The sequence below is a fragment of the Thalassospira marina genome (assembly GCF_002844375.1).
GTDB classification, from domain to species: domain Bacteria; phylum Pseudomonadota; class Alphaproteobacteria; order Rhodospirillales; family Thalassospiraceae; genus Thalassospira; species Thalassospira marina.
Genome location: NZ_CP024199.1, coordinates 3,636,722 through 3,694,392 on the forward strand (window position 1 = coordinate 3,636,722; position 57,671 = coordinate 3,694,392).

50 protein-coding genes and 2 riboswitches (2 of these 52 running past the window's edge) are annotated in these 57,671 nt (G+C 55.8%); of the genes, 29 read left to right on the forward strand and 21 right to left on the reverse strand.

The window, feature by feature from the left end; genetic code table 11:
• Nucleotides 1-611, forward strand: partial view of an alpha/beta fold hydrolase gene (locus CSC3H3_RS16600; protein ID WP_215907518.1) — the 3' portion only. 364 nt of this gene lie to the left of the window's left edge; 611 of the gene's 975 nt are visible here — the last part of the coding sequence; the start codon falls outside the window, past its left edge; its stop codon occupies nucleotides 609-611.
• A 96-nt stretch (nucleotides 612-707) separates the two neighbouring features.
• Here the strand turns inward: CSC3H3_RS16600 and CSC3H3_RS16605 are convergent, their stop codons facing one another.
• Nucleotides 708-1,286 (reverse strand): YqgE/AlgH family protein, encoded by a 579-nt coding sequence (locus CSC3H3_RS16605; protein ID WP_101266453.1) that lies wholly within the window; start codon nucleotides 1,284-1,286, stop codon nucleotides 708-710.
• A gap of 264 nt (nucleotides 1,287-1,550) precedes the next feature.
• Here CSC3H3_RS16605 and CSC3H3_RS16610 point away from each other — a divergent pair, with 264 nt between their 5' ends.
• Together CSC3H3_RS16610 and CSC3H3_RS16615 are read left to right on the forward strand one after the other, a co-directional pair.
• Nucleotides 1,551-3,797 carry a protein-disulfide reductase DsbD family protein gene (locus CSC3H3_RS16610; RefSeq protein ID WP_245881153.1) on the forward strand — a complete coding sequence of 749 codons (2,247 nt, stop codon included), beginning with the start codon at nucleotides 1,551-1,553 and terminating at the stop codon, nucleotides 3,795-3,797.
• A gap of 141 nt (nucleotides 3,798-3,938) precedes the next feature.
• Nucleotides 3,939-4,421, forward strand: a complete 483-nt coding sequence (locus CSC3H3_RS16615; RefSeq protein ID WP_101266455.1) for a peroxiredoxin — start codon at nucleotides 3,939-3,941, stop codon at nucleotides 4,419-4,421.
• Nucleotides 4,422-4,620: 199 nt separating this feature from the next.
• Here CSC3H3_RS16615 and CSC3H3_RS16620 read toward each other — a convergent pair whose 3' ends face one another.
• The 7 genes from CSC3H3_RS16620 to CSC3H3_RS16650 all read right to left on the reverse strand — a co-directional run bounded on the left by CSC3H3_RS16620 (nucleotide 4,621) and on the right by CSC3H3_RS16650 (nucleotide 11,761).
• On the reverse strand, nucleotides 4,621-5,031 hold the full coding sequence (locus CSC3H3_RS16620; RefSeq protein WP_245881154.1) for a hypothetical protein: 411 nt from the start codon (nucleotides 5,029-5,031) through the stop codon (nucleotides 4,621-4,623).
• Nucleotides 5,032-5,217: 186 nt separating this feature from the next.
• Nucleotides 5,218-6,174 carry a protein phosphatase CheZ gene (locus CSC3H3_RS16625; RefSeq protein ID WP_101285558.1) on the reverse strand — a complete coding sequence of 319 codons (957 nt, stop codon included), beginning with the start codon at nucleotides 6,172-6,174 and terminating at the stop codon, nucleotides 5,218-5,220.
• Nucleotides 6,175-6,391: 217 nt separating this feature from the next.
• Nucleotides 6,392-7,894 carry an aminomethyl-transferring glycine dehydrogenase subunit GcvPB gene (gcvPB, locus tag CSC3H3_RS16630; protein ID WP_101266458.1) on the reverse strand — a complete coding sequence of 501 codons (1,503 nt, stop codon included), beginning with the start codon at nucleotides 7,892-7,894 and terminating at the stop codon, nucleotides 6,392-6,394.
• Complete coding sequence (gene gcvPA, locus CSC3H3_RS16635; protein ID WP_101266460.1) at nucleotides 7,891-9,246, reverse strand: aminomethyl-transferring glycine dehydrogenase subunit GcvPA; 1,356 nt, start codon at nucleotides 9,244-9,246, stop codon at nucleotides 7,891-7,893. The genes gcvPB and gcvPA overlap by 4 nt, the downstream gene beginning before the upstream one ends.
• Entirely contained in the window at nucleotides 9,246-9,623 is a 378-nt protein-coding gene (gene gcvH / locus CSC3H3_RS16640; RefSeq protein ID WP_101266462.1) for a glycine cleavage system protein GcvH, read from the reverse strand. Before gcvH ends, gcvPA begins: the two co-directional genes overlap by 1 nt.
• A gap of 67 nt (nucleotides 9,624-9,690) precedes the next feature.
• Complete coding sequence (gene gcvT, locus CSC3H3_RS16645) at nucleotides 9,691-10,806, reverse strand: glycine cleavage system aminomethyltransferase GcvT (protein ID WP_101285559.1); 1,116 nt, start codon at nucleotides 10,804-10,806, stop codon at nucleotides 9,691-9,693.
• Between the two features lie 58 nt (nucleotides 10,807-10,864).
• Nucleotides 10,865-10,977, reverse strand: a riboswitch (glycine riboswitch).
• 3 nt (nucleotides 10,978-10,980) lie between these two features.
• Nucleotides 10,981-11,084: riboswitch (glycine riboswitch) on the reverse strand.
• Nucleotides 11,085-11,206: 122 nt separating this feature from the next.
• Complete coding sequence (locus CSC3H3_RS16650; RefSeq protein WP_101285560.1) at nucleotides 11,207-11,761, reverse strand: hypothetical protein; 555 nt, start codon at nucleotides 11,759-11,761, stop codon at nucleotides 11,207-11,209.
• 422 nt (nucleotides 11,762-12,183) lie between these two features.
• Here CSC3H3_RS16650 and ispH point away from each other — a divergent pair, with 422 nt between their 5' ends.
• The 4 genes from ispH (at nucleotide 12,184) to CSC3H3_RS16670 (ending at nucleotide 17,223) form a co-directional block, all read left to right on the forward strand.
• Nucleotides 12,184-13,131 carry a 4-hydroxy-3-methylbut-2-enyl diphosphate reductase gene (gene ispH / locus CSC3H3_RS16655; RefSeq protein WP_101285561.1) on the forward strand — a complete coding sequence of 316 codons (948 nt, stop codon included), beginning with the start codon at nucleotides 12,184-12,186 and terminating at the stop codon, nucleotides 13,129-13,131.
• A gap of 14 nt (nucleotides 13,132-13,145) precedes the next feature.
• Nucleotides 13,146-14,120 (forward strand): homoserine kinase, encoded by a 975-nt coding sequence (locus CSC3H3_RS16660; RefSeq protein ID WP_101285562.1) that lies wholly within the window; start codon nucleotides 13,146-13,148, stop codon nucleotides 14,118-14,120.
• Between the two features lie 3 nt (nucleotides 14,121-14,123).
• Nucleotides 14,124-14,567 (forward strand): ribonuclease HI, encoded by a 444-nt coding sequence (gene rnhA / locus CSC3H3_RS16665; protein ID WP_101285563.1) that lies wholly within the window; start codon nucleotides 14,124-14,126, stop codon nucleotides 14,565-14,567.
• A 235-nt stretch (nucleotides 14,568-14,802) separates the two neighbouring features.
• Entirely contained in the window at nucleotides 14,803-17,223 is a 2,421-nt protein-coding gene (locus CSC3H3_RS16670; RefSeq protein WP_245881155.1) for a putative bifunctional diguanylate cyclase/phosphodiesterase, read from the forward strand.
• A gap of 554 nt (nucleotides 17,224-17,777) precedes the next feature.
• Here CSC3H3_RS16670 and CSC3H3_RS16680 read toward each other — a convergent pair.
• Nucleotides 17,778-19,859, reverse strand: coding sequence for a protein meaA (locus CSC3H3_RS16680; RefSeq protein WP_101285565.1), 2,082 nt, complete (start codon nucleotides 19,857-19,859; stop codon nucleotides 17,778-17,780).
• Nucleotides 19,860-20,110: 251 nt separating this feature from the next.
• Between CSC3H3_RS16680 and ccrA the strand changes: the two genes are divergently transcribed.
• From ccrA to CSC3H3_RS16695, 3 genes are all read left to right on the forward strand, one after another.
• Nucleotides 20,111-21,391 carry a crotonyl-CoA carboxylase/reductase gene (gene ccrA / locus CSC3H3_RS16685; RefSeq protein ID WP_101266475.1) on the forward strand — a complete coding sequence of 427 codons (1,281 nt, stop codon included), beginning with the start codon at nucleotides 20,111-20,113 and terminating at the stop codon, nucleotides 21,389-21,391.
• A 290-nt stretch (nucleotides 21,392-21,681) separates the two neighbouring features.
• Complete coding sequence (locus CSC3H3_RS16690; protein ID WP_101286283.1) at nucleotides 21,682-23,349, forward strand: acyl-CoA dehydrogenase family protein; 1,668 nt, start codon at nucleotides 21,682-21,684, stop codon at nucleotides 23,347-23,349.
• Between the two features lie 176 nt (nucleotides 23,350-23,525).
• Nucleotides 23,526-25,637: a methyl-accepting chemotaxis protein gene (locus tag CSC3H3_RS16695; RefSeq protein ID WP_101285566.1), complete on the forward strand. Its 2,112-nt coding sequence runs from the start codon at nucleotides 23,526-23,528 to the stop codon at nucleotides 25,635-25,637.
• Nucleotides 25,638-25,764: 127 nt separating this feature from the next.
• On the opposite strand, the gene CSC3H3_RS16700 is transcribed toward CSC3H3_RS16695, so the two are convergent.
• The 4 genes from CSC3H3_RS16700 to CSC3H3_RS16715 all read right to left on the reverse strand — a co-directional run bounded on the left by CSC3H3_RS16700 (nucleotide 25,765) and on the right by CSC3H3_RS16715 (nucleotide 29,700).
• Entirely contained in the window at nucleotides 25,765-27,105 is a 1,341-nt protein-coding gene (locus CSC3H3_RS16700) for a ferredoxin reductase family protein (protein WP_101285567.1), read from the reverse strand.
• A gap of 191 nt (nucleotides 27,106-27,296) precedes the next feature.
• On the reverse strand, nucleotides 27,297-27,683 hold the full coding sequence (locus CSC3H3_RS16705; RefSeq protein WP_101285568.1) for a hypothetical protein: 387 nt from the start codon (nucleotides 27,681-27,683) through the stop codon (nucleotides 27,297-27,299).
• 129 nt (nucleotides 27,684-27,812) lie between these two features.
• Nucleotides 27,813-28,982, reverse strand: coding sequence for an adenosylhomocysteinase (locus CSC3H3_RS16710; protein ID WP_101285569.1), 1,170 nt, complete (start codon nucleotides 28,980-28,982; stop codon nucleotides 27,813-27,815).
• Nucleotides 28,983-29,346: 364 nt separating this feature from the next.
• The gene (locus tag CSC3H3_RS16715) at nucleotides 29,347-29,700 is read right to left on the reverse strand and encodes a hypothetical protein (protein ID WP_157831937.1); all 354 of its coding nucleotides are present in this window, start codon (nucleotides 29,698-29,700) and stop codon (nucleotides 29,347-29,349) included.
• A gap of 249 nt (nucleotides 29,701-29,949) precedes the next feature.
• On the opposite strand from CSC3H3_RS16715, the gene CSC3H3_RS16720 reads away from it, so the two are divergent.
• The 10 genes from CSC3H3_RS16720 (at nucleotide 29,950) to rbsK (ending at nucleotide 39,228) form a co-directional block, all read left to right on the forward strand.
• Entirely contained in the window at nucleotides 29,950-30,582 is a 633-nt protein-coding gene (locus CSC3H3_RS16720) for a hypothetical protein (protein ID WP_101285570.1), read from the forward strand.
• A 77-nt stretch (nucleotides 30,583-30,659) separates the two neighbouring features.
• Nucleotides 30,660-31,205, forward strand: a complete 546-nt coding sequence (locus CSC3H3_RS16725; protein WP_101285571.1) for an EndoU domain-containing protein — start codon at nucleotides 30,660-30,662, stop codon at nucleotides 31,203-31,205.
• A gap of 359 nt (nucleotides 31,206-31,564) precedes the next feature.
• A complete protein-coding gene (locus CSC3H3_RS16730; RefSeq protein WP_101285572.1) occupies nucleotides 31,565-32,215 on the forward strand; it encodes a hypothetical protein in 651 nt (216 codons plus the stop codon).
• A gap of 475 nt (nucleotides 32,216-32,690) precedes the next feature.
• Nucleotides 32,691-32,888, forward strand: coding sequence for a twin transmembrane helix small protein (locus tag CSC3H3_RS16735; RefSeq protein ID WP_101266491.1), 198 nt, complete (start codon nucleotides 32,691-32,693; stop codon nucleotides 32,886-32,888).
• Nucleotides 32,889-32,948: 60 nt separating this feature from the next.
• The gene (locus CSC3H3_RS16740) at nucleotides 32,949-33,527 is read left to right on the forward strand and encodes a cob(I)yrinic acid a,c-diamide adenosyltransferase (RefSeq protein WP_101266492.1); all 579 of its coding nucleotides are present in this window, start codon (nucleotides 32,949-32,951) and stop codon (nucleotides 33,525-33,527) included.
• 247 nt (nucleotides 33,528-33,774) lie between these two features.
• Nucleotides 33,775-34,524 (forward strand): electron transfer flavoprotein subunit beta/FixA family protein, encoded by a 750-nt coding sequence (locus tag CSC3H3_RS16745; RefSeq protein ID WP_101266494.1) that lies wholly within the window; start codon nucleotides 33,775-33,777, stop codon nucleotides 34,522-34,524.
• 15 nt (nucleotides 34,525-34,539) lie between these two features.
• A complete protein-coding gene (locus CSC3H3_RS16750) occupies nucleotides 34,540-35,475 on the forward strand; it encodes an electron transfer flavoprotein subunit alpha/FixB family protein (protein ID WP_101266495.1) in 936 nt (311 codons plus the stop codon).
• Between the two features lie 35 nt (nucleotides 35,476-35,510).
• Nucleotides 35,511-36,398, forward strand: a complete 888-nt coding sequence (locus CSC3H3_RS16755) for a 3-hydroxybutyryl-CoA dehydrogenase (protein ID WP_172963441.1) — start codon at nucleotides 35,511-35,513, stop codon at nucleotides 36,396-36,398.
• Nucleotides 36,399-36,562: 164 nt separating this feature from the next.
• On the forward strand, nucleotides 36,563-38,038 hold the full coding sequence (xylB, locus tag CSC3H3_RS16760) for a xylulokinase (RefSeq protein WP_101285573.1): 1,476 nt from the start codon (nucleotides 36,563-36,565) through the stop codon (nucleotides 38,036-38,038).
• A gap of 251 nt (nucleotides 38,039-38,289) precedes the next feature.
• Nucleotides 38,290-39,228, forward strand: a complete 939-nt coding sequence (rbsK, locus tag CSC3H3_RS16765; protein WP_245881156.1) for a ribokinase — start codon at nucleotides 38,290-38,292, stop codon at nucleotides 39,226-39,228.
• A 125-nt stretch (nucleotides 39,229-39,353) separates the two neighbouring features.
• On the opposite strand, the gene CSC3H3_RS16770 is transcribed toward rbsK, so the two are convergent.
• Nucleotides 39,354-39,908 carry a TlpA disulfide reductase family protein gene (locus CSC3H3_RS16770; RefSeq protein WP_101266501.1) on the reverse strand — a complete coding sequence of 185 codons (555 nt, stop codon included), beginning with the start codon at nucleotides 39,906-39,908 and terminating at the stop codon, nucleotides 39,354-39,356.
• Between the two features lie 33 nt (nucleotides 39,909-39,941).
• Here CSC3H3_RS16770 and argH point away from each other — a divergent pair, with 33 nt between their 5' ends.
• From argH to CSC3H3_RS16785, 4 genes are all read left to right on the forward strand, one after another.
• Nucleotides 39,942-41,357: an argininosuccinate lyase gene (gene argH, locus CSC3H3_RS16775; RefSeq protein ID WP_101285575.1), complete on the forward strand. Its 1,416-nt coding sequence runs from the start codon at nucleotides 39,942-39,944 to the stop codon at nucleotides 41,355-41,357.
• Complete coding sequence (lptM, locus tag CSC3H3_RS24475) at nucleotides 41,354-41,512, forward strand: LPS translocon maturation chaperone LptM (protein ID WP_157831938.1); 159 nt, start codon at nucleotides 41,354-41,356, stop codon at nucleotides 41,510-41,512. The genes argH and lptM overlap by 4 nt, the downstream gene beginning before the upstream one ends.
• Nucleotides 41,509-42,774: a diaminopimelate decarboxylase gene (gene lysA / locus CSC3H3_RS16780; RefSeq protein WP_101285576.1), complete on the forward strand. Its 1,266-nt coding sequence runs from the start codon at nucleotides 41,509-41,511 to the stop codon at nucleotides 42,772-42,774. Before lptM ends, lysA begins: the two co-directional genes overlap by 4 nt.
• A gap of 163 nt (nucleotides 42,775-42,937) precedes the next feature.
• Nucleotides 42,938-45,595 (forward strand): DUF4175 domain-containing protein, encoded by a 2,658-nt coding sequence (locus CSC3H3_RS16785; protein WP_101285577.1) that lies wholly within the window; start codon nucleotides 42,938-42,940, stop codon nucleotides 45,593-45,595.
• A 270-nt stretch (nucleotides 45,596-45,865) separates the two neighbouring features.
• Here CSC3H3_RS16785 and CSC3H3_RS16790 read toward each other — a convergent pair whose 3' ends face one another.
• Nucleotides 45,866-46,696 carry a DUF3426 domain-containing protein gene (locus CSC3H3_RS16790; protein ID WP_101285578.1) on the reverse strand — a complete coding sequence of 277 codons (831 nt, stop codon included), beginning with the start codon at nucleotides 46,694-46,696 and terminating at the stop codon, nucleotides 45,866-45,868.
• Between the two features lie 385 nt (nucleotides 46,697-47,081).
• On the opposite strand from CSC3H3_RS16790, the gene ftsE reads away from it, so the two are divergent.
• The 4 genes from ftsE to CSC3H3_RS16810 all read left to right on the forward strand — a co-directional run bounded on the left by ftsE (nucleotide 47,082) and on the right by CSC3H3_RS16810 (nucleotide 50,697).
• Entirely contained in the window at nucleotides 47,082-47,765 is a 684-nt protein-coding gene (gene ftsE / locus CSC3H3_RS16795) for a cell division ATP-binding protein FtsE (RefSeq protein WP_101266509.1), read from the forward strand.
• A gap of 43 nt (nucleotides 47,766-47,808) precedes the next feature.
• Nucleotides 47,809-48,711, forward strand: coding sequence for a cell division protein FtsX (locus tag CSC3H3_RS16800; protein ID WP_101285579.1), 903 nt, complete (start codon nucleotides 47,809-47,811; stop codon nucleotides 48,709-48,711).
• Between the two features lie 190 nt (nucleotides 48,712-48,901).
• Nucleotides 48,902-49,765, forward strand: a complete 864-nt coding sequence (locus CSC3H3_RS16805) for a YdcF family protein (protein WP_172963442.1) — start codon at nucleotides 48,902-48,904, stop codon at nucleotides 49,763-49,765.
• Nucleotides 49,766-49,875: 110 nt separating this feature from the next.
• Nucleotides 49,876-50,697 (forward strand): lysophospholipid acyltransferase family protein, encoded by an 822-nt coding sequence (locus CSC3H3_RS16810; protein WP_101266513.1) that lies wholly within the window; start codon nucleotides 49,876-49,878, stop codon nucleotides 50,695-50,697.
• A 185-nt stretch (nucleotides 50,698-50,882) separates the two neighbouring features.
• Here CSC3H3_RS16810 and CSC3H3_RS16815 read toward each other — a convergent pair whose 3' ends face one another.
• The 6 genes from CSC3H3_RS16815 to CSC3H3_RS16840 all read right to left on the reverse strand — a co-directional run bounded on the left by CSC3H3_RS16815 (nucleotide 50,883) and on the right by CSC3H3_RS16840 (nucleotide 56,737).
• Complete coding sequence (locus CSC3H3_RS16815) at nucleotides 50,883-51,845, reverse strand: DMT family transporter (protein WP_101285580.1); 963 nt, start codon at nucleotides 51,843-51,845, stop codon at nucleotides 50,883-50,885.
• Between the two features lie 87 nt (nucleotides 51,846-51,932).
• The gene (locus tag CSC3H3_RS16820) at nucleotides 51,933-52,508 is read right to left on the reverse strand and encodes a gamma-glutamylcyclotransferase (protein ID WP_245881157.1); all 576 of its coding nucleotides are present in this window, start codon (nucleotides 52,506-52,508) and stop codon (nucleotides 51,933-51,935) included.
• A gap of 53 nt (nucleotides 52,509-52,561) precedes the next feature.
• On the reverse strand, nucleotides 52,562-53,458 hold the full coding sequence (locus CSC3H3_RS16825; RefSeq protein WP_245881158.1) for a DMT family transporter: 897 nt from the start codon (nucleotides 53,456-53,458) through the stop codon (nucleotides 52,562-52,564).
• Between the two features lie 254 nt (nucleotides 53,459-53,712).
• A complete protein-coding gene (locus CSC3H3_RS16830) occupies nucleotides 53,713-54,711 on the reverse strand; it encodes a prephenate/arogenate dehydrogenase family protein (protein WP_101285582.1) in 999 nt (332 codons plus the stop codon).
• A gap of 1 nt (nucleotide 54,712) precedes the next feature.
• Entirely contained in the window at nucleotides 54,713-55,810 is a 1,098-nt protein-coding gene (gene hisC / locus CSC3H3_RS16835; protein WP_101266520.1) for a histidinol-phosphate transaminase, read from the reverse strand.
• A 36-nt stretch (nucleotides 55,811-55,846) separates the two neighbouring features.
• Complete coding sequence (locus tag CSC3H3_RS16840; protein ID WP_101286285.1) at nucleotides 55,847-56,737, reverse strand: chorismate mutase; 891 nt, start codon at nucleotides 56,735-56,737, stop codon at nucleotides 55,847-55,849.
• A gap of 162 nt (nucleotides 56,738-56,899) precedes the next feature.
• On the opposite strand from CSC3H3_RS16840, the gene metX reads away from it, so the two are divergent.
• Nucleotides 56,900-57,671: the 5' portion of a homoserine O-acetyltransferase MetX gene (metX, locus tag CSC3H3_RS16845; protein WP_101285583.1), read on the forward strand. The gene runs 386 nt beyond the window's last position; the window shows 772 of its 1,158 coding nt (coding positions 1-772); the start codon lies at nucleotides 56,900-56,902; its stop codon lies off the right edge, out of view.

Genomic DNA, 57,671 nt, shown 5'->3' on the forward strand with positions numbered 1-57,671 from the left:
ATGCCTATTCCGACGCAAACCGCTGGGCAGAGGATGTGCAAGCCGTGATCAAGGGCGCAAAACTGCGCCGCCCGGTTCTGGTGGGCTGGTCGCTGGGCGGTTATGTGGTGGGTGCCTATTTGCAGAAATATGGTGGCAGCGCCCTTGCCGGGATTGACCTGGTGGACCCGGTGTCAAACCTGTCGCCCGATCTTTTTTACAAGGAAACCATCGATTTCATCGCAACGACAACCTCCAAAAACCTGGAGACCCGCGCGGTTGCCACGGCCGATTTCCTGGCGGCCTGTTTTCATCAAGCCCCGACACCAGCGGAAATGCGTGAAATGCTGGTGATTAACGGCATGACCGAACCCGCCGTTTATGAAGGGGTGCTGAAAACAGAAACGACCAATCTGGAACCGTATTTTGCGGCGTTCAAAGGGCCAATCCTTCTAAGCCAGGGGCGCCATGACCGGCTGGTGAAAATGGATATGATCGAGCGGTTAAAGGCCGTTGCGCCAGATAGCGAGATTTCGGTTTTTGAAAATAGCGGGCACAGCCCCTTTTTCGAGGAACCGGCCCGCTTCAATGCGGAACTTGCCAGCTTTGTCACCCGGGCCAATGCCCGTTAAGCGGCCATAAACAACAAACAAAACGGGCGCCGTCAGCTTGCGGCGCCCCCATTATTCGTTTTCCTGCAGCCTGATGGCCTGTCGTGAGATCACGGTTTATGCGTGGCCTGCTTCACCAGAAAGAAGTTCGGGTGCAAAGCCCAGCTTGGCAAAGGCGCGCTGCCATTTATCCTCGCAATCGGTGGCAAAAAGCAGTTCCGGGTCGGCATCGACATGCAGCCAGCCATTGGCGCGAATTTCGGTTTCAAGCTGGCCACTGCGCCAGCCTGCATAGCCAAGCGCCAGAATGCTGTTATGCGGGCCTTTATCAAGGGCGATATTTTCCAGAATATCGACCGTGGCGGTGACCGAAACATCACGATCCACCTGCAGGGTGGCGTCATTGCGAAAATCGTTGGAATGCAGCACAAAACCACGTCCCGATTCCACCGGGCCACCAAAATGCACCTGGATATCGGAAATGGTGGATGCCGGGCGCACGATGCCCAGTTGTTCAAGCAATTCCGGGAAAGTGATTGAATCGATCAGGCGGTTTACGACAATGCCCATGGCACCGTCTTCGTTATGCGCACACAGGTAAACCACGCTTTGCGCAAAGCGCGGGTCGCGCATGCCGGGCATTGCAACCAGTAGCTTGCCCGATAGATATTCTCCGTCGCTGCCTGCAATTGCCATTTTCCGCCATCCTCGTTCGCTATTAGGTAACAGTACCCTGTTAACGCGCTTTCTGCCATGCAGGGTATCAAATTATTCGTGCGCGCTGTTCTTAATCAAACCCTGTCAATTTTCATATGGGTATAATCAGCGGGCTGCACCAGTAAACCTGCATAACAGTAACGCATGGGCACGGTTAACGGTGCGGTAACATGTTCGTGGCTTGCATTGAACACCCCATCGTCGTACCCCTGCCTGCCTGACAATTTTCCGGGAATAACTGTCGTGATCAAGCGTATTCTGGCCCTGTTGATGTTGATCCTGCTGCCACATATGGTGCAGGCGGCCCCTGCCGAGAGCAACTGGCAGGACGAGGAATTTGCATCGGTCCGGGTTTTAAGCGCGCGCGACGGGGTTCAAAACATGCATATCCTGCGCCTGGGCCTTGAATTTGCCCTGCAGCCGCACTGGAAAGTTTATTGGCGCAGTGCGGGGGATGCCGGTTTCCCCCCCACCATCAAATGGGATGGTTCTGCCAATATTGATGAAACCAATATCAATATGCTGTGGCCCGCACCGTTTCGCTTTTCCATTTTCGGGCTGGAAACATTTGGCTATCAGGACCGTGTGATTTTCCCGATCGATGTGCCGGTCCAGAACAATAATGAACCCGTCAGTCTGAAGCTGGCTGTTGATTACCTGGCGTGTAGCGACATTTGTGTGCCCGCCACGGCCAACCTGACGCTGGATTTGCCAGCGGACCGTGGCGAAATTTCCAGCCATGCGCATGAAATTGAAAAATTCGCTGCCAAGGTGCCCCTGACCGGGGCCAACCTGCCGCTGGGTGTGAGCAGCATCTGGGAAAGCCGCAAGGATAAAGACAGCTTCCTGAATGTCGCCCTTCATGACATTCCCGAGGGCGTGACACCCGATATTCTGGTTGAAGGCAAACCGACAGACAGTTTCGGTGCCCCGGTAGCAACCGGCCAGAACCTTCAGGGGGCGCCGATTTACCAGCTTGCGATCCATAATAACGCCAAGGCCGAAAGCTTTGCCGGGCGTGATGTGACCGTAACCGTGCTGGCTGGTGACCTTGCCATTGAACAGCCCGCCACCATTGGCGATGCCCCGGCTGATGGCATGGTCAGCGGCACTGCCAATGCCATGCCCGCAACCACGGCTGCCCCAAATGCACCAAACGCCAGCACGGCCAAGACAGGCTTTGTATCATCATCGCAAACCGCATGGTGGGTGATTGGCGGGCTGGCATTGCTGGGCGGGTTGATCCTGAATGTTATGCCCTGTGTGTTGCCGGTGCTGTCGATCAAGGTGATGGGCGCCATTCACCTGAGCGCACAGGACCGCAAAGGCACGCGTCGCGGTTTTCTTGCCAGTGCGGCGGGCATTATGGTGTCCTTCTGGATCATTGCCGGGGCGCTGGCGATTTTGAAACTGGCGGGCGGGTCGATTGGCTGGGGTATCCAGTTCCAGCATCCGCTGTTTTTAACCACCATGACCATCATTGTGGTGCTGTTTGCCTGCAATATGTTTGGCCTGTTTGAAATCAGCGCCAACCGCCTGAATGACATGGCCAATGACGCCATTGACCAGCAAAATATCCGCACAGGCAGCGCTGGCAAACAAAGCATGGGCGGCCATTTCCTGACCGGGATGTTTGCCACCCTGCTGGCAACCCCGTGTTCGGCCCCATTTTTGGGAACGGCTGTTGGCTTTGCACTGGCCGGGTCGGTTTTTGATATTTTCTGGGTTTTCAGCCTGCTGGGTATTGGTTTTTCGCTGCCCTATCTGTTGATTGCGGCGCGCCCGGAAATTGCGCGTTTGCTGCCCCGTCCCGGTCGCTGGATGGCAATTGTCAAATTTGTGCTGGGGCTGGCCCTTGTGGGGACGGCGATCTGGCTGTTAAGCGTGCTTGCAAACCAGATCGGCACCAATGGCGCAATTGCAGTTGGCATCGGTCTTGCCCTTGCAAGCGGACTGATCTGGTGGCGGCATAAAACCACCAATGAACGCCGCAAACCAATGCTGGCCGGTATTGCCACACTGGCGGTTCTTGCTGCGCTGTTTGCGCCGGGTTTTGCCCGCCCGCCCGCACATGTAACCCCGGTCACCAACACCACAGCCAGTAACAGCAAAGACGAAGGTGCCCTGCCCTGGCAGCCCTTTGCCCCGGAAAAGATCGACACGCTGGTGGCCGAAGGCAAAACCGTGCTGGTCGATATCACCGCGGACTGGTGCGTGACCTGCCAGGTCAACAAACGCCTGGTGATTGATACCGACGATGTGCGCCCGGCCCTGCTGGCCGAAAATGTTGTGCTGATGCAGGGGGATTGGACCCGCCCCAACCCCGAAATTGCGGCGTTTCTCGCCAAATATGACCGCTATGGCATTCCCTTTAATGCCATTTATGGCCCCAAGGCCCCGGATGGCATTTTACTGTCCGAACTGCTGAGCAAGGACCAGGTTATTTCCGGCCTGAATGCCGCGCAGGCGACCAGCGGACTTGCAAATTAGCACCACGCCCCACACCTGTTGGGAAGCCACTGGCATGGAATGATTTTTTAAGTCATTCTAGCCAGGTGCAAAGCATATCCGCCGGTCCTTACACCGGTCATCCTTGCCCGCGAAAAGCGGCATAAATTTTGGAGAAACGTCATGACCATCGCCGTAGGCGCATCATTGCCCGACGTCGTATTGCACCGTGCCACCCCTGATGGCCCCGAAGCCGTGCAAAGCAAAGACCTGTTTGCCGGCCGCAAGGTTGTTCTGTTTGCCGTTCCGGGTGCCTTCACCCCGACCTGTTCGATCAAGCACCTGCCGGGCTTTATCAACAAGGCCGAAGAAATCACGGCAAAAGGTGTGGACGAAATTTTCTGCCTGGCCACCAATGACGCCTTTGTCATGCAGGCTTGGGCGAAGTCGGAAAATGTCGGTGATGCCGTAACCATGCTGGCGGATGGCGACCTGAATTTTACCAACGCAACCGGCCTGAAGCTGGACCTGCGCGGCAAAGGCCTTGGCGAGCGCGCCAACCGCTATGTCATGGTTGTTGACGACAACACCGTGACCCACCTTGCCGTTGAAGAACCGGGTGCGTTTGAAGTTTCCAGCGCCGAAGCCGTGCTGGGCGCGCTTTAAGCCCCAAAAGGTGACCGCCCCGCAACATAAATGCGGGACGCATTAGAAATAAAACAGGCCGGTCCTGCGCAAGGACCGGCCTGTTTTACGTTTATTGTTAAGGCCGGATAAAACAAACCACCGCCCGGCACAAAACCACCAAACCCACAGGAAACCTGTGGGTGGACAAGGGGTTTATCAACAGTACCGGGAAAGGCTGTTAGCGCGGCAGCATGACCGGAATGGCGTCTTCATTGCTGTTGAAGTCGCATTCAAAAACCGGCTTGATGCTGCGGGCAAGGAAATGTACCACGCCATCGCGGAATTCGGATTTGATTGGCGACCAGCTGATGAAAACACCGCCGCGCCCTTCGTAATCGCGAATTTCACGGTCTTCCCGAAATTCGCGAAACGCAAATCCCAGATCACCGGAACTTCCTGCCAGCAGCCAGCCCGGCCGGACACCGCCATGCCAGACCAGATACACGCCCCCAACGCCATCCACTTTCAGCTCGCTGATATCATCAAGCATATAAAGGCGAAAATAATCGCCGCGCGGGCTTGCGCGCCACTTGATGTCCTGTGCCTTGGCCTGGGTCGCGTTTGTTTTGGTTGATGACCAGAACGCCATAATTTTCTTCCTCCTGAACCGCCGGCGCATCCCGACTGTCCACTTTTTATTGACCGGCTTGGTATGCCACCGGTCGGGCGGCAACTACCTCCGGGATATTGTATAATGCCAAGGCATTATAAGACCACCCCTTAAGAAGGGTGTACCTATTCCCGATATTGGCAGTCGCAGGAGGAAATAAAAGAGTTAATCGAACAATTTGTCGATATCGTCCTGGCTGATCCCCTCGCCTTCCATCTGCGGACCATTAAGAAGGTCGGCATCTTCGGCTTTGGCAACGTCTTCTTCTTCCTGGGTCAAAGGCAGGTCGGCAAAGGCGTCCTCGCCCCAGATCAGAATCATGTTGTGGACACGTTTTTCAACGAATTCAAGGGTCTTGACCACCTTGTTGATACGCTGACCGGTAATGTCCTGGAAGTTACAGGATTCAAAAATCTTGGTGACGATAAAGGCGATCTGTTCAACGTGATCGGCCACAAAATCGCTGGTGGCGGAATTTTTCAGCGTCATTGCCAGATCGTCGATCTGTTCGGCCGATTCCAGAATGGTATGGGTCGCCATTTCCGTATCCTTGACGATGGCGTCAAGTTCGCTGGCGGCGGTCACGAGGCGGTCATCGGTTGCCTTGGGATGGCGCAGGGCCGCGATCTGGATTTTGGCCTTGTGAATATGTTCGTTCATTTCCTCGATCTGGGTGCGAATCAGTTCAAGGTCATCACGGTCAGGTTCGCTGGCACCGGGGCGGTTGGCATGGGACGGGCGGCTTGATACCGGTTCGGGCAGCACATCCATCGGCTCTTCACGCACGGGTTCGGCCAGAGCAGACGGCATATCGCCATCGACACCACTGGCAGCACCATCGCCACCGGCAATAACGGCACCATTGGCAATCGCGCTGCGCAGTTGGGCCATTTCGGCCCGCATGGCACGGATTTCATCGAGGATCTGCTGATTGTTGCCACCATTTCCGGCCGGTGGCAGGGCGGCAGGTGCCGGACTGGAAGATGCGGGCAGGTCACCGGCCCCCATGCCGGTTTCAAGCGACGGATCAAAAAAGGAATCCGACCAATCTTCGACCACAGCCCCCTGACGTTCGCGCAAACGTCGTTCGGCTGTAAAAATCTTCTGCACGGGACGCGTCATAACAGTCTTATACCTCCACCGCGGGCAATGTGCCCTGGTCTCCCACTCTCGCATTCTAGGGTCCGGTCTTCCCAGGTGAACCGGTCAGTCACAAATGCATTCAGATTATAAGGGGCCAGATTGCGACGAGTCCAACGGCTTTCAAGATCAAGCCCTTGAAAAAGAACACCCCGGCCTTGTGACCGGGGTGTAAAAAATCGCACCGCAGCATTGCGGATCAAGCGTTTGAAGGGCTCCAGCGCAAAATCGGCTTACGCGCTGCTGCCGTTTCATCCAGACGCCGGCGCGGGGTCAGATAGGGTGCATTTTTGAAGAATTCCGAATCACCCGCCTCTGCCTTGGCAACCAGTGACAGTACCGCGTCGCAGAACTGGTCAATCGATTCCTTGGTTTCGGTTTCGGTCGGCTCGATCAAAAGTGCCCCATGGACCACCAGCGGGAAATACATGGTCATCGGATGGAAGCCTTCATCAATGATCGCCTTGGCAAGGTCCAGGGTCGAAACACCGGTCCCTTTGAGGAAATCATCGTCAAACAGGGCTTCGTGCATGCAATAGCCAGGGAAAGCCACACTAAGCTTGGTTTTCAGGCGTGCCAGCAGGTAATTGGCGTTCAGAACCGCATCACCCGATGCCTGGCGCAGGCCATCGGCCCCGTGGCTTTTCATGTAAGACAGCGCACGCACAAACATGCCCATCTGACCATGGAAACCCTTTAAGCGGCCAAACGGCTTGTTGCCGTCTTTTTCGTCAGCCGTTTCAACCATGTGGAAACCGTCTTCGGTTTTGACCACATAGGGAATCGGTGCAAACGGTGCCAGTGCCTCGGAAAACACAACCGGCCCGGAACCCGGACCACCGCCGCCATGCGGGGTGGAGAAGGTTTTGTGCAGGTTGATATGCATGGCATCAATGCCAAGGTCTGCCGGGCGGACACGGCCGACAATGGCGTTGAAATTCGCACCATCGCAATAGAAATAGCCACCAGCGGCATGAACCAGATCGGCGATCTTGCGAACGTCGCGTTCAAACAGGCCACAGGTATTAGGGTTGGTCAGCATGATGCCGGCCACATCGTCGCCCAGCTTGGCTTCAAAGGCGGCCAGATCAACGCGGCCATCTTCGGTCGCGGGGATCGAGTCCACCGTAAAGCCACAGGCAGCAGCCGTTGCCGGGTTGGTCCCGTGGGCCGATTCCGGCACCAGGACACGGCGACGGTTTTCACCACGTGCATCCAGGGCGGCACGAATGGCCATCATGCCACACAGTTCGCCCTGTGCGCCCGATGCAGGCGACATGGCAACGGCGGGCATACCGGTCAGAACCATCAGCCAGTGCGCGCACTGGTCGATCAGTTCCAGCGCACCCTGAACGGTGCTTTCAGGCTGCATCGGGTGCAGATCGGCAATGCCGGGCAAGCGGGCAACCTTTTCGTTCAGGCGCGGATTGTGTTTCATGGTGCACGAACCCAGCGGGAAGAAACCGGAATCGATACCGAAATTCTTCTGGCTCAGGCGGGTGAAGTGACGCACCACCTGCGGTTCGGACAGGCCAGGAAGGCCAATTGCGCTGTCTTCGGCACGGGCAAGGCCACCAAGGCGGCTTTTGACCGGTGCGGGATCGGGCAAATCAACGCCGGTACGGCCTGGCTCACCCTGTTCAAAGATCAGCTTTTCTTCAAGGACAAGGCCACGATTGCCGGTATGGGTCTGAAACGTCATGCCAGCACCTCCTTCAGGGCTGCGGCAAGGGCCGCAATGTCTTCATCGGTGTTGGTTTCGGTTGCAGCAACCAGCATATACTGGCCCAGATCGTCGCGGTTCGGATAAAGACGCGACAGCGGCACACCCGCCAGAATACCCCGTGCGACCAGTGCTTCGACCACTTCGGCAGCCGGTTTTGCCAGCTTCACGGTAAATTCGTTAAAGAAGCTGTCATTAACCACTTCAACACCGGCAACGCCATCAAGCGCATCAGCAGTGGTGACGGCGCGTTCATGGTTGATGGCCGCCAGCTTGCGGTAGCCATCTTCGCCCAGAAGGCTCATATGCACGGTGAAGGCCAGCGAACACAGGCCCGAATTGGTGCAGATGTTCGATGTCGCCTTTTCACGGCGAATATGCTGTTCGCGGGTCGAAAGGGTCAGCACAAAACCACGCTTGCCATCCTGATCGACGGTTTCACCACACAGGCGACCGGGCATCTGACGGACAAGTTTGCTGGTGGTGGCAAACAGGCCAACATACGGCCCACCATAACCCAGCGCGTTACCAATGGACTGGCCTTCGCCGCAAACGATGTCGGCCCCAAAGCTGCCCGGCGATTTGATCGCACCAAAGGCAACGGCTTCGGTAAAGACAACAATCAGAAGCGCGCCCTTGGCATGGCAGGCTTCGGCCAGTTTGGTGTGGTCCGAAAGGCGGCCGAAAACATCCGGGTACTGCACGACAACACAGGCGGTCTGATCATCGATCAGATCATCAAGTTCATCGGCAGTGGCCTGGTGTTCCGGGTGACCGTCACGACCGGCAACCTGGGTATCGCTGTACTGGCAATAGGTTTCGGTCACTTCGCGGTAATGCGGATGCAAACCACCCGAAAGAACCGCCTTTTTACGGCGGGTCGCACGGCAGGCCATCAGCACGGCTTCAGCACAGGATGTTGCCCCATCCCACATCGACGCATTGGCAACATCCATATCGGTGATGGAGGCCACCTGGGTCTGGAATTCAAACAGATATTGCAGGGTACCCTGGGCAATTTCCGGCTGATAGGGGGTGTAGGCGGTCAGGAATTCGCCACGCTGGATGATGTAATCCACCGTTGCGGGAATGTGGTGGCGATAGGCACCTGCGCCAAGGAAACTGGGGGCGGATGCCGTCCCCATGTTTTTGGCAGCAAGTTTCGCCATATCGCGTTCGACCTGCATTTCACCCTGATGGTGCGGCAGATCGACCGGTTCCTTGAGCAATGCACCCTCGGGCACATCGCAATAAAGGTCATCGACCGAGCCCGCACCGATGGTTTCAAGCATCGAGGCGCGGTCAGCCTGGGTCAGCGGAAGGTAACGCATCAGTCCTCCAGACCTTCGACGAATGCCTTGTAGCCAGCTTCGTCCATCAGATCATCAAGCTGGGAAGCATCGGACAATTTGATTTTGAAGAACCAGCCATCATTTTCCGGCGATTCGTTCACCAGTGCCGGGTTGGCATCCAGCTCTTCGTTGGCTTCGACAACTTCACCATCAACCGGTGCGTAAACGTCGCTGGCGGCCTTGACCGATTCAACAACAGCGGCATCGCCATCCTTGGACAGCTTTTTGCCGATTTCAGGCAGTTCGACATAAACGATGTCGCCAAGTGCCTGCTGGGCGTGGTCGGTAATGCCGACGGTTGCCACATCGCCGTCGATTTCCAGCCATTCATGTTCTTTGGAGAATTTCTTAGCCATTTTGATTTGTCCCTGCAAATTTGGTTGTCTGCGTAAATCTTGGTGCGGGTTGGAAGCGAAAGCTGCCTTAGCCGCGGAAATAGCGATGCGGGGCAAAAGGCAGCGCGACGATTTCCGCCGGGCGGGCCTTGCCACGGACCATCAGGTCCACCTTGGTGCCAGGCTGCGCAAATTCAATTGCGACATAGCCCATGGCAATCGGCGCATCCACGGTGGGGCCAAAACCGCCACTGGTGATTTCGCCAATTTCGTTTCCATCCTGGTCCAGCACAGCGGTATGTTCGCGGGCCGGTGCCTTGCCTTCGGGTTTAATCCCGACGCGTTTGCGATCAGCCCCGTTGGCAAGCTGATCAAGAATGATGTCGGCCCCCAGAAAACCGCCTTCTTCGCGACGGCGTTTATTGATGATCCAGTTCAGGTCACCTTCAACCGGGGTGGTCGTGGTGTCGATATCGTTGCCATACAGGCAAAGACCGGCTTCCAGACGCAGGGAATCGCGTGCGCCCAGGCCAATCGCCTCTACCTCGTCTTCGGCCAGCAGCAGGCGGGCCAGTTTATCGGCATCCGAATCCGGCACGGAAATTTCATATCCGTCTTCGCCCGTGTAACCCGAACGGGTCACAAAGCAGGGAATACCGGCAATATCGATTTCGCCAAAGGACATGAATTTCATGGTCGCAACTTCGGGCGCAAACCGGGCCAGAACATTTGCGGCTTCCGGGCCCTGCAGGGCCATCAGTGAACGATCGGTCAGTTCCAGCAACTCAACCCCGTTATCAAGGTTGGCGCGCATATGGACAATATCGTCATCCTTGCAGGCGGCATTGATCACCAGAAACAGGCTTTCACCGGCATTGGTGATCATAAGGTCATCCAGGATGGTGCCATCATCATTGGTGAAGGCGGAATAGCGGGTACGACCCGGTTTCAGAAGGGCGATATCACCGGGCACAAGCTTTTCCAGCTCGGCCACGCGGTGTTCACCAATCAGGCGAACCTGGCCCATATGCGACACATCAAACAAGCCGGCCTTGGCACGGGTATGAAGATGTTCGCCTTTCACGCCCAGCGGATATTGCACCGGCATGGCATAGCCTGCGAAAGGCACCATTTTGGCACCCAGTTCCACATGCAGATCATAAAGGGCTGTTTTAAGCAGGTTTTCAGCGTTTGGGTCCGCCATCTGGCTCTCCGTGACAGTCGTTGAGAAATATAGCCGACCAGTGGCCAACCACATCCCCCTCTGTCTTGGAGCCTGAAAGAATCACCGAACCGGGCGCAAATGTGCGCCGGGCAACAGCTTACATCTTCGGCGAGGCGCACATGAAAAAGCCATGCCGCCTGCTTTCCAGAGTCCCATCTCCCCGCGGTCCATTATGCCTGAGAGTTTCCGGGGTGGTTGCTCCTTCGGCGTCCGCGCATCACTGTGAAACGATCGCGGAACTCTCCCACGGGGATCACTTGGGTATGGCCCCTTATACGGATAACAGGACGATTGCACCAGTCAAAACATTAGAAATGCGTCACCGGTTTAAACAAATTCCAATCGCCCTGTTTGCGCAGGGCCAACCCTCAACCGCCGGTTATTTTGCGAAGCGGCGGTTATATTCCAGCTGTTCACGGCTAAGTTGGAAGCCCATGTAAATTTCGTAATCCGGGCCATAATTGACATCGGCCAGCGGCACATGCAGGGCAACCTGTTCGTCGGAATAACGCACGCGGTCAGCGTCTTTCGGAAAGGCCAGATCAACATCGAAAACCGATTTCTGCACGAATTCACCACCCGGATTTTTCAGGGCGACAAAATATTGCAGATGCTGGGTACGATCAGTTGCCGCCGGGCCCATCTGGGCGGAGAATTGCGGGCTGATCAGGATATCAAGCTGCTTGTCTTCCAGATCATAGCTGCATTCGCCAGCATAGCCTTCAAAACCGGCTTCAAACACCACATCGGTCAGATCCCGGCCCTTGGGGCTGAATTCCGTCATCTGGGCGGTATCACTTGGCAGGAAGGTCCGCGGGCAGGACGGAACCGGCGTTTCACCAAACGGGTCCGTCCCACAGGCCGAAAGGCCCACAGCCGCCACCAGAACCACACCAAGCGCACTTGCGCGCCGCAGATTGCATGCAATCGTCATCGAAGCCTCATTGATCAGACACGCCGAAGTCAGCACCCGGCACCGGTAATTGGCCGCAGTCTATGCTGTTGATCTGCCCGGCACAACCCGTTGCAGCAACAATGTGAAACGCGCCCGCATGCCTGCGCGCCAGCCACACCTTGTATAAGGCCCAGTCGCACGAAATATTGCCCGCAAATGCGCCATTCCAGCCACGCAAAACAAGGCACTATGGCGTAGACACGTCAGGCCTGCCAACGCCGACACAGCAGGGAACAGGCCGGATTGAGCCGTGAGAAAGGCCATGATCAAAGTCCGGATCACAGCCATGATTACAACGCACCATCATTGCACCTTTGGCGCAGGCACGTTATGTAACGCACAACAGCTATCAACATGATGCCGGGAACTTGCGGCATCCCTGATTATTCGAGGCGGTGCCGATGCCCGACAAAGCAGACCTGCATATTCTTCTGGCCAACCCGCGCGGCTTTTGCGCCGGGGTGGACCGTGCCATCGAGATTGTCGAAAAGGCACTGCAAAAATATGGCGCACCGGTTTATGTCCGCCACGAAATTGTTCACAACAAATTTGTCGTCGATCGCCTGCGCGATATGGGCGCGGTATTTGTTGACGAGCTTGATGCCGTGCCTGATGGCGTCCCGGTGATTTTTTCGGCCCATGGCGTGCCCAAATCGGTGCCGCAGAATGCCGAACAACGCGCCCTGCATTACCTTGATGCGACCTGCCCGCTGGTTTCAAAGGTGCACCGCGAGGCCGAACGCCACCACGGCGAAGGCAAACATATTTTGCTGATCGGCCATGCCGGGCACCCCGAAGTTGTCGGCACCATGGGCCAGTTGCCCGAAGGCAGCATGACCCTGATTGAAACCGAAGACGATGCCCGCAGCATTGAAGTCAGCGACCCGGAAAACATCGCCTTTGTCACCCAGACAACCCTGTCGCTGGATGATACGGCAAAGATGATTGCCATTTTGCAGGAACGCTTCCCGGCCATTTCCGTGCCGAAAAAGGAAGATATCTGCTATGCCACCACCAACCGCCAACATGCCGTAAAAATGATTGCCGAGCGCGCCGACGCCATCCTGGTGCTGGGCGCGCCCAATTCATCGAATTCCAACCGCCTGGTCGAAGTGGCCAAGCGCGAAGGCTGCGCGATTTCGGTGCTGGTGGAACGGGCCCGCGATATCGACTGGGACAAACTTGCCGATATCAAAACGCTTGGCATTACCGCCGGGGCATCGGCCCCCGAAGTGCTGGTTGAAGAAGTGATTGATGCCTGCAAGGAGCGTTTCAATGTCAGTGTTGAAACCATCACCCTGACCGATGAAAACGTGACCTTCAAACTTCCCCGTGAACTTGCCAGCTAAGGAATTGCCTGCCCATGGCCGTCTATACCGATGTATCCGATGAAGATATCGCCCGTTTCGTGGCGGAATATGACATCGGCAGAGTCGTCTCGTTCAAGGGCATTGCCGAGGGCGTGGAAAACACCAACTTCCTTTTGCATACCGATCAGGCACCTTTCATCCTGACCCTGTATGAAAAGCGGGTGAACCCGGATGATTTGCCGTTTTTCCTGGGTCTGATGGACCATCTGTCATCCAAGGGTTTGAACTGCCCGACCCCCATTCATGGCACCGATGGTGTTGCCCTGCGCCGCCTGTGTGGCCGACCGGCAGCCATTACATCGTTTTTGCAGGGCATGTCACCGCGTCGGGTTTTGCCCCATCATTGCGCGGGACTGGGCGATGCACTGGCAAGCCTTCATCTTGCCGGGCAGGATTTTGAAAATTACCGCCCCAATTCCCTGTCGGTAAAGGCATGGCGCCCGTTATTTGAAAGCTGCGGTGCGGGCACGGATGAAGTAATGCCCGGCCTTTCGGCCATGATTGCCAGTGAGCTGGACTATCTTGAAGCCAACTGGCCGGCAAAGCTGCCCGCTGGCGTCATCCATGCGGACCTGTTTACCGATAACGTCTTTTTCTTTCCGGGGCAGGATGAGGTTTCGGGCCTGATTGATTTCTATTTCGCCTGCAATGACCTTCTGGCCTATGACGTGGCAATTTGCCTGAATGCTTGGTGTTTTGAGCCTGATAACAGCTTTAACGTGACCAAGGCGCAAAACCTTCTGGCGCATTACAACCGCACCCGTCCGCTTTCGGATGATGAAATTGCGGCCCTGCCGATTCTGGCGCGGGGTTCGGCCCTGCGGTTTTTGCTGACCCGGCTTTATGACTGGCTTAACACCCCCGAAGGGGCGCTGGTAACACCGAAAAACCCGCGCGAATATATTAACAAGCTGCGTTTTCACCAGAAGGTGACATCGCCGGGCGCCTATGGCATCGGGGATGCATAAGCCATGAGCAACGATGATCCCAATATCGTCAGCATCTTTACCGATGGAGCGTGCAGCGGCAACCCCGGCCCCGGCGGCTGGGGGGCGATTTTGCGCTATAAGGGTGTTGAAAAGGAAATGTCGGGTGGTGAAACCGAAACCACCAATAACCGGATGGAGCTGATGGCGGCGATTTCCGCGCTTGAGGCTATCAAACGGCCCTGCCAGGTCGAAATTTATACCGACAGTTCTTATGTCCGCGATGGCATTACCAAATGGGTGTTTGGCTGGCAGAAACGCGGCTGGAAAACGGCCGATAAAAAGCCTGTGAAGAATGTGGAACTGTGGCAACGCCTGCTTGACGCCGCCCGCCCGCACAAGATTGAATGGCACTGGGTCAAGGGCCATGCGGGCCACCCGGAAAATGAACGCTGTGACGAACTGGCGCGAATGGCCGTGCCCCGCTAGGGCCGGGATGATTTTCGTTTGCGAGCCGGAATTGCAAAAATCTGGCTAAATACAATCATTTAAATTCGCCCGGACGATTTTTTTTATTCGTAAGAGCGAAATATATGTCTAAAATCAATCTTATGCTTCGCCAACGGACAAGGTTGAGATAGAAAGAAGCTATGGATGTGTATAGTATATACATCCAAATTGGGGGGATTACTGACCGAAAGATCAGGTCAGGCAGGAGGGACAATTGCCGCACGGGTCGCATGGCTTTTTGCAGCGTAAATCGCTTAGCAGCAGGCTGCTGTTTATTGCCCTGCCGCTGGTGGCCCTTTGCTGTCTGATCCTGTTTGTGATTTTCGGTTATGCCAGCTACATCGTGCTGCGCGACGATCTGAATGAAAAGATCGAACAGACCGCCGATATCAATGCCCGCGTGCTCGCCACCCCTTTCTGGTATCTTGACGTCGACAATATTGAATCCGCGCTGAACGCCATGAGCCGCGACCGCGACATTGTTGCCGTGCGCGCCCTGGGTGCCGATGGCACCGAATTTGCCCGCACCGGGGCATCGCAGGGCGACCTTGGCGATACATTGCGCCTGTCGCGCCGGGTTTATTTTGAACGCAACAATGTCCGCCATGATGTGGGCGAACTGGTCATTTACTTTACCGAGGAACGCGTGCGTGAGCTTTTATGGCGCCGCATCCTGATTGATCTGATCCTGTTTGGCCTGCTGATTGCCGTGGTAACAGCCAGCCTGCTGATTGCCAATCGCCGGTCGATCAAGGAACCGCTCTCAAGGCTTTTGCATTCCATCCGCATGACCAAACATGGCCGCCTGCGGCGCCCGGTGGAATGGAACAGCGTTGATGAACTTGGCCTTCTGATTCGCGAATATAATGAAATGGTGGCCCTGCAGGGCCAGGCCCAGGAAGAAGCCCAGCGCAAACAGGCCCTTCTTGAAGCCACCCTTCACAATATCGGCCAGGGAATTTGCCTGTTTGATCAGGATTTGAACCTGATGGTGTGGAACGAACGCTATATCGAGCTTTTGAACCTGCCGCGCGATCTGGTGAAGGAAGGAACCCCGCTTTCCGATATTTTGCGGTTTAACGGCGAACGTGGCGAATATGGCGAGGTCAGCATCCCAGCCCTGATTTCGGACCGTGTAGCCATTGCCCGCCGGCGCGAACCCTATCGCATGGAACGCACCCGCCCCAATGGCCGGGTTGTGCAGGTGGACCATAACCCCATGCCCGGCGGCGGTTATGTTGCCACCTATACCGATATTACCGAACGCAAACAAACCGAAGCCCGTATGCGCCACCTTGCCGTGCATGACGTGCTGACCAGCCTGCCCAACCGTACGCTGTTTCTGGACCGGTTGCGCCAGGCCCTGTTATCGGCACGGCGTTTTCAGCGCGGTGTGACGGTTCTGTTTGTTGACCTGGACCGGTTCAAGGACATCAATGACCATTTCGGCCATGATGTCGGCGATTTGATGATTCAGGAAATGGGCCAGCGGCTGTCGCGCATCATTCGCGATTCCGATACGGCGGCACGTTTGGGCGGCGATGAATTCGCCATCATCCAGACTGACGTTCAGAATATCGAAGACACCATTGTTCTGGCCCAGCGCATTATCGACGAACTGGCCCAGCCCTTTGACTGCCGTGGCATACGCCTGCATTCAACCGCATCGGTTGGCATCACCCTGTTCCCCGAAGATGGTGAAAACCCCGAACAGCTGGTTAAAAACGCCGATATGGCGATGTATGCCGCCAAGGCCGAAGGCCGCAATAATTACCGTTTCTTCCTGCCGTCCATGCATGAACGGGTCAAGGAACGCAAAACCATTGAAGAAGACCTGCGCAACGCGCTGGAACATGACCAGCTGGAACTGTTCTACCAGCCCAAGGTGGATTGCCTGACCGAACAGGTTGTGGGTGCCGAGGCCCTTGTGCGCTGGAAACACCCGGAACGGGGCATGATCCTGCCGGGCGAGTTCATTTCCGTTGCCGAAGAATGCGGCCTGATCAACAAACTGGGTGCGTGGGTGCTGCGCGAGGCCTGCCGCCAGACCCAGATCTGGCGGGAAAACGGCATGCCCGACCTGCGCATGGCCGTCAACCTGTCGCCCGCACAGTTCCAGGATGTTGAACTGGTGCGCACCGTGACCCAGACGCTGGAAACCACCAAACTGCCCGAAGGCACGCTGGAGCTTGAGATCACGGAATCGATCCTGATGAACAACCCGGAAAAGGCTGTTTCAACATTGAAAGAGCTGAAAAAACTGGGTGTTGGTATTGCGATTGACGATTTTGGCACCGGATATTCATCGCTGAATTACCTGAAACGCTTCCCGGTAACGTCGATCAAGATCGACCGGTCCTTTGTCAACGACATCAATGTTGACCCGGATGACAAAGCCATCGTTGATGCCGTCATCGGCCTTGGCCACAGCCTGCATCTTGATGTGGTGGCCGAAGGAGTGGAAGAAGTCGAACAGCTGCAATATCTGCAAAACAAGGGCTGCGATTTTATCCAGGGTTTCCTGTTTTCCAAACCGCTGCCCGTGCCGGTTTTTGAAAAATGGGTCAAGGACCGTAACGAAAACCAGCCCCGGCTGGGCAACCCGGTTGCCGAACCGGCCGACAGCAACGACTGATTACCAATTTTTTCTGGTCGCAAAGCCCGCGCCGGAAGCCCCCCATCATGCCAAAGGCCGCCTGATACCAGTGCGGCCTTTTGTTTTGCCAATTCCCGTATTCCTGATCACGGCCGAGAAGCCGTAGCGGATGACTAAAGCCCATTGCCCTTAATCAGGCTCATTTTACCGCTTTCATTTGTTGCCCGGCAAGGAGAAGTCCGCAGGGCATAATGGTTTTACGGCCAAGGATTTCGACGTAGCAGGGCAACAAATGAAAGCGGCCCGAAGGGTTCCATTTCGGCGGCTTCTGGCCGTGTTACATCACTTGCCCGATACACCGCATCGCGCTGCGCGATATGCCTTGCCAGACGACACGCCGAAATGAAACAAAATGAACCTGATTAAGGGCAATGGGCTTTAAAAATGTTCGTGATGCCAGAAACACACCGCCAACATTGGCCCGCACAGGGCATGTTGGTGGCAAGCGGGCAAAGGCAACAATGCACCCAATAACCTGATGCGCGAATTGCCCCACTGCCCCACTGCCCCAACAGGGGCCATCGCAGCAATTTTTAATAAAGCGCGACCTTTTCCGATGTTGTGGCAGGCGTACTGTCACCCGCATCATTTGCGCCATATTGGTCTGCCCTGCCATCCACCAGACCGACCATATCGGCCATGATGCCAACAAGCTGGTAATCCTTGGGGGTGTAAACGGCGGCAACGCCCATCTGGCGAAGAACCAGCATGTCCGATTCGGGGATGATACCGCCTACCACAACGGGGATATGCCCTGCCCCGGCATCGCGCAGGCCACGCACTACATCGCGCACCAACGCCACATGCGAGCCCGACAATATCGACAGTCCCACAATATGCGCCTTTCGTTTCAGGGCGTTTTGCACCAGATCATCGGGGGTCCAGCGGATACCATCATATAAAACATCAATCCCGGCTTCGGTTGCTTTCATCGCAATCTGTTCGGCCCCGTTTGAATGGCCATCCAGCCCCGGCTTGCCCACCAGCATTTTCATGCGCGCACCCAGTTTTTGCGAAACCGCATCAACCCTGCCTCGCAGATCGACCATTTTTTCATCGGCGGGGTCGATATCATGCTCGCCCAATACCAGCGAGGTAACGCCGGTCGGCGCGCGATATTCACCAAAAACATCGCGCAACACCTGTGACCATTCGCCGGTTGTCACCCCAGCATGGGCACAGGCGATGGAGGGTTCCATGATGTTTTCGCCATTGCGCGCAGCACTTGCCAGGTTTTCAAGGCTTTGCCGAACCGCCGCGCCATCGCGGGCGGCACGCCATTGTGCCAGTTTGGTAATCTGGTCCTGTTCGGCCATATCATCGACCGTCATGATCGACTGGATGCCTTCTGCCGTCAGGGGCGAGGATTCGGTTTCGACAAAGGCATTTACACCGACAATGCGGGTAATGCCATTTTCAATGTCAGACAGGCGTTTGGCATTGGCGCGGACCAGTTCGCCCTTCATATAGCCGCTATCGACCGCGGCAATCGCGCCCCCCATGGCATCAATTTTTGCCAGTTCGGCCCGTGCGCCTTCCTTCAGGGCGGCAACCTTGCGGTCAATCGCCGGGTTGCCATCAAACAGGTCTTCATATTCCAGAAGGTCGGTTTCATAGGCCATGATCTGCTGCAGGCGCAGCGACCATTGCTGGTCCCAGGGGCGCGGCAGGCCCAATGCCTCGTTCCAGGCGGGAAGCTGCACGGCACGCGCCCGGGCGTTTTTGGACAAAACCACCGCCAGCATTTCGATCAGGATCCGGTAAACGTTATTTTCGGGCTGCTGTTCGGTCAGGCCCAGCGAATTGACCTGCACGCCATACCGGAAACGGCGGTATTTTTCATCGGCAATGCAGTAACGGTCGCGGGTGATTTCATCCCATAATTCGCAAAAGGCCCGCATTTTGCAAATTTCGGTGACAAAGCGAATCCCGGCATTCACAAAAAACGAAATCCGCCCGACCACTTTGGCAAAGTCATCATCGGGTACCTGGCCCGAATTGCGCACGGCATCAAGCACCGCAATCGCCGTGGCAAGGGCAAAGGCCAGTTCCTGTTCCGGCGTCGCACCTGCTTCCTGCAGGTGATAGGAACACACATTCATCGGGTTCCATTTGGGAATCTCGCGATAGGTAAATGCCGCCACATCGGTAATCAGCTTCAGGCTGGGGGCGGGCGGAAAGATATATGTCCCGCGCGACAGATATTCCTTGATGATGTCATTCTGGGTGGTGCCCTGCAAATCGGCGCGTTTCACGCCCTGCTTTTCGGCCACCGCAATATAAAGGGCGAGTAACCATGCCGCCGGGGCATTGATGGTCATGGATGTGTTCATTTTATCAAGCGGGATGCCATCAAACAGGGTTTCCATATCGCCCAGATGCGATACCGGCACCCCAACCTTGCCCACTTCGCCGCGCGCCAGCACATGGTCCGAGTCATATCCCGTCTGGGTGGGCAGGTCGAACGCCACCGACAGGCCGGTTTGCCCCTTTGCCAGGTTTTGCCGGTAAAGGGTATTCGATGCACTGGCCGAACTATGCCCGGCATAGGTGCGAATCAGCCATGGGCGGTCGCGTTCCGGTGATGTTGCAGTGCGTGTGCGATCAGATGACATGGCGGCCTCGCGTACATTTGTTACCAGAATGCTTTCCGAATATTTCGCAAAAACGTTCTTAAATTACCCACTAGACATTTACTGGGTAATTATATAACAATTTGTGCATCGCGATAAAAGAGAAATTACGCAACGCAGTAAAACCAAAGCGTTAGACATCATCGCCAGCGGGGACTCGCCCACGAACCAATCCCCCAAACCGGCAAGCCACCATCCCGTGCCGTTCGCGGCCCGAAAAAGGAGTGAAGGCCATGAATACCGCCGCTGAAATCATTTCATACCCGGGTGGACCGGATGTCAAAGACCTCTATGAGATCGGGGAAATTCCGCCGCTGGGTCATGTGCCCAAACAGATGTATGCCTGGGCCATCCGGCGGGAACGTCACGGTGAACCCGATACCGCAATGCAATGCGAGGTGGTTGATGTTCCGGCACTGGATTCGCACGAGGTGCTGGTGCTGGTGATGGCTGCGGGCGTTAATTATAACGGCGTCTGGGCCGCCCTTGGCAAACCGATTTCGGTTTTTGATGTGCATAACGAACCGTTCCATATTGCCGGGTCAGATGCATCGGGCATTGTCTGGGCGGTCGGGTCCAAGGTGACACGCTGGAAAGTCGGTGATGAAGTTGTCATTCACTGCAACCAGGATGATGGCGACGACGAGGAATGCAATGGTGGCGACCCGATGTTATCGCCCACCCAGCGCATTTGGGGGTATGAAACCCCCGATGGGTCGTTTGCCCAGTTTACCAATGTGCAGTCCCAGCAATTAATGCCACGCCCCAAACACCTGACCTGGGAAGAAAGTGCATGTTACACACTGACACTGGCAACCGCCTATCGCATGTTATTTGGCCATCGCCCGCATATTTTGCGCCCCGGCCATAATGTGCTGGTTTGGGGGGCATCGGGTGGTTTGGGGTCCATGGCGATCCAGTTGATCACCACGGCCGGGGCCAACGCGATTGGCGTTATTTCCGATGAAAGCAAACGCGATTTCGTGCTGGGCCTGGGGGCCAAGGCGGTTATCAACCGCAAGGATTTTGACTGCTGGGGCCAGCTTCCCACCGTTAATGGCCCGGAATTTGGCGCCTATATGAAAGAAGTGCGCAAATTCGGCAAAGCAATTTGGGACATTACCGGCAAGGGCGTGGATGTGGACATTGTGTTTGAACATCCCGGCGAGCAAACCTTCCCGGTTTCGTGCAACGTGGTTAAACGCGGCGGCATGGTGGTGTTTTGTGCCGGCACCACCGGCTTTAACCTGACATTTGATGCCCGTTTTGTCTGGATGCGGCAAAAACGCATTCAGGGCAGCCACTTTGCCAACCTGAAACAGGCCGCACAGGCCAACAAACTGGTGATCGAACGCCGCATCGACCCCAGCATGTCCGAGGTATTTTCCTGGGAAGATATCCCGCGCGCCCACATGCAGATGATGCGAAACGAACACAAGCCCGGTAATATGGCCGTTCTGGTTCAGGCCAAACGCCCGGGTATGCGCACCCTTGAAGACGCGGTCGAAGGATAGTCCCACATTGGCGGGGGCGCGGCTTTCCCCTCTGGCCCGCCCTGATGCCCCTTCGACTGTGAAAGGCGTGATCCTGCCGGGAATTCGCCCATTTCGGGCGGGATCACGCACATTTTTGACCATGCCCTGATGGGGCCGCCATGTTTGCCAACCCGGCATTGATGATTGCCTGACTGCCTGCAAACCGGCACCATCAGCCAAAACGACCATACAGCACCATTAAGCCACACCATGAAACCGATGCCCCCTACATCATCAGGCGCACCAGACAGGATAAAGCAATGAACGCCATGACCGAAAATGCCCTGATCCCTGATTTGAAAAACCTGTGCGCCGGCGCGATTGCCGCGCTGGAACCGCTTTATGATGCCACCCGCGAGGCGGTGAAAACTACCGTATGTGAAAACGGCAAAATTGATGCCCAGCGCATGGAAGACCACCAGTTTGCCGCCCATGGCTTTGCCTGGTTTGCCACCTACACCAACGCATTGCGGCAAATGAATGCCTGGGCCAACCGACTGGCAGAACAGGGCCGGTCAGGCCGGTTGGAACAACTTATTACCCAGGCGGCCTTTGGGGAATATCTGGCGCAGATTTGCGGCGGCATTACCATGTCGCAGGGCGAGATCATTCGCCTGGCGGCCATGGGCACACCCGATGCCGTGATTGATGATTTTGCCAAAAATGCCGCGGTCAAAGCCCTGATCGCACAGGGCAACAGCGATGCCACCCGGCGCGCCATTGCCGATGAAATCAGCGACAGCCTTGCCAGTGGCCGCTTTGGTGATTGCGGCATGGAAGATGACACTCTGGATATGGTGCGCGACCAGTTTCGCCGGTTTGTAGATGAAAAAGTCACCCCGCACGCCCATGGGTGGCACGAACGCGACGAGTTGATTCCCATTGAAATTGTCAATGAAATGGCGGAACTGGGTGTTTTTGGCCTGACCATCCCCGAAGAATTTGGCGGGCTGGGCATGGGTAAAACCGCGATGTGTGTTGTGACCGAGGAATTATCACGCGGATATATCGGCGTAGGGTCGCTTGGCACACGGTCCGAAATTGCCGCAGAGCTTATTCGCCTGGGTGGCACCGATGCGCAAAAGGAACATTACCTGCCCAAGCTGGCATCGGGCGAGATTTTACCCACGGCCGTATTTACCGAACCCAATAACGGATCGGACCTTGCAAATTTGCGGACCCGCGCCTTGCGAAAAGGTGATGAATACAAAGTCACCGGCAATAAAACCTGGATCACCCATGCATCACGATCCGATTTGATGACACTGCTGGCCCGCACCAACCCCGATGAAGCCGGTTATCGCGGCCTTTCAATGCTGCTGGCGGAAAAACCACGTGGCAGTGAAGAAAATCCCTTCCCGGCAGAAGGCATGACGGGTGGCGAGATCGAGGTTTTGGGCTATCGCGGCATGAAGGAATACGAGCTTAGCTTTGATGGTTTCACCGTCCCGGCAGAAAACCTGTTGGGTGGGGTGGAAGGCCAGGGTTTCAAGCAATTGATGGCAACGTTTGAATCCGCCCGTATCCAGACAGCGGCGCGTGCCGTGGGTGTGGCACAAAACGCGCTGGAAATTGGCATGCGCTATGCGCAGGAACGGGTGCAATTTGGCAAACCGCTTTATGCCTTTCCGCGTGTTTACGGCAAAATCGCCTGGATGGTGGTTGAAACCATGATCGCCCGCCAGCTGACCTATTTTTCCGCGGTCGAGAAAGACCAGGATATTCGCTGCGATATTGAAGCCGGGATGGCAAAGCTGCTGGGGGCGCGGGTGGCATGGTCCAATGCGGATAATGCCCTGCAAATTCATGGCGGCAATGGATATGCCACCGAATACCAGATCAGCCGGGTTTTGTGTGATGCCCGTATCCTGAATATTTTTGAAGGTGCTGCCGAAATTCAGGCACAGGTCGTAACCCGCGGATTACTTGGCCGCTGACGCGCCAAAACCGAACCGGGGCCAACTGGCCCAGCCTTGCGGGTGCCTAGTTTTGGCACCCGTTTTTTTTGCATCAACCTAAAGTTCAATATGACTTTGGCCCCCATATAGGGATAGGCTACATGACAAGAAAATGAATTATCGGGAAAAACCGGTAAATCCAAAGGAGACGTCCCATGGATATTCGCCAGGCAGCACCCGGTGCTGCTTCACTGTCCCATGCCCGTGCCGCATATGAAATTGTATCGCCCCATCTGGGCCAGATCGCACAGGAATTTTGTGCAGCCCTGACCGATGCCGGGGCATCGCCGTCGCCTTCATTGGCCGATGCGATGAAACGCTACTGGCAGGATTTATTAAGTGCCAGTGGCCCCGAAACCATCGCCCGTGACCTGGGTAAAAACCCGGTTGCCAGCCAGGGCAGCCTGCCATCGGTCAGCGCGATTATCGCCGCTTATGACCGGGTGATTGCCAGTGCCCTGCGCATGGTGGCGGCCAACTTGCGCGCCAGCAAGGCACAGGCCTGCTGTGATGCCCTGCGAGCGGCCTTTTGCACCGATATGGGCGCGCTTTTGGGGCGGCATATGGCACAGGCCAATGGCAGCGGAACACAGGCCAGTAGCGAAATTCAGGCGATTTCGGAAATCATTGAACGCGAAACCGACAATATCATTTCCGAAGTCGGCTTTCAGGCGGGCCGCATGAAGGACGTTTCCCTGGTGATGGAAACCGATTCCCGCGAGCTTTCCAAACTGGTGGAACGCATTACCGAAACCACCGGCATTGCATCGGGCAATGTGGCAACGGTTGCCTCGGCCACGGAAGAATTACAGTCATCCAGCCAGGAAATTGCCCAGCGCATTCACCGCACCAGCGACATTTCCAACCAGGCCGTTTCCCGCGTGGAGGAAACCACCGGCACAATGGCCAGCCTTTCCAATACCGCCGGGGAAATTGGCAAGGTTGTTGATATCGTCAAACGTATTTCCGACCAGACCAAGATGCTGGCGTTAAATGCCACCATCGAAGCTGCCCGTGCGGGCGATGCTGGCAAAGGATTTGCCGTGGTGGCAAACGAGGTCAAGAACCTGGCCACCCAGACTGAAAAGGCCATTTCCGACATTAATGCGCAAATCCAGGCGATCCAGCAGGCCACATCAAGTGCGGTAAATGCGATTGAAGGGATTGGCGGCGCCATTGATGAAGTCAGCCGCCTGTCGAACGATATTTCAGGGTCGGTCGAACAGCAGACCGCAGCGATTAACGAAATTTCGGCCAGTGCCAAGGAAGTTTCCAGCCACATGCAGGGCATTGCCGATGATATCGGCCTGGCCCATGCCAAGGCCCAGAATGCCAGTGATACATCGGAAAACCTGCGCGGCCTTGCCAGCAATATCCGCCGCGATGTGACCGAAATGGACCAGCGGTTTCGCGCGGTTCTACGCACCACCAGCACAAAAGGCGGCAAAGATGGCGCACCGGGTGAAAAAGCCCGCCAGCGCGTGCCCATCGCCGTTGATATTGACCTGGATTTTGGCAATGGCGACCGCCGCAAGGGGGTTACAGCCGATATGTCCACAGCCGGTCTTCTGGCCCGTATCCAGGCCACCGAAAAGGATGCGGGGAAACCGGTTTCCATTACCCTTGATAACGACACCCACCTGCATGGCACCTTAAAGGCAGTTTCAAGCCTGGGCGCCCATATCCAGTTTGACCAGCTAACCGCTGAAGCCCACCGGGTGATTGACGGCATGCTGGTCAAAACCCGCGCCCATGACGAAAAAATTGCCGAACTGGGCAAACCCCTGGCCCAGCAACTGGGCAAACTGTTTGACGATGCGGTGCGCCGGGGCGAGTTGAAACTCGAAGACCTGATGCGTCCGAAATACAAACTGATTGACGGCAGCGACCCCAAACAGTTTACCACCCCCTTCCTGCAATTTACCGATACCCATTTCGCCCCGTTGCAGGAAGCCACCCTGGGCAAGGATCAGCATATTGTGTTTGTTGCCGCTGTTGACCAGAACGGCTATCTGCCCACCCATAACAAGGTTTTCAGCCAGCCCCAACGCCCCAATGACCCGGTATGGAATATGGGCAATTCGCGCAATCGCCGCATCTTTGATGACCGCGCCGGGCTGATGGCGGCACGCAATACCAAGCCGGTTTTACTGCAAACCTATTTCCGCGATATGGGCGACCGGGTTGTGTTCATGAAGGAATGTGACGTGCCCATCGTGGTGAATGGCAAAAACTGGGGCAATTTGCGCATTGGCTATCGCGCATAATTCACCGCCAGTTTGACCCATACCGGCATGACGGCATTTTCCATAAAAAAGGCAGCAGGGCATTGATCACCCTGCTGCCTTTCTGGTTTTTCTGCCGCCAAAAAACAGGAAATGGCAGCATCACGGCTTAGCGAAATTCAAACAGTTCCTGATGGAAGTGGGTGGACGGCAGGCCATGCCCTGTAAGGTCGCGATAAAGGGCTGCGCCAAAATTACGCGGGCCACAAAACCAGAAACTGGCTGTTTTCCAATCTGATACATCGCGGCGCAACCGTTCGCCGGTCAGCAGGTCATCGCGCCCGTCAATGATGATGTGAACCCTCACACCAGCCTGCTGTGCCAGCAGTTTCAAGCGGGCAGAAAGCTTTTCATCCTCAACCGGAATCGAATGATAAAGATCGATATTCTGGCGCTGGCCTTCTGGCAGGTTAGTCAGTTCCTTCAGCCTTGCCAGAAACGGCGTGATGCCGATACCGCCGCTGACCCAGACCTGCCGCGTGCCTGTGGCATCAAAGGTAAAGGCACCATAGGGGCCTTCGATGCGGGCGCGGGTCCCGGTGGTTAAATGGCTTGGCAATGTGCGTGTATAATCGCCCAGTGCCTTGACCAGAACTTTCAGGCGACGGTCGCCCTCATCCCAGGGCGAGGCAATAGTAAAGGGATGGGCACCTTCCTGTTCATCAAAGGTGATAAAGGCAAACTGCCCCGCCCGATGCCCATGCCAGTTCTGGCCGACCTTCAGGGTTATTTCCAGCGATTTGATGGCTGGGAAATATTCGGTTTTCTCAAGGGTTGCCGTGGTGGTGGCTTTCTGCCCGACACGCCCTGCCAAAACCAGAACCGCACTATAGGCACCGGCGGCCAAAAACAGCGCCAGCAACACGCCACCCGGCCCGGCCCAATCATCATAATTGAACAGAACCAGCGCATGAAACACCAGCGCCAGATAGGCGCAGGCAATGAATTTGTGGGTTTTGGCAAACCAGCGATAGGGCACAAGTTTGACCAGTGCGACAACCATCAGGGCAGCGGCAATATAAAAGCTCCATTCGCCAATGCCTTCGGCCAGATGGCGTTGCGTCATCAGGAATTTTTGCAGGGCATCCCACCCTTCCTGCGAGGGGCGCGGCGGGCGGCTGACATTTAACAAACCCAGCCCCTTCAGCCATTTTGGCCCTTCAACCCACAGCCAGTGGGTGACTGCCATGACCAGGGCAGCAATGCCCAGCCATTTGTGAAGGCGATAGGTTTTATCAAGCCCGCCCAGATAGGGTTCCAGCCATTTGGGCCGGGTTGCCAGAATCATGATCAGGCTCATCAGGGAAATGGCGGTTAACCCGGTAAGCTGCAAAACCTGGTTTCGCACCAGAATGATATTATCCTGTGCCCAGAAATCAGGATGCTCTGCCACCCACAGGCCTGAAACCCCGAGCAGGAAAACACAGAAAATCCATTTTATATTCCGCATGGCATCGTCCTTTGCGCAGATTTGCCCCCACCCGGGGCCTTGCCCATAGGCCGGTTAAACCATATTGCGGTCGCAGAACTATGCCGGATCGACAGAAATTTGTAATAAAATGTAACGGCCAAATATCTGATTTTGCGACTGTTTTTCAGACACATTCCAATCGTTGCGCAACCACATACGCAACCGTCCGCTCAGCCGATATCGGTGATGTCGGCAATGTCGATCAAATCGACATTGCGCTGCAGGATGCGCTTATAGGCCACCAGTTGCCCGCGTGCCATTACCGGGATGGTCAAGCCCGCAATGTTGCGTTGTTCGGCACTGGCATAGTCAATTTCCAGCGCACACCATTCACCGCTGGCACCATTTTGAATAAGCGGGCGGTCATCGCTGCCAATTTCGATTTTGATGCCGTCATAAACAAACTGCACATAGGTCAGATCCCAGCCCGCTTCACGCTGACGACGGGCCGGTTTGCGAATGTAATGGTGCAAATCATCGACCAGCGGGGCGAAATGAACCGCCGGAACAAACAGGTCAATATCATTTAGCGGGCGAGTCCCGCCATAGGCCTGCACGGCCAGCCCACCGCAATAAAGCCGCAGGCACCCGGCATGGCGGAGTCTTTCTTCGATCCATTCCAGTGCTTTGACCAGAGTCCTGCGGCCTTTTGCGTGTATTTTGCGTGTGTTTTACGTTAAACTAGCCTAGCTGTGCGAGGCCAGAATACGCTGGGCAATTTCAACTTCCAGATCGGCAGGATAATCCCAGAAACCGGGTTTGAACGAAGCAGCCCCGCCCGATGCCAGCCAGTCAATACCCCGCAGCAGAATGGCAGAAAACGGATCAAACAAATCCTTGCCCGACCCGCCCATACCCGGTGCAAGGTTAAGCAGGCTGCCGCGATTTAACAGGTAAACCTGTTTGTTTTCATCAAGGTCGAACCGTTCGATATGGCGGCGCATTCGGGTGCGCGGCAGGGTATCAAGCCAGGCCACATCAATTTCGGTATTGGAATGACCAACATTGACCAGAACCGCCCCGCGCCGCACCTGTGAAAGCTGCGCCTTGCCCAAAATCCCAGAAAGGCCGGTGGCCGTTACGATAATGGCATTGTTTTTAAGGCCGGTTTCAAGGTCCACCACGGCGCAACCATGATGCTGGGCCTCCAGCGCGCGAACCGGGTCGCGTTCAGCAACCGAAACAACCGCACCCAAATTGCGCGCCCGTTCGGCCACACCCCGCCCGACCGGGCCAAAACCAATCACCAGCACCGTGCGGCCATACAGGGCCAGCCCCGTCACATTGGAAAAAACCGGCCACATTTCCTGGGCCACATGGTGGCGGTTATGCAGGCGATCCTTGATCGCAATGTCGTTCCAGTTAAAGACCGGGAAGTTCAGATTCAGCTTTTCCACCCGGTGCACACCAGTTGTGGTGGCTTCCAGCGCGCCATCAACCCGGTGGCCCTTTTTAACAAACGCCTCGATCAGTTCGCCACCCATATCGGCAATGATATCGGCGGGTTCGTTGCTTAAAATATCAATGCTTTGAGCATATTCATCGGGTGTCATGCCGGAAAAGGCATGAACCTCCACCCCGTTTGCTGCCAGATAGGCCGCTGCTGCGTCATCGGTACTATCGGGGTTGCACGCCCCCACCTTTACCCGCGCACCAGCCTGCACAAAAGGCAGCAGGGTGGGAATGGTGTCTTCCAGCACATGCTGAAAACTGACGATCGTTTTGCCGCGCAAATCACGTTTGGCAACATAGCGGCCATAAGCCGCGGTAACCGGGCAGATCACCTCGCGCCAGGCAAGGGTTTCGGGGGTGATGCTTGCTGCCAGGGCAGCATCCTTGATGCGGCTAGTGGTCATGGTGTGGGGCCCATATTGAAATTGATCCTGCCGCCTTGGTAATCGCTCTGCCGTCCAATGAAAAGCGCCCAGATCACATCTGCCGTAAATCCCGTGCCCGGGTCAGGCATTTTGCGATAGTAGCCTGGTATCAAAGCGCGCGTAGTCCGCCGAACATATCCCTGACATGTCCCTGACATGCCAAAGGGGCATACCGCCCTTTGCGCATCCCCCCTTTGATCGACACCCTGATGATTACGCGCCCGACGATATGAAACAGGCCCCATTTTTAGCTGCTTTTACCGGCCTGGTTCTGGTTTTGGTTTTGGTTTCGCCCTGCCGGCAATGACCCGCGTGCCCCGCCGGATCATTGCCCAAACCGGCATCAGCCCTTGTTGACGCTGAAAATATTGGTCAACGCCCGGCTGGACAGGCCGTAGGTCTGACGAATTTCTTCGCGGTTCATGCCCTTGGAATAATCCCCCATGATCATGGCCCGACGAATGGATTCCGACACCCCCCAGGGGGACGGAATTTCGACATATCCGCTGCTGCTTGACAGATGCAAAATACGCTCATGCAACTTATGCGAGATATTCAGGTTCATTTTACGGGCCAGATCGGCCCGGTCATTCTTCAGGTAAATCTTGCGTCCCCCGTGGATGTAAACGAATTCCAGCGCCTCGCGAAACCCGAAATCCTCGATCAGTTCCGCCACCAGCCATGGCAGCGAAGCCATTATAAGTGAACGGTTTTCCTCAAACAATCCTTCCAATGTCGCGAATGCCACCTGATCGTAAATCGGAAAACCCTTAAAGATATGACGATCCATCTTCCTGCCCTTGGTTATGGTTTCCACCTCCCACACACTAGGAATATTTCGAATTTAGTTTCAGTGGAACCATACCCGTTATACGCGTAATTTGTTAACGCTATTTCTCGTTGCGAGCAAAAAGCTCAGATAACAAATTTCTTCAGGAGCACATTCATGGACTTCACCCTTACCCTTAACATCGATCCCAAGGACCTCGACGTCATCAATGGCGCACAGCAGAAGGTCGCCCTGGCAAAGCCGGTCGGCAATTCTGCGGCAAATGTGATCTGGGTGGCTTTCGATCCGTTTGAAAGCAATACGATTCAGTGGTCGGAAGAATACTGGATCTATGCTTCGACCGCCTCGACGGGCGTTAATGGCGAAAAGATCACCAAATTGTCCGAAGTCCAGCCTGGTCCGGCCATGACGGGGTCGATCTACACCTTTGGCCAGACGGCAACTTTTGGCGAGCCGGTCAAAAACCCGGCAATTGGCTCCGGGACTTTTGCCGCCCAGAACGACATGCCCTATGACAAATATCCCAGCCTGACCTTTGGTCTGTCCCAGACCGCCATGGTCAACCAGAAGATCCAGGACCGCAAACCGATTTCGGCCACCTCGGTTCTGGCCACCCAGCAAATCCAGGCAACCCCGTTCACCCACGTCTATATCTGGCTGGAAGGCCATTTTGAAAGCTCGACCATCGTGACCGATGTGACCGGCAAACAGTCGGTTGCAAAGTTCGGCGGCAGCGTGACGGAAATCGAAATGTCCTATGACGGCAAAAGCGGCCTGTTTCACCAGTAAGCCGGCACACTGACCCGTTCATAACGGCGTACGGGGGCACATCGCGCCCCCGTATCTGCCAAACAAGGAAATCTGTCATGCAAAACAGGTTTGCGCTCATCCTTGCCTTCATGCTGGCCATTACCGGCTTTTTGTTTCCGGCCCGGCAGGCTGTTGCCGCGGTTAATTGCGATACTTTGCCACCCTTTGCCCGGGTTAATTATGTCGAAATCAACCAGCGGCACATTTTTTGCGGTGAGATTGGCCGCTACGGCGCATCGGGCTTTCATTCGCGACCCAATGGCGAGCTTCCCAACACCATCATCTTCGACAATTACACGTCGGCGCTGGTTCTTTCGCACTGGAATCAAAACCTGAACCAGTGGGACCAAAATGGCATTTACGAACTGAACAATTTCCTGATCGACGACGGCGTGCAGCGTTCAAACAAGGGACGATCCACCATGTTCCCCGACTATTGCACGCAGCAAAATGTGCTGGATGCCATCGCCTATGCCGCCCAACACAATGACCTTTCCGGCCCGTCATGCCTGACGGTACAGGGCCAGGAATTTGAAATTACCGTTCACTGGCTTCGCGATCAAAACGGCTGGTACATCAACAGCGCCTATCCGCGCCTGTAACACCTGCCTCCCTTTATTTCTTTCCCGGCTCCCCCATAAAAAGACCACGAGCAAACAAAACACACCTTTTGCGTGCAGTGTTGAAAATGGCACCCACAGTGCAACCAACCCCGCGCGAACTCAGCCTGCTGCATGGTTAGCACTGCCGTTTGTTTCCCCCTTCGAGGGGACAATAACGCGCCAGTAAACACATCCATTCTTGAGGTTTTTCATGCTGTGGTTACAGCAACGCTTGCTCCGCCACATAAATTCACGTTTAAGTTGAATATTGCAGAAATACCAAGCCAGATTGCACATCCTGCGGCCTCCAGCAGCGGGGATCATGATGCGCAAACAACAAATTTTATGGGGAGCAGATTATGAATTTCAGCCTTACCCTTAACATCGATGCCAAAGACCTTGGCTTTATCAATGACGCAGGCCAGAAGGTCGCCCTGGCAAGGCCGGTCGGCAATTCTGCGGCAAATGTGATCTGGGTGACTTTCGATCCGTTCGAAAGCAATACAATACAATGGACAGAAGAATACTGGATCTATGCCTCGACCACATCGACCAACATAAAGGGCAGTCAGATCCAACAAATGTCTCAAGTCGCGCCCGGCCCGGCCATCACAGGGGCGATCTACACCCTTGAGCCCGCAGCGACCTTTAGCACACCAATCCCAAACCCGACCATCGGGGCCAATACCTTTGCCGTACAGAACGAGGTGCCCTATGACGAACATCCCGTCCTGACTTTGGGCCTGTCGCAAAGTGTTACTGTTAACCAAAGGAATTTGGACCGCATCCCCATCTCGGCTACGGCGGTACTCGCCACGCAACAAATACAGATGACCCCAGGCAACAGCGTTTACATCTGGCTGGAAAGCGATTTTGGCAGTTCGACGATCATTACTGATTTGACCGAATTGGCAGACGTGAATGGCAAACGGGCGATTGCCAAATTCGGTGATGGTATTTCCCATATCGAAATGTCTTATGACGGTAAAATCGGCCTGTTTCACGAATGATACAAACATTCGTCCCGCTTTAGCAGCATTCCCCCCCTAAGCGCCACTCCACGCCGCGCCATCGCACCTGCAGCAGGCCCGATCAACAGAAACAAAGCCAGCAACACCCCGTGCTGGCTTTTTTATTGGCAGGCAGCCTTAAACACATCTTTTGCGTGCAGATAGGTCAATGGCCCCCACAGCGCGGCGCAATCCGTGCAAACCCAGCCTGCCGCACGGTGTGCGCTGCCTGTTTTCATCATCCAAACAGATAGCGGCAATCCTTTAACCTTATCCATTGCACGGATTTTTCAGCCTGTGGTTATCGCAAAACTTGCCCTGCCCGGCAGATTGACGCAGCATACCCGCCCGGCTTCCAGCCCCGGTGACATGCGCAGACAAAGGTTGTCGCCAACGTCTGCGCAATTACGGGCGGAAACCTTGCTGAAATACCGTGCCAGATTACATGTCAGGCAGGTTTTAACGGAGATGAAAGATGGCTGCCTTTTTGCAGATCGGTGTTTTGCTGGCGATGGCTGCCGTTGGCATCATTCTGGTGCTGGGCATTATCACCATGGCCCGGGGCAAAAGCGCACGCACATCAAACAAGCTGATGCAATGGCGCATCATCGCCCAGGCAGGCGCCATCATTTTGCTGCTGATCCTTTCGGTACTTGCCGTTGGTCACCATTAAGGCACGGCAAAACCAAAAGGCGACCTTCATCCTCCCCCAACAGGAAACACAGCCAGAAACATGGTCCAACTGACACGGATTTACACCAAATCGGGCGACAAGGGCAAAACCGCCCTTGGCAATGGCAAGCGGGTGGCAAAAAACGATATTCGCGTTGCTGCCTATGGCACGGTTGATGAAACCAATGCCGTGATCGGCGTGGCACGGTTGCACAGTGCGGATGATCCCGAAACCGATGCCATGCTGGCCCGCATCCAAAATGACCTGTTTGATCTGGGTGCCGATTTATGCACACCGGGGGATGGCAGCGACGATAACCCCGATCAGCCTTCCTTGCGCATCACTGCCCGCCAGACCGAACGCCTGGAACAGGAAATTGATGCCATCAATGCCGGGTTGGACCCGCTGAAATCCTTTATCCTGCCCGGTGGCAGCGCATTGGCGGCCCAATTGCATGTGGCGCGCACCGTATCGCGCCGGGCCGAACGGCTGGTGGTCGAGCTGGCCGGGATCGAGGCCATCAACCCCGAAGCGGTGCGATATATAAACCGCCTGTCCGACCATATGTTTGTTCTGGCCCGCCATGCCAATAATGGTGGCAAGGACGATATTTTGTGGAAGCCGGGGCTGACCCGCTAGGCCCTGTTGGCGTGCAAAAATACTGGATAAAGCCCTGTTCAAGGCGGGCTTTGTCCCTTATCAAGACTGGCAAGGGTTAGAATTTTTCAGTAAAGAAGTTATCGTTAACGTTAACCTCTTTACGTAAATTGACAATCCTGTGGATGGCAATTATTGTGCATCGCAGGGAAAACAGTAACACCGGGCGTATCAGGCCATTAAGGTTGATATGCTCATTGGTTAGACAACAAAAACGAACAGGTCTGTCATGAAGGTTCTTGTCGCCGTTAAGCGCGTTGTGGATTACAACGTCAAGATCCGTGTCAAACAGGACCAGTCAGGCGTTGAACTTAGCAACGTCAAGATGTCCATGAACCCGTTTGACGAAATTGCCGTTGAAGAAGCCGTCCGCCTGAAGGAAGCCGGTACCGCCACCGAGGTGGTCGCCGTATCCCTTGGCGTGAAGCAGTCCCAGGAAACACTGCGTACCGCCCTTGCAATGGGTGCGGACCGCGCCATCCTGGTTGAAAGCGACGACGAATTGCAGCCGCTGGCCGTTGCCAAGCTGTTAAAGGAAGTTGTGGCCAAGGAAAGCCCGGATCTGGTGATTCTGGGGAAACAGGCCATTGACGATGATGCCAACCAGACCGGCCAGATGCTGGCGGCATTGCTGGATTGGCCGCAGGGCACCTTTGCCTCGAAAATCGCGATTGCCGATGGCAAAATGGATGTCACCCGTGAAGTTGATGGCGGCCTGGAAACGGTAAAACTGACCCTTCCGGCCATTGTCACCACTGACCTTCGCCTGAACGAACCGCGCTATGCCTCGCTTCCGAACATCATGAAAGCGAAGAAAAAGCCGCTTGATACCCTGACACCGGCAGATCTTGGTGTTGATACCGCACCGCGTCTTAAAACGCTGAAGGTGACCGAACCGGCAGCACGCGAAGCAGGCATCAAGGTTGCGGACGTAGCCGAACTGGTCGACAAGCTTCGTAACGAAGCCAAAGTAATTTAAGCGGGGGCAGGTCCAATGAGCATTCTTGTTATTGCCGAACACGACAATACCGAATTGAAGGGCGCGACCCTTTCCACCATCGCAGCGGCCAAAAAAATTGGCGGCGACATTACGGTTCTGGTTGCCGGTGAAAACTGTGCCGCGATTGCCGATGCCGCTGCAAAGGCCGAAGGCGTTTCCAAGGTTCTGCTGGCTGACAATGCGGCCTATGGCCATGCGCTGGCTGAAAACCTGGCAGGTCTGGTTACCGAACTGGCCGGTGATTACAGCCACATTCTGGCGGCATCATCGACCACGGGCAAAAACTTCATGCCGCGTGTTGCCGCCCTTAAGGATGTCGCGCAGATTTCCGACATCATCGATGTTGAAGATGCCGATACTTTTGTGCGCCCGATTTATGCGGGCAATGCCCTTGCGACGGTTCAGTCATCTGACAGCCTGAAACTGATCACCGTGCGGACCACGGGCTTTGATCCGGTTGCTGGCGAAGGTGGTTCAGCCAGCGTTGAAAACATCGCGATTGCGGCGGATTCCGGTAAATCCAGCTTTGTCGGTCAGGAACTGACCGAGTCGGAACGCCCGGAACTGGCAGCAGCATCGGTTGTTATCTCTGGTGGTCGCGGCATGGGTTCGGCTGAAAACTTCCACCTGATCGAACCGATCGCCGACAAACTGGGCGCAGCCATTGGCGCATCACGCGCTGCGGTTGATGCCGGATACGCCCCGAACGACTGGCAGGTTGGACAGACCGGCAAAGTTGTTGCACCGCAGCTATACATTGCGGTAGGCATTTCAGGTGCTATTCAGCATCTTGCCGGCATGAAGGACAGTAAGGTCATTGTCGCGATCAACAAGGACGAAGATGCGCCGATTTTCTCGGTCGCCGATTACGGACTTGTTGCTGACCTGTTCGAGGCCCTTCCCGCATTGGCGAGTGAACTCGACAAATAGTCAGATCCTTTTTGGATAGGGATGAGTGGGGAAACATGGCTTCATTGGAAGATATCAAAACAATCGGCGTGATTGGTGCCGGTCAGATGGGCAACGGGATTGCCCACGTGATCGCGCTTGCCGGTTATGACGTTCGTCTTCTTGACGTGTCTGAGGAAGCGCTTGAAAAGGCGCTCGGTCAGATTGGCAAGAACATGGACCGTCAAGTCAAAAAAGAGATGATTTCAGAAGCGGACAAGGATGCAGCCCTTGCCCGGATTACGACCGGGGTGGAATATTCCTTCCTCTCTGAATGCGATCTCGTGATCGAAGCCGCGACGGAAAACGAAGAGATCAAAAAGCAGATCTTCAAGTCGCTGTGCCCGGTCCTTGGCCCGGAAGCCATTATTGCGACCAACACGTCGTCCATTTCGGTCACGCGTCTCGCTTCCTATACGGACCGCCCGTCGAAATTCATGGGCATGCACTTCATGAATCCGGTGCCGCTGATGAAGCTGGTTGAACTGATCCGTGGCATCGCCACCGATGAGACAACCTATCGCACCATTCATGAACTGACGAAAAAACTGGGCAAGGACACAGCAAGTGCTGAAGACTTCCCGGCCTTTATCGTCAACCGCATCCTGCTGCCGATGATCAACGAAGCCGTCTATACCCTTTACGAAGGTGTGGGCAATGTCCAGTCGATCGACACGGCATTGCGTCTTGGGGCAAATCATCCGATGGGTCCGCTGCAACTCGCGGATTTCATTGGTCTGGATACCTGCCTTTCGATCATGCATGTCCTGCATGATGGCCTGGCCGATACCAAATATCGTCCCTGCCCGCTGCTGGTCAAATATGTCGAAGCTGGCTGGCTTGGCCGCAAGGTGGGCCGTGGCTTCTATGACTATTCCGGCGACGAACCGGTTCCGACCCGTTAATCCGGGATCGAAAAAACATCAAAGGCCATCGTCCCCGGACGGTGGCCTTTTTGCATTTTGGCACCCAATAAGGGTGCTTCGCGCATTTTCACAATCAAAGTGGTTGATATTGCGGACCGATTTTGTACTCCTGTAGGCAATAAAACCAACGGGAGGCGTTCGCAATGTTTATGGGAATCGATGTTGGAACATCGGCAGTCAAGGCACTGCTGATGGATGACACATCCGCAATTGTTGCCGAAGCAGACATTGCCCTGTCGCTTAGCAATCCCCGCCCCTATTGGAGCGAACAGAACCCTTCTGACTGGTGGGATGCCACCTTGCAGGCCATTGACCTGATCATGAGGGAAAATGCCGGCGCACTGGCAAAGGTGCGCGCCATTGGCCTGTCGGGGCAAATGCATGGTGCGGTTATTCTGGGTGCCGATGACACCCCGCTGCGCCCCGCCATTTTATGGAATGATGGCCGCGCAAAAACCGAATGCGACGAACTGGAAGCCGCCCTTCCCGGCCTGCCGCACCGTGCAGGCGTTGTGGCCATGCCTGGCATGACAGCGCCAAAGATCACCTGGCTGCAAAAACACGAGCCGGACATTTTCGCAGCGATTCGCACCATCATGCTGCCCAAGGATTATATCCGCCTGTGCCTGTGCGGGGAAAAGGCCACTGAAATGTCCGATGCCGCCGGCACCCTGTGGCTGGACGAGGAAAACCGCGCCTGGAATGACGATGCCATTGCCGCAACCGGCCTGCGCCGCAACCAGGTACCCGACCTGTTTGAAGGCAGCGACCCAACCGGCACCCTGCGCCATGAACTGGCCGAACGCTGGGGCATGGATAAAAACGTGGTCATTGCCGGGGGTGGTGGCGATGCCGCGACAGGCGGCATTGGGGCAGGCGCAGTCACCCACGGGGCGGGCTTTATTTCGCTTGGCACGTCATCCCAGCTTTTTGTTGCATCCGACCGTTACCGGCCCAAGCCGGAATTGCTGTTGCACAGCTTTGCCCATGCCATTCCCGATCGCTGGTTTCAAATGGCAGTGCTGCTCAACGGGGCAAGCTGCCTGGCCTGGGTTGCGAAAATTCTGGGTGAAAACAATATCGGCGAGCTTTTAACCCGCACCGAAGCCCAGCATAAAAAACCATCGGATTTGATGTTCCTGCCCTATCTGAGCGGGGAACGCACACCACATAACGACCCATATGCACGCGGTGTTTTCTTTGGGCTGGGCACGAATACCAACCGCGAACATATGGTACAGGCGGTGCTGGAAGGCGTTGCCTTTGCCCTGGCCGATGCACAATCCTGCCTGCATGCAGCGGGGACCTATTGCGAATTACCCGGCGTAATTGGCGGCGGTGCACGCAGCCTTTACTGGACGCAAATGATCGCCGACATCATGGGCACCCCGCTTGCACGTTATAAAGGCGGGGCCAAAGGCCCGGCCTTTGGTGCGGCACGGCTGGCACGCCTTTCGGTGCGCGATGGCTCGATCGAGGAAGTCTGCACCCCGCCTGCCATCGAAGATATCCTGAAACCCGACCAGAACCGCCACGAACAATACCAGCCGCGCATGGCAAAGTTCCGCCGCCTCTATGATGCCCTTGCCGCCGAATTTCAGGACCGTCCGGCTTCCTGAAATGGGCTGACGGGGATTTGGAACCGCACGAAGACACGGCCATTCTTCGTCGTGAATTTATCAAACACGCGCTCTGGCCGCCTTTGGCGGCTTACAGGAGCAAGGCATCATGCCTTCCTGGCGACCTCATGTAAGGTTTTTTGCATATATTTTATCCATCAGGCATTTATTCGCACATTCGGGCCTTTTAACACCTGGAATTATTTCCAATATCAAACTAACTGACCCGAATATCGACGGATGGCCGCGTGATGATAACGGTAATAGGAAGTGCCAGCCTGGACCTTGCCGCGCGCAGTGCAATCATGCCGCAGCCTGGTGTGACCATCCGCGCCAGCGATTATCGCAGTGGCCCCGGCGGCAAAGGCTGCAATCAGGCCATTGCGCTGGCACGGCTGGGGCATGTTCCAGGTTTTCTGGCCAAAATTGGCGATGATGCCATGGGCGCCATATTGTTAACCGCGCTGGAAAGCGAGGGGATTGATATTGCCGCCATCCTGCGCACGGGCGATGCCCCTACCGGCATTGCCATGATCCATATTGATCATAATGGTGAAAACATGATCACCGCCGTCAGTGGTGCCAATGCCCAACTGACCGAAACCGATATCGAAACCCACCAGTCCCTGATTTCCGAGGCCGATTTCCTGCTGGTACAGCTTGAAAGCCCGGCAAGTGCCATTGCCTGTGCCATGAAACATGCGCGCAGCACCCAAACCACCACCATTCTGGACCCAGCCCCGGTGGCCGACCGGGTTGTGATGCGCGATCTGGTATCGCTTTGCCATATCGTAACGCCCAATCAGGGGGAATGCAGCGCCTTAACCGGCATTACCCCTACCGATATGGATTCCGCGCGGCGGGCGGCAAGCGTGCTGCACCGCATGGGGGCCAATACGGTTATTTTAAAAATGGGGCGGATCGGTGCGTTTTTCTGCGATGGATCACAAAGTGATCTGGTGCCAGGATACCAGGTATCATCGGTCGATAGTGTGGCGGCGGGGGACTGTTTTAATGCCGGGCTGGCATCCGCCCTGCATGAAGGGGCCAGCCTGCCCGAAGCCGTAAAATTTGCCTGTGCTGCCGGTGCGCTGACCACAACGCAATCAGGGGCGGCATCTGCCACCCCCTATCGGCATGAAGTTGCCGAATTTATGGAATCCGCCCGGCAAACCTGCCAGCACGCCTGATGTTGCAATACCCTGCCTGATCGCCCATGCAAGATGGCACAAATCGCAACACATCAGCGACCGTGAAGCAGGCGGGGTTTACGTACCCCCCCCACCCATCTTTGCAAGCTTCGCGCTTGGCCCGTTTAATTTTCCGTCAGGCGGGTGAAATAATCGACCACGGCGGGGTCGGTCCAGGGGGCGACACCTTCGATATAACCGATGATATTGCCATCGCGCCCGACCAGAATGCTGGTGGGCAGGCCCCGTACCTTAAAGGCGCGGGCGAGCACACCTTTGGGGTCAAGTGCGGTATCAAGGTTATGGATGTCGTTTTCCTTGTAAAACGCTTCTACATCCTTTGCCCCGCCACGATCCTGGCTGATGGTCAGCACCCGGAAGGGTTTATCTTCCATGGTTTTTGCCAGTTCATTCAGATCGGGCATTTCGCGCACACAGGGCGCACACCATGTCGCCCACAAATTCACCAGCAAAACCGTACCCTTGAATTCCTTCAGGTCGTGGATATTGCCGTTTTCATCACTAAATTCGGTTTTGTCAGGCAGGGAACCTGCATGTGTGGTGCTATCAAGTTTTGAAAGTTCGTCAGGGACATCCACATTGGCAAAGGCAGGGCTTGCATAAATGGCGGATATGGCGACAATCACGCCAAGTTTCATATATTGAAGCAGCGGCTTCACGATACACACCTTTCAGACCAAAGCGAAAACAACATGACCGACCAGACCTCTGCCGACCAGAAAAACGCCAACGCCCTGTGGGGCGGTCGCTTTGAAGCAGGCCCTTCCGCGATCATGGAAGAAATCAATGCTTCAATCGGGTTTGACAAACGCCTGTATGCCCAGGACATCCAGGGTTCAAAGGCCCATTGCGCCATGCTGGTCAAGCAGAACATCATTCCGGCTGAGGATGGCGAGAAAATCATCGAAGGTCTAGACCGCATTCTTCAAGAAATCGAGAGCGGCCATTTCGTGTTTTCCACCGCACTTGAAGATATTCACATGAATGTCGAAAGCCGCCTGCGTGATCTGATCGGTCCGGCGGCCGGTCGCCTGCATACCGGGCGTTCGCGCAATGACCAGGTCGCAACCGATTTCAAACTGTGGGTGCGTGATGTTGCGCTAAATGATCTGGAGGCAGGCCTTGCCGGGTTGCAGGAAGCTCTGATCGGCCAGGCGGAAAAGCATATTGATACCGTGATGCCGGGCTTTACCCACCTTCAGGCGGCCCAGCCGGTAACATTTGGCCATCATATGCTGGCCTATGTTGAAATGTTTGGCCGGGACCGTTCGCGCGTTGCTGACTGCAAGGAACGCATGAACGAAAACCCCCTGGGTTCAGCCGCCCTTGCCGGTACCCCCTACCCGATTGACCGCCATCTTACGGCCGAAACCCTGGGCTTTGCCCGCCCGACGGCAAACTCGCTTGATGCCGTTTCGGACCGTGACTTTGCGCTGGAATATCTGAATGCGGCGTCGATTACGGCGATGCATCTGTCGCGCCTGGCCGAAGAAATGGTCATCTGGTGTTCGGCCCAGTTCAAGTTTATCGGCATGTCCGATAAATTTTCGACCGGATCATCGATCATGCCGCAAAAGCGCAACCCCGATGCCGCCGAACTGATCCGTTCAAAAATCGGCCGGATTGTCGGGTGTTATAACTCGCTGATGTTATCGATGAAGGGCCTGCCGCTGGCTTATTCCAAGGACATGCAGGAAGACAAGGAACCGGTATTCTTTGCCCATGACCATCTGGGCCTGTGCGTGGCTGCCATGACTGGCATGGTTGCCGACATGAAGGTATTTGCCGATAACATGCGCAAGGCTGCCGGTGCAGGTTACATCACCGCAACCGACCTTGCCGACTGGCTGGTGACCGAACTGGGCATGCCGTTCCGCGATGCGCACCATGTGGTTGGCGCAACCGTGAAACTGGCCGAAACGCTGGGCTGTGACCTGGACCAGTTGCCGCTGGAAGAATTGCAGAAAATCGAACCGAAAATCACCAGCGCCGTTTTTGACGTGCTGACCGTGGAAGCATCGGTTGCCGCACGCAAAAGCTTTGGCGGGACAGCGCCGGAACGGGTCCGCGAATCCGTTGCTGCGGCAAAGGAAAGGTTTTTGAAATGAAAGATCTGAAAATGACCCGCCATGGCACGCGCGCGCTGATTTTGGCGCTGGCAGTGACCATGGGACTGGCCGTTGCCGCATGCGGCAAAAAAGGCCCGCTTGAACCGCCAACGGAAGCTGGCAAAGATTACCCCCGGAGCTATCCAAGCCAATGAACCATTTTGAATATGTTGATGGTGTTCTGAACGCCGAAGGCGTTTCGATCTCCGAGCTTGCCGAGCAGGTCGGCACGCCGTTTTATTGCTATTCCACTGCAACCCTGGAACGCCATTACAAGGTATATGCCAGCGCGTTTGACGGGCTGGATGCCACGGTTTGTTATGCGTTGAAGGCCAATTCAAACCAGGCCGTGATCAAGACGCTGGCAAAGCTGGGTGCCGGGGCTGATGTGGTATCGGTTGGCGAAATGCGCCGGGCATTGCGTGCCGGTATTGCACCGTCCAAGGTGATTTTTTCGGGCGTGGGCAAGGCCGATGCCGAAATGCGCGAAGCGCTGGACGCCGATATCGCCCAGATCAATGTCGAATCGATCCCCGAACTGCTTGAGCTAAACCGCGTTGCCCTGGATATGGGGAAAAAGGCGCGTATTGCGCTGCGTATCAACCCGCATGTTGATGCCAAAACCCACGAAAAAATTGCCACCGGCAAGGCCGAAAACAAATTTGGCATCGACTGGACCCGCGCGATTGAAGTGTACCGTGATGCCGCTGCCATGGATGGCATCGAGGTTACCGGTATTGCCATGCATATCGGATCGCAGCTTACCGATCTGACCCCGTTCCGCGAGGCCTTCACCCGCCTGGCGGGCCTGGTCGAGGAACTGCGCACCCACGGGATCGAAATTAAAAACCTTGATCTGGGTGGCGGGCTTGGCATCGCCTATCAGGGCGAAACCCCGCCCCTGCCCGATGCCTATGGCCAGATGGTGCGTGAAACGGTGGGCCATCTTGGCTGCCATATCACCCTGGAACCGGGCCGCCTGATTGTCGGCAATGCCGGTATTCTGGTATCGCGCGTCATGTATATCAAAGATGGCGAAGCAAAACGCTTTGTTATCCTTGATGCCGCAATGAACGATCTGATCCGCCCGACCCTTTATAACGCCTATCACGAAATCATCGCGGTTAGCGAAGCAGGCGATGGCGATAAAATGGCGACTGTCGATGTGGTTGGCCCGGTTTGCGAAACCGGCGATACCTTCGGCAAGGACCGCAAACTGCCCGATAACCTGCAACCGGGTGATCTGGTGGCGATCTGTTCGGCGGGCGCCTATGGCGCGGTGATGTCATCGACCTATAACACCCGTGCCTTAACGCCGGAAGTTCTGGTCAGCGGTGATAAATTTGCCGTTATCCGCGAACGTCAGTCCATCGACGAACTGATTGGCCTTGATAAAATTCCGGGCTGGCTGGACTAGGAAAACCGGGGCATTCACCTGCCCGGTCACTTCAAAACCATCGCAAGGGGACCGTGAATTTCACGGTCCTTTTTTGCATGACTTCACACGGTCTTTGCTTGACCTTAAGTATTAGCGGTCCAAACTGGATAACAGGATCCACGACAGGGCCTTTTGCGTGAATATGTTGGTCACTTCCGCCCGGCTGGAACGCCGGCTGAAAATTGCGCGTCACATTCTGACGTGGGAACGGGTGTGGCCACGCCTGATCCCCGTACTGGCCATTATTGCAACCGTTTTTGGCCTGGCCCTGACGGGTATTCTCGCCCATTTGCCGCCGCTGGTTCATATTGGCATTCTGGCACTGGCCTTTGTTGGCATTGGTGTGTGTGCAGCCTTTGTCTGGCGCGCCCTGCGGACACCGGGCGCCATTGATGTGATGGCGCGACTGGAGGCCGAAAACAACCTGCGCCACACCCCGATCCAAAGCCAGCTTGATGCGATTGCCCCAACCGAAGATGCCCTGACATCCTATTTATGGCAGCGGCAATTGCGCATCAACGAGGCCAGCACCGACAATTTGCGCCTGCCGCGCCCACGTGCCGTTCTGGCAAAGATGGACCCGTTCGGGCTAAGTGTTATTCCTGTATTGCTGTTATTTGTCGGCATCCTGAGCGCACATGGCAAATATGCCGACCGCCTTGTCACCGCCTTTGACCCGATCAGCCGTTTGGGCACCGCACGCTTTGCCACCAGCCTGTGGATCACGCCACCGGCCTATACCGGCAAAATCCCCCGCACCATCGACCCCACGCGTGAACGCAACATCATTTATGTGACGGCACTTGAAACCGGGCTGGGTGCCAATAACCGCACGAGTGCGACCTGGAATGGTACTGGCACGGCAGAGCGCGATTACGGATTTGGCAGCACACCGGATGGCAACAGCACCGTCACCGGCACAGAACGCGATAACAATGCCAGTGCAGGCACCAGCGCCAATAACGGCGATACCGGCAACGGGGATGCGGACGGTACGGCTAACCAGCGTGTGCGCTTGCGCGTGCCTGCGGGCACCATTTTGTCTGGCAGCATCACCAGCGCGTGGGAACCGACCCTTATTTCGCCAGACGGCCATGAACGCGCCTTTGGCGAGGAAAATGGCAACAATACCTATACCATTTCAACGCCGTTGGATTTGCCCGGTGAATGGAATGTCACAGTATGGGGCACCAGCCGCCTGACCCTGACCGTTGATATCATCCCCGATCTGCCACCGATTTTGGCGTTTGTCGCGCCGCCAAGTGCCACCAAGCGCGACCATGTGCATCTGGATTATATCGCCAATGATGATTATGGCCTGCGCAAGCTGGCACTGGTGATCAGCCCGCGGCTGGAGGCATCGCCCGCCGGGGTTTATGGCAAAACCGATGATATCACCATCAATCTGACCGGCCCGCTGGATGGCAATAGCGACGATAACGTCAAATCAGCCAGCCATGCCCGCGATACGCAGCCTTTGGATGACACAGCCCCGGTGGTCAATAACCTGCACGGTCCCTATTTTTTAAATCTGGTTGATCATGCCTGGGCGGGCCTGCCGGTGAATTTGCAACTGGTAGCAGTGGATAATGCCGGGCAAAGTGCCAAAAGCGAAATCCAGTCCATGGTGTTGCCGGAACGCGAATTTACCCACCCGGTGGCGCGCAAGCTGATTGATATTCGCAAATTCCTGCTGCGCTATCCCGAACGGGCGCGCGAATGGCGCGACAACCTTTATCCCGTGTTAAATGCCCCGCAGGCCTATGGCGGCGATATTGGTGTATTTCTGGGGTTATCCGTGGCAACAGCGCGGCTATCGGCCCATCTGGACGACATTGCCTATCACCATAATGTCGGCGACCTGTTGTGGCATATCGCCGAGGAAATCGAACGCGGCCAATATGGCCTTGCCGAACGCAACCTGATCGATGCCGAAGAAAAACTGCTTGAGGCGCTATCGAACCCCGATATCAGCGAACAGGAAATTTCCGACCTGATTGAACGTTACCGCCAGGCATTAAACGAATATATGTCGGCCCTGGCACAGCAGGACCAACCACAGCGCGATCAAAACGCCCCGCAGGGCAAAATGATCGAACAGCAGGACCTGTCGCGCGTGATTGACCAGATAAGTGCTTTGATGCGGTCAGGTGCCCGCAATGATGCCCGCAACCTGATCGAACAATTGCGCCAGCTGGTCGAAAACATGCAGGTCAGCACCGATGGCCAAGGCCAGGAGATTACCCGTCCGCTGCGCCAGATGCTTGATGGTATGCGCGATCTGGCGCGACGCCAGCAGGAACTGATGGATCAGGGCGATCAGCGCAACAATGATGTTCCCAGCAGCCAGGACCGCGCACAAACCCAGCAGCAGCTTTCTGACGATGCCAGTGCACTGACGAAAAATGAAAGTTTTGATCGTTTTGGTCAAAGCAGCGGCCTGCAAAGCGCCATTGATGCCATGACCCGCGCCTCCGAGGCGCTAGCCCATGGCCGCCAGCACGAAGCCCTGCAACAACAGCAGCAGGCCCTGCAAAGCCTGCGCGAGGGTATTGGCGCATTGGGTCAGGCGCTGGAAGGGCTAAGCAAAATGATGCCAATGTTTGATGAAATGGGCACATCAGGCCAGCGCGACCCGCTGGGTCGCCCGGTGGATGGCAGCAATGGCACCAACATCCCTGATGCCGATACCCTTAATCAGACCTGGCGTATCCTGCAGGAATTGCGCCGCCGTTCCAGCGACCCGGAACGCCCGAAAATCGAACATGATTATATCGATCGGTTGCTAAAACGCTTTTAACGTCTGCCCGATCTGATCACTTTATCACCCCCCGGTACGCGTACTGCTACGGTGGGCGCATCATAGCCAGGTGCATAAACGGTAACGGCGCGTGACAAAATCTCCCGCTGCTTCCAATGGCACGGCATGGCTCATTTGTGCTGCCGGAAAACGTAGGTATTTTCACCCTTCCCTAACCGGCACGATCCCTTCACAACCATACCAGATAAAACAAAACAGGCGGCCCGATGGACCGCCTGCCTTTGAATGCGCGATATAAGCGCAAAAACCTTATTGATCGACGGCTTCACGCGGGTCAAGGAAGGTGACCTGAAGGCGCGTTGCTGTCGGGTTCGGTTTGCGGATTTTGGTTTCCACATTCAGGGTTTTGCCAACCGGCAAAATCTGTTCCTGGATCGGCATGCCCGGTTCGGTCTGCGCGGCTTCCTGATCGTAAATCAGGGCGACCTTTTTGCGCTGAACCACACGATCAAGCGGATCAAGCAGTTCGATCAGCAAATAGGGAAGCGGGCGGTCAATGCTGCTGACATTGACGATTTCCGCACGTACCACCAGCACATCAACGCCGTCTTCTTCTTCACGGGTTGGTGGCATTTCCTTGATATCAAGGCCTTCGCCCACATGCGGCACTTCAAGCCCGACCATGGAATAAACCTTGGCAATCGGCGGCCACAAAGTGATCAGCGTGTCCTTGGCAAAAAAGGCCCCGGCGCCAACACCTGCAATGATCAGAATCAGAACGATCCAGCCGATAATGCCCTTTTTCGATTTCGGGGCAGCATCGTCATTATTTGCCAGTTGCCGCGGAAAGGGCGGCGGATCGGGAATACGGTCAGCCCCTTCAAACCCGGCATCAACATCGCCATCATACTGGCTGCTGCCAAAATCGTTGCTTTGGGACATGGCATCGTCAAAGGATGACGGTGCTGCTTCCCGTGCTGGCGATGGTGCCGGCGCAGCCGGTGCGGCAGGTTTCCCCCCCGGAGGATCCTGATGCCAGCTGTTGCCGCAATTTTTGCAGCGTACAGTTCTGCCTTTCGGGCCAATTGACTCGGCCTTTACAGAGTATTTTTTAGAACATTCTGGGCAAGTTATGATCATTGCAAACCTGGCATATAGCTGTCAGCAGCTGGAATTCCAAAGCTAGGGATACAGTAAAAACAGCCGACGAACACCCCCGCTTTTCGTCGCCCTATACTATATGTAAATAGCGCCGATTTAACAGACTGTTAAGCAAAGATAACAGAAGCTCGCCCCGGCGGGGAATAAACTGCGCTCAGGATCACATGTTGCAGGGGCAAAACACGCCTTCGGCCGATAATTTTTTATGTTAAAACAGGGCGGTGTCCCAAATTGCCGGGCGTTGATTTGCATATCCACGCATTTTTAAGGCATTTTCGGATATAAGCCCGTCTGTGCCATTATATTTGTGGGCATCGCCCACAGCCCGGCCAGATGGCCCCTTTTCGCAGTCAGGAGGACGCAGGTGAACGAAGTCGTCAGTTTCCGCAATGTCGGGGTCCGGTATGAATCGGGGCCGGAAGTTCTGCGTGAACTGAATTTTTCCCTGACACGCGGTAGTTTCCACTTTCTGACCGGGGCATCGGGTGCGGGCAAATCCACGCTGATGCGCCTGCTTTATCTGGCACTGCGCCAGACACGCGGCGAAATTACCATTTTTGGCCGCGACAATATTCGCATCCCGCGCGAGGAATTACCGGCGATCCGGCGCAAAATTGGCGTGGTGTTTCAGGATTTTCGCCTGATCAACCATTTGACCACCTTTGAAAATGTTGCCCTGCCGTTACGTGTTGCCGGGGTCGAGGATTTGCAGATCCGCAAAAACGTGACCGAACTTCTGGAATGGGTGGGCCTTGGCGACCAGATCAACGCGGTGCCATCGCGCCTGTCAGGCGGGCAGCAGCAGCGCGTTGCCATTGCGCGCGCCGTGATCAGCCGCCCGGCCCTGCTGCTGGCCGATGAACCAACAGGCAATGTCGATGACCGCATCGCCATGCGCCTGCTGTACCTGTTCGAAGAACTCAACAAGCTGGGCACCACCGTATTGATCGCCACCCATAACCGCCACCTGATCCGCCGGTTCGGGCACAAACACTGGCTGCTTGAAGGTGGCACCATCCACGACCTTGACCATCGCCCGCAGGCTTAGGCACAGACTGACCAAGACCCAAAACAGGAAATAACCAGGCATTATGGCATTCCGTTCACGTCCCTCGCATTTGCCCCTTGAGAACGACTCCTCAAGCCGGTTTTTGCCCAGTATCGTTGCGCTGATGGTGGCATTGCTGACATTTTCGATTGTCGGCCTTGCCGTACTGCACGATACCGTGGGGCGCTGGGCCAGCCAGATCGATGGCAGCCTGACCATTCAGGTGCCGCCAACCGGCCTGTCGCAGCTTGAACCCGACCAGCGCGAAGCAGCCCTTGAAGACCGGGTGCAGTCGATCATTGATGCCGTAACCGGCCAGCCCGGTGTTGCCCGCATTGCCGAGCTAAGCCCCGATAAAATGGCGGAACTGCTGGAGCCATGGCTGGGCCCCAATGAAATGATCAGCGATTTGCCGATCCCGCGTATCATTGAAATCACACCGGAAAGCGGTTTTGATTTCAGCGTGCTTGAAGCGACTGTTTCGCGCACTGCGCCGGAAGCCGTGCTTGATGACCACCGCATCTGGCTGGAACGCATCAGCGATGTTGCCGTTTCGGTGGAAATGGCGCTGATCGCGCTGATTGGCGTTTTGTTTGCCGCCACCATCCTGTCGGTGTTTTTTGCCACCCGTTCGGGCCTGTCCATTCACCGGTCCATCATCGAATTGCTGCATCTGATTGGCGCGGCCGATGGCTATATTGCCAGGCAGTTTGCCCGCCATACCATGCGCCTGGCCTTTTTGGGCAGCCTGATTGGCATTGGCATTGCCCTGCCGGTTTCCATACTGATTGGCTATCTTGGCCTGCGTGCCGGATGGCAAATTCCCGAGAACCTGCATTTGCCGTTGTTTTTTGTGCTGGTGCTGATGGTGCCTGTGGCGATTTCAACGGTTGCCTGGTTCACCGCCAAGCGCACGGTGCTGCGGGTGTTACGGCGGATGCTATAAGCACAACATTGATTTTATGTTGTTTTATCCCCTAAACTTTGCCCGCAAACCTGCCCTGCACCGGTAGACAACCCCACCCTGAATGTGCGTAAAGTACGCATCCTTGCCAAGCGACAATGATGTGTCCTGTGATTTGTAATGGGAGACCCCAAATGCGGCTGCGGCCCGGCGCCTCCAAAGGCATCGCGGAATGAAAAGAACCCGAACCGCCCCCCGAACGGTCCAGAACCGTCGTCGGTCGCGCCGCGCGCGTTTCCTGATTTCCACGCTGATCATGCTGGCTGTTGTCTGGACATTCGGCTTTTTCTGGTATGTCTCACAAATCCCGGACCGGGTGGCGAACCCCTATCAGAAAACCGATGCCATTGTCGTTTTGACCGGCGGCAGCGAACGGCTTAGCGAAGGTCGCCGCCTGCTTAATCGCCATCTGGCAAAAAAGCTTTTTATTTCCGGGGTCTATCGCGGGGTCGAGGTTGATGAACTGCTAAGTGCTGGCAATGCCGACCCGGACCTTGTCGCCTGCTGCATCGTTTTGGGCCACATTGCCGAAAACACACGTGGCAATGCCATTGAAACTGCCACATGGGTTTACAAACAGGGTTATCGCAGCCTGCGCATCGTTACGGCGAATTACCATATGCCGCGATCGCTGCTGGAATTCCACAATCTGATGCCCGATGTCGAAATTGTCGCCCATCCGGTTTTCCCGGAAAATGTCAAAGTCGATGACTGGTGGCGCTGGCCCGGAAGTGCCGCGCTGATTTCGAGCGAATATAACAAGTATCTGTTTGCAGCCCTGCGCAACAAAATACTGGAATGGTTCCCCGCAGCACGGCAAAGCCTGCCACCCGCGCCGGATGAAAAGCCCGATAATAACCAGCTTTCGGCGGCAAACCCGGTAAACCTGACGAACCCGAATTCTGGCGAGGCAGCCCTGCCGCAGCATGACGAAGACAATGCCGTTTTCATGCCCGCAACCGAACCATCTGTCGTGCCTTCTGCCCTGCCATCGACCCTGTCGTCTCCCCTGCCCGATCAGGCCGGGCGCGGTTAAAAACGGCAGGTACAAATGGCGGGATGCAAATGTGAAGCATTTGTTTCACATTGCCCCCAAAACACCCTAAAAGACCAAGACGCAATGTATATGGTTTGAAGGACGTAAAGATGAGCACAATTCGTGCCCTGATTTTCAACATCCTGTTTTTTGGCGGCACCGCGGTCGAGTGCCTTGTTCTGTGGCCGTTTCTGTTTTTTGGCCCGAAAATTGGCCAGAAGACCGGCCGTTTCTGGTGCAAATGGGTGCAGTGGCTGCTGAAATACACTGTCAAACTGGAACCGCGCGTGGTGGGTGAACAATACCTGCCCGAAGGGCCGTGCATTCTGGTTTCCAAACACCAGTCCGCTTGGGAAACCCTGACCTTCCATACCCTGTTGCATGACCCGGCCTATATCCTGAAAAAGGAACTGATCAAGATCCCGGTTTTTGGTCTTTTCCTTAAATATTCCGGCCAGATCCCGGTGGACCGTTCTGCCGGTGGGTCCGCGCTTAAAGAAATGATCAAGGGTGTTGACCGCGCATTGAAACGCGATGCCCGCGTCGTCATTTTCCCGGAAGGCACCCGCACCCCGCCGGGTTCGGACCGCCCCTATCACCCTGGCGTTTTTGCCCTTTACAAGGCATTTCCCAATGTCCCGATGATCCCGGTTGCGCTTAATTCCGGCATGTTCTGGGGCCGGGCGAAATTTATGAAATATAGCGGCAAGGTGACGCTGGAATACCTGCCACCGATGGAACCGGGGCTGGATCGCAAAACATTCATGCGCGAAATCAAACGCCGTATTGATGAACGCACCCGCGAGCTGGAAAAATTCGCCCAGACCGAATTCAACCTGCCTGCCCCGCCTGCAACCCCTGGCATTGATGATACACCGGCCCCTGCCAGCAACGCCGATACCACCGATAACAAAGGCCAGACACCGGCCTGAGCCGCGACCGGGTACAATCGGCACAACGCGACACCGCAAGGAAAAACACCCTGTGCCGCCCGGCACCACGCCAGTTACATTGCAAACAGGAAAAGGCTGGTCAGCATCCCCTGACCGGCCTTTTTCTTTTCCATCTACCCGCCTTTGCCAAATCATAAATCAGGACGGCAAAGCAGTATCAAACATCATTTTGCCGGGGCGGCGGCTGGTGCCGCCTCGCGCCGGGTTGCACGCCAGATGCCCACGGCAATCAGGGCAATGCCGCCCAGATGATAAAGATGCAGTTCTTCCCCCAGGAAGATAATGGCAAGTACGCTGGCAAAGGCCGGCATCAGATACAGGAACACACCGGCATTGGCGGCCCCCACCATACCAACCCCGCGATTCCAGAACAGATAGCCCAAAAAGGCCGGGCCTGCGCCGATATAGGCGATTTTCAGCATATCGGGCCATGCCGGGTCCAGCCGGGTGAAATAGGGATCACCGTTGACCAGGATGCTCCACAGATAGATCGGAAACAGATACACCAGCCCCACCACGATAGACCCGAAAATAAGGCTGAAGGGATGAATGCCGCGCGGCGCATATTTCAACAGCATCGAATAGGCCGCCCAGATCATTGCCGAAATCAGCGCAAACAGGTCGCCGGAAACAAAATCCATTTCCAGAAACACGTTGATGTCGCCCTTGGCAATGATCACCGCCGTCCCCAGCCCGGCCACCAGCACGCCAACCCACTGGGTCATGCGGGGTTTATCTGCCGTTAGCAGCGATGCAAACAGCAACACCCAGATCGGTGTGGTCGCATTCAAAAGGCCGGTATTGACCGCCGTTGTGTTATAGGCCGCCAGATAAATGGCAATGGTAAACAGAAATGTACCCGTCGTACCGATCAGGAAAATCGGCTTCCAGCCCTGGCGGATAAGCGGCCAGTCCCGGCGCAGATAGCGCAGGCAAACCGGTGTCAGCAACAAAAGTGCGACCATCCAGCGCCAGAAAGACAGAGCAGCCAAAGGCACCGTCGCATTCACACCGCGCGCCACCACATGGTTGGAGCCCCACATCAGCGCACAGGCGATCAGCAGGATATAGGCGATCATGGGAACGCCCCCGGCCTTGCCTGCTGCTGCTGAATTGACTTGTGACATTACCTTCCCCCAAGTGATGTGCCCCGGTGATGCTGTTCTGATCCGGGTTTATTTGGTTATTTCGTGTTGGCCTGCCCGGCCTTGCGGTTAAATACCGGCCCCCATATTGATCTCGCCATATTCGCGGCGGACCAGGTCCATCAGATCATGCAAAGGCGGGTCAACAATGCCCATCTGATCAAGATGAATGACGGTATTTTCCAGATATTCCAGATTTGGCCCAATACTGCCGTGTGCGGCAACAATAATTTCCACGGCCTCGCGCACGGGCAGGTTGCCCGCATATTGCTGATGGGTGGGATCGGCGACATAGGTATGGGCAATCACGTGGCGGCCATCGGCCAGTTCCACTTCCACGTCAGCGGGGATATAGGTGTTTGTCACCAGTTCGCGTTCATCAAGATAGGCTTTGACCTCGGGCCATTTTTCCGGCGCGATGCGAAAGGCATTACCAACACATTCGCCCCCGGCATTCAGGCCCAAAACCAGCCCCGGATTTTCCGGCGTGCCGCGATAGTGGTGCGAATAGATACAGAATGAACGGTGATAGCCGCGAAGCAGGGCGCGCGCACGTTCAACAAAATCAAAGCCTGGCCGCCATAACAGCGATCCATAGCCAAAAACCCACCTGTCCTGATTTTGTGTCCTGGTTTCGTCTGCCAACTGGTCTTCTCCGGTCATGATATGGCCGCGTTTTTGGTGCGCATGGGTGCAAACTAACGCTTTGCCATAACCAATGCCACCCCCAGTGCAGCAACACCAAACCCGGCCAGCCCGATAAAGCCGATATGTTCATCAAATAACAGCCACGCCAAAAAGGCCGCGGTTGGCGGCACCAGATAAAACATGCTGGCAACGCGGGTGGCTTCGCCCTGTTTGATCAAAACCATCAACAGCATGATCGCGCCAATGGACAGAACCAGCACCAGCCACGCCATGACCAGCACAAACTGCATCGTCCAGTCGATATGGAAACTTTCACCCGACAGCGTGGCAAACAGGGCCGCAACAATACTGGCCGCAACATATTGAATAACGGTGCCGGTACGCAGATCCATGCCGGTACAAAACCGTTTTTGATAAAGCGTGCCCGCCGTCATGCCCAGAAGGGCACCAACCGCCAGCAAAATACCCAATGCCGTAATGCCCGAACTGCCGCCAATTTTTGGCCCCAGCACCAGACCAACACCGACCAGCCCCAAAACCAGCCCCATCCATTGCCGGCGGGTCACATGTTCGCCCAGAAGTGCCCCCACGACCGATGCGGTTAAAACCGGCTGCATACCGACAATAAGGGCCGACAACCCCGCAGGCAGGCCATGGTCAATGGCGGCAAAAACCCCGCCCAGATAAATGCCATGCACCAGCATCCCGGCGACACCAATATGCAGGGCATCACGCAGGCGCGTGGGCCATTTGGCGCGCGTCAGCCACACCACAGGCACCATCAGGGCAATAACGATTAAAAACCGTGCCAGCAGGAAAACAAACGGTTCGGCATAGGGCAGGCCAAATTTCGCACCGACGAAACCCGTGCTCCATAAAAACACGAAGACAAACGGCATGAAGCGGGCAAAAGCCGGATGACTGGAAATCGTATTGGCCGACGCCATAATTCGCAATCCTGCTGGAAAATGCCGGAACCGGCAAAACCGGGATCATTCCCGGACGATAATCACCCCAAAGCGCCAGCCGATCCGCCCCTTGCCAGCCCCGCATTCAACCCGAGAGTTGGAAAATGAGGACCTTGGATGGTCAACGCCTTAAACGCGCGCTTTTGCGGGCATGATAGCCCGGTTCCCCAACCGGGCCAGCCCAAAGAAAACCCGCGAAAGAAAAGTTACTTTTCCATCGCGGGTTCATCATTCTAGTTTTTGGGCTCGGAAGCGGCGTCTGTCTTAACTTCTTTTGATTTCTTGCCTTTCTGGTCCGACTGGCGGTCTTCACCCTCGGCCGAGAAATTGGTGAAATACTGCCCGGCATCAACAATGCCACGGCGAATTTCACGGGTACGCGAAAACAGGTCAAACAGCTTGTCGCCCTCGCCCCAGCGAATGGCCCGCTGAAGCGCCATCAGGTCTTCCTGGAAACGGCCCAGAACCTCCAGCACGGCTTCGCGATTGTTTAAGAACACGTCACGCCACATGGTCGGGTCGGATGCGGCGATACGGGTAAAATCACGAAAACCGGTTGCCGAAAACTTGATGACTTCCTGGCGCATGGCTTCTTCAAGGTCAGTTGCCGTACCAACAATGGTATAAGCAATCAGGTGCGGCAAATGCGACGTGATGCCTAAAACACGATCATGATGATCGGCATCCATGCATTCAACACGCATCCCACAGGCTTCCCACAGGGCCTGGACTTTGGCATTGGCGGCATCGGGAACACCGGGAATGGGTGTCAAAATACACCAGCGCCCTTCAAACAGTTCGGGAAAGCCCGCATCAGGACCGGAATGTTCCGTCCCGGCCAGCGGATGGCCGGGAACGAAATGCACGCCTTCGCCCAGATGCGGGGCAATATCGCGAATAACGGCCTGTTTGACCGACCCGACATCAGAAACGATGCAGCCCGGCTTCAAATGGCCTTCAAGCTGCTGGCCGACGGTTTCATTCACCCCGACCGGCACGCACAGCATGACAAGGTCCGCGTCTTCGACGGCTGAAGCAATGTCGCAATAGGCATAATTGGCAATGCCAAGTTCCAGAACCCGGTCACGGGTGGCTTCGGAACGCACGGCACAGCTAATGGAACCAGCAAGGCCGTCGCGGATCATGCGACGCGCCATGGAAGAACCAATAAGGCCCATGCCAATAAATGCAACTTTGTCAAACAGCGGGGTCGTCGATACGGAACTGGTCATTTTAATTCGCTATAAAATCTTTAATTGTCTGCAGACAGATCTGCATTTCTTCCTGGGTGCCAATGGAAATACGCAACATTTGCGGCAGGCCATAAGCACCGATTTTGCGCGGGATCACACCACGCGCCATCATGAATTCGTTCGCGGCATCGGCGTTTTTGCCTTCAACCTGCGGGAATTCAACCAGCACGAAGTTGCCATAGGATGGATGCGCTTTCAGGTCCGAAAGTTTGTTGATTTCCTCGCGGAACCATTCACGGGTTTCCGCATTGTGGCGCACGCAGGCATCAACAAAATCATCATCTTCAAGCGCAGCAACACCGGCTTCCTGCGAGGGCAGGCCCACATTGAACGGGTTGCGCAGGCGCTGCAACACATCGGCAATGGCAGGCGGTGCATAACACCAGCCCAGACGGATCCCGCCCAGACCATAAATCTTGGAGAAGGTGCGCGTCATAACGGTGTTGTTGCCAGCCGCCACCAGTTCGGCACCAGCGGTGTAATCTTCCTGGCCGGTCATGAATTCGGCATAGGCGGCATCCACTACCAGCACGATATCTTCGCGCAGGCCTTCACGCAGGCGTGCAACCTCGGCCGAGGTAATATAGGTCCCCGTCGGGTTGTTGGGGTTGGCGACGAACACGATTTTGGTTTTTTCGGTCACGGCGGCCAGGATGGCATCAACACTGGTGGTCATGTTGGTTTCGGCAGCCGTTACCGGCACCGCACCCACGCCCTTGGCCGCGATGGGATACATCAAAAAGCCATGCTGCGAATAAAGCACCTCGTCGCCTGGCCCGGCATAGGCACGGATCAAAAGCGTGATCAATTCGTCAGAACCGGCACCACAAACGATCTGGTCAAATTCCAGGTCATATTTTTCAGCCAGTTTCGCGCGCAGAAGGTCACACCCGCCATCGGGATATCGATGCAGTTTTGCCGCCGATTTCTGCAGTGCTTCGATGGCCTTGGGGCTGGGGCCAAGCGCGCCTTCGTTGGACGAAAGCTTGATCACGCGGGCAGCACCCGCACTGCTGGATTTGCCACCAACATAAGGGGCGATATCAAGAATACCGGGACGGGGGGTGGGCGCAGTCATAACAGGAAACTCCCTGGGGAAATATTCGTATGGTCGTTACATTTCGTCGGCCGGAATGGGCACGCCATAGGCGCCCAATACCCGCACATCACCACATTTCAAACCGTGATCCAAAAGGGTGCTTCGAAAATTTTCGCCCTGATTACAAAGGAATCCGGCAACATCAACAAGGACAAAACAGTGGTTTTCGGCCTCGGGCGTGAAAACGCCAAGGATTGCCGAACCGGGGCTGGCTTTGGCAAAATCTTTGCGCAAGGTGGCCTCGTCACCGGGCTGTTCCACCTTTACGACAAACAGGGTGCGGTCATCACCGCTTTCCTCAAGCTCGATTGCGGCCAGAACAAACCCTTCGGTATCTTCGCCGCGGCCAACCGGCCGGCCGCCAAAGGGCAGTTTGGAAACCACACGCACCGCACTTTCCTGCGCAATCAGCGGCCACCAGGAATGGCCTTCGCCGGGCACGGGGGCGGGAAAAACACCCACAGCCGCCCGGCCATCTTCCAGCGCGTGGATGGCTTCAAGCTGGCTGTCAAATTCGATAATTTCGTTGAGGCAGCCAAAATTAAGGCGTGCAAGTTCCCAGCAATCCTGCCCGTCGGCATCACGGCACAGCGCAACGGTATAGGGTGCTTCAAGACGGGTGCCCGCGGCAATCAGTTCCCGCCAGATCTGGATCAGTGCGGTTTTGGGAAAGGCACCATCATGGCTGCGCACAAGGTTACGCATGATCCGCGCCTCGCGCGCCGGGCGATAGGGCACACGCACCTTGCTGCCCTGTGCGATCTGGCGGTCCTTGAACGCGCCAACCGCCTGCACCACGCGGGTACGGCGAATGATCAGGTCATGCATGGCCCGGTCAATCTCGTCGATTTCCGCCCGCAACCCGTTAAGGTCAAGATTTGCCAATTTTTCGTCGATTTGCGCCATGATCCACTCTTTTGCCAAACGGCGCTCAGTTTTAGGGAACTGCCCGGCATTTGCAAAGAAAAGATTGACTAAAAGCATGCCTGTTCCTAACTGGAACAAACAAAAAAGGCGGAAGTGCCGTTTGCGCCCCCGCCACTGCCCGTGCAAAGGAATACAGCGTCCATGTCCATTCCCGCCCCTGTTTCGCGCCGCGCCCTGCCTGGCCATCAGATTGTGCTGGGGGATCGCGACAAGCTGCGCCTTGATAGCGGTATTGAATTTGGCCCCTTTACCCTTGCCTATCAGACCTATGGCGAACTGAATGCCGATAAATCAAACGCCATTCTGGTGTGTCATGCCCTGACCGGCGACCAGTATGTAGCCGATGATGTGCACCCGATTACCGGCAAGGAAGGCTGGTGGCGCGCCATTGTTGGCCCCGGCAAGATCATCGATACCGAAAAATACTTCATCATCTGTACCAATGTGATTGGCGGCTGCCTTGGCAGTACCGGCCCCAAGGAAATCAACCCGGAAACAGGCAAACCCTGGGGCCTTGATTTTCCCGTCATCACCATTGGCGACATGGTGCGTGCCCAAACCATGCTGATTGACCATTTCGGCATCGACAGCCTGTTTGCCGTTATTGGCGGGTCAATGGGCGGCATGCAGGTTCTTGAATGGTGCAAAAGCTATCCGGAGCGCGTTTTCGCCGCCGCACCGATTGCCACATCCTATCGACATTCGGCGCAAAACATCGCCTTTCACGAAGTTGGCCGCCAGGCCGTGATGGCCGACCCGGACTGGTGCGGGGGCAATTACCTGCTGGAAGGCAAAAAACCCGCCCGTGGTTTGGCGGTCGCACGTATGACAGCACATATCACCTATCTGTCCGAACCGGTACTGCATCGCAAATTTGGCCGCAAGCTGCAAAACCGTGGCGGCATTACCTACA

Excerpts from the sequence above, each read along its gene's own strand:
- CSC3H3_RS16615 (WP_101266455.1), top strand. The coding sequence starts at position 3,939 with ATGACCATCGCCGTAGGCGCATCATTGCCCGACGTCGTATTGCACCGT.
- CSC3H3_RS16700 (WP_101285567.1), bottom strand. The coding sequence starts at position 27,105 with ATGCGGAATATAAAATGGATTTTCTGTGTTTTCCTGCTCGGGGTTTCA.
- ispH (WP_101285561.1), top strand. The coding sequence starts at position 12,184 with ATGCCCGACAAAGCAGACCTGCATATTCTTCTGGCCAACCCGCGCGGC.
- CSC3H3_RS16730 (WP_101285572.1), top strand. The coding sequence starts at position 31,565 with ATGAATTTCAGCCTTACCCTTAACATCGATGCCAAAGACCTTGGCTTT.
- CSC3H3_RS16605 (WP_101266453.1), bottom strand. The coding sequence starts at position 1,286 with ATGGCAATTGCAGGCAGCGACGGAGAATATCTATCGGGCAAGCTACTG.
- CSC3H3_RS16650 (WP_101285560.1), bottom strand. The coding sequence starts at position 11,761 with ATGACGATTGCATGCAATCTGCGGCGCGCAAGTGCGCTTGGTGTGGTT.
- CSC3H3_RS16830 (WP_101285582.1), bottom strand. The coding sequence starts at position 54,711 with ATGACCAGTTCCGTATCGACGACCCCGCTGTTTGACAAAGTTGCATTT.
- CSC3H3_RS16720 (WP_101285570.1), top strand. The coding sequence starts at position 29,950 with ATGGACTTCACCCTTACCCTTAACATCGATCCCAAGGACCTCGACGTC.
- lptM (WP_157831938.1), top strand. The coding sequence starts at position 41,354 with ATGAAAGATCTGAAAATGACCCGCCATGGCACGCGCGCGCTGATTTTG.
- gcvH (WP_101266462.1), bottom strand. The coding sequence starts at position 9,623 with ATGGCTAAGAAATTCTCCAAAGAACATGAATGGCTGGAAATCGACGGC.
- CSC3H3_RS16825 (WP_245881158.1), bottom strand. The coding sequence starts at position 53,458 with ATGGCGTCGGCCAATACGATTTCCAGTCATCCGGCTTTTGCCCGCTTC.
- CSC3H3_RS16840 (WP_101286285.1), bottom strand. The coding sequence starts at position 56,737 with ATGGCGCAAATCGACGAAAAATTGGCAAATCTTGACCTTAACGGGTTG.
- CSC3H3_RS16625 (WP_101285558.1), bottom strand. The coding sequence starts at position 6,174 with ATGACGCGTCCCGTGCAGAAGATTTTTACAGCCGAACGACGTTTGCGC.
- lysA (WP_101285576.1), top strand. The coding sequence starts at position 41,509 with ATGAACCATTTTGAATATGTTGATGGTGTTCTGAACGCCGAAGGCGTT.
- CSC3H3_RS16805 (WP_172963442.1), top strand. The coding sequence starts at position 48,902 with ATGAAAAGAACCCGAACCGCCCCCCGAACGGTCCAGAACCGTCGTCGG.
- CSC3H3_RS16755 (WP_172963441.1), top strand. The coding sequence starts at position 35,511 with ATGGCTTCATTGGAAGATATCAAAACAATCGGCGTGATTGGTGCCGGT.
- gcvT (WP_101285559.1), bottom strand. The coding sequence starts at position 10,806 with ATGGCGGACCCAAACGCTGAAAACCTGCTTAAAACAGCCCTTTATGAT.
- CSC3H3_RS16740 (WP_101266492.1), top strand. The coding sequence starts at position 32,949 with ATGGTCCAACTGACACGGATTTACACCAAATCGGGCGACAAGGGCAAA.
- rbsK (WP_245881156.1), top strand. The coding sequence starts at position 38,290 with ATGATAACGGTAATAGGAAGTGCCAGCCTGGACCTTGCCGCGCGCAGT.
- CSC3H3_RS16735 (WP_101266491.1), top strand. The coding sequence starts at position 32,691 with ATGGCTGCCTTTTTGCAGATCGGTGTTTTGCTGGCGATGGCTGCCGTT.
- gcvPA (WP_101266460.1), bottom strand. The coding sequence starts at position 9,246 with ATGCGTTACCTTCCGCTGACCCAGGCTGACCGCGCCTCGATGCTTGAA.
- CSC3H3_RS16745 (WP_101266494.1), top strand. The coding sequence starts at position 33,775 with ATGAAGGTTCTTGTCGCCGTTAAGCGCGTTGTGGATTACAACGTCAAG.
- CSC3H3_RS16800 (WP_101285579.1), top strand. The coding sequence starts at position 47,809 with ATGGCATTCCGTTCACGTCCCTCGCATTTGCCCCTTGAGAACGACTCC.
- ccrA (WP_101266475.1), top strand. The coding sequence starts at position 20,111 with ATGAATACCGCCGCTGAAATCATTTCATACCCGGGTGGACCGGATGTC.
- CSC3H3_RS16660 (WP_101285562.1), top strand. The coding sequence starts at position 13,146 with ATGGCCGTCTATACCGATGTATCCGATGAAGATATCGCCCGTTTCGTG.
- CSC3H3_RS16620 (WP_245881154.1), bottom strand. The coding sequence starts at position 5,031 with ATGGCGTTCTGGTCATCAACCAAAACAAACGCGACCCAGGCCAAGGCA.
- CSC3H3_RS16695 (WP_101285566.1), top strand. The coding sequence starts at position 23,526 with ATGGATATTCGCCAGGCAGCACCCGGTGCTGCTTCACTGTCCCATGCC.
- rnhA (WP_101285563.1), top strand. The coding sequence starts at position 14,124 with ATGAGCAACGATGATCCCAATATCGTCAGCATCTTTACCGATGGAGCG.
- CSC3H3_RS16785 (WP_101285577.1), top strand. The coding sequence starts at position 42,938 with ATGTTGGTCACTTCCGCCCGGCTGGAACGCCGGCTGAAAATTGCGCGT.
- CSC3H3_RS16750 (WP_101266495.1), top strand. The coding sequence starts at position 34,540 with ATGAGCATTCTTGTTATTGCCGAACACGACAATACCGAATTGAAGGGC.
- xylB (WP_101285573.1), top strand. The coding sequence starts at position 36,563 with ATGTTTATGGGAATCGATGTTGGAACATCGGCAGTCAAGGCACTGCTG.
- CSC3H3_RS16715 (WP_157831937.1), bottom strand. The coding sequence starts at position 29,700 with ATGGCTTCGCTGCCATGGCTGGTGGCGGAACTGATCGAGGATTTCGGG.
- CSC3H3_RS16680 (WP_101285565.1), bottom strand. The coding sequence starts at position 19,859 with ATGTCATCTGATCGCACACGCACTGCAACATCACCGGAACGCGACCGC.
- CSC3H3_RS16810 (WP_101266513.1), top strand. The coding sequence starts at position 49,876 with ATGAGCACAATTCGTGCCCTGATTTTCAACATCCTGTTTTTTGGCGGC.
- CSC3H3_RS16690 (WP_101286283.1), top strand. The coding sequence starts at position 21,682 with ATGACCGAAAATGCCCTGATCCCTGATTTGAAAAACCTGTGCGCCGGC.
- CSC3H3_RS16710 (WP_101285569.1), bottom strand. The coding sequence starts at position 28,982 with ATGACCACTAGCCGCATCAAGGATGCTGCCCTGGCAGCAAGCATCACC.
- CSC3H3_RS16815 (WP_101285580.1), bottom strand. The coding sequence starts at position 51,845 with ATGTCACAAGTCAATTCAGCAGCAGCAGGCAAGGCCGGGGGCGTTCCC.
- argH (WP_101285575.1), top strand. The coding sequence starts at position 39,942 with ATGACCGACCAGACCTCTGCCGACCAGAAAAACGCCAACGCCCTGTGG.
- hisC (WP_101266520.1), bottom strand. The coding sequence starts at position 55,810 with ATGACTGCGCCCACCCCCCGTCCCGGTATTCTTGATATCGCCCCTTAT.
- CSC3H3_RS16790 (WP_101285578.1), bottom strand. The coding sequence starts at position 46,696 with ATGATCATAACTTGCCCAGAATGTTCTAAAAAATACTCTGTAAAGGCC.
- gcvPB (WP_101266458.1), bottom strand. The coding sequence starts at position 7,894 with ATGACGTTTCAGACCCATACCGGCAATCGTGGCCTTGTCCTTGAAGAA.
- CSC3H3_RS16725 (WP_101285571.1), top strand. The coding sequence starts at position 30,660 with ATGCAAAACAGGTTTGCGCTCATCCTTGCCTTCATGCTGGCCATTACC.